Source organism: Nocardia sp. KT25-26, from assembly GCF_056627695.1.
In genome coordinates, this window is sequence record NZ_CM152813.1 from 803,851 (window position 1) to 860,193 (window position 56,343).

Consider the following 56,343-nt stretch of genomic DNA (forward strand, 5'->3'; position numbering starts at 1 on the left):
GGTGCCCGCCCGGACCAGGTCGGAAGCCATGCCGAGGGCGTGGCAGAAGCCGGCGCAACCGGCGGAGATGTCGAAGGCGGCGGCGCCGGTCATGCCGAGATCGCTGGCGATCCGCGGGCCCGCGGCCGGGGTGAGCAGCAGATGGGTGGACGTGGCCACGATGACACAGTCGACCTGGTCCGGAGCGATCTCGGCGGCCGCCAGAGCCCGCCGGCCGGCCTCGACGCTCATCGTCCGGATGGTCTCCGAATCCGAGGCGAAGCGCCGGGTCTTGATTCCGGAGCGGGTGCGAATCCATTCGTCACTCGAGTCGATAGGCCCGGCGACCTCGTCGTTGGTGACCACTCGGGTGGGGCGATAGACCCCCAGTCCGAGGATCGCTGTGTGCTCCGCCCCCGTGGTCTGGGCGAGTCGAGCAGCCATCATGCGTCTCCTATGTACCTGCGGTCGCGCCGCGGGAGGTTGTCCGTGCAGCATCGACATGAACCAGCATCGACATGAACCAGCATCGAGATGTATCCCTCATTGCCGTGAACTACGCGTAACCGAGGCGCACCCGGTTACCGCAGGGCAGACATGAGGAACCCTCATATTAGCCCCATTCGGGCCGGGATAGTGTCACGTTTCACAAACGGTCCGGCCCGGGTACCGCACCGGAGGGATAAGTGGCGGTACGGCGGCACCGGTACCGCCGGTCCGGCTCGGCGTAAGGTATGAGCCGCTACGCAGCGCCGATCCGGGCTGCGTCGGGTACCGATCTGCATCGAGCACGAAAGTAGGAGTCCGTGGCACGCCGTCCCACCCCGCCCGGCACCCCCGAGACCAGTGGTCTCGGACATGTCGTCGACCTGGTCCGGGCGGCCGTACCGCCCCTGCACCCTGCCGGCCTGCCGTTCGTGGCCGCGCCGCTGGCGGTGGCGGCGCTGGGCGCCCGGCGCAAGTGGGTGCGCCGGGCCGGGCTGGCCGGGGCCGTGGCCTGCGCGGGGTTCTTCCGGCATCCGCATCGGGTGCCGCCGAACCGCCCCGGTGTGGTCGTCGCACCCGCCGACGGCGAGGTCGCCCTGGTGGACACCGCGGTGCCACCGGCCGAGCTGGAGCTCGGTGACACCCCGCTGCCGCGGGTCAGCATCTTCCTCTCGGTGCTCGACGTGCATGTGCAGCGGGTGCCGGTGGGCGGCACGGTGCGGGCCGTGCAGCACCGGCCCGGCAAGTTCGTGTCGGCCGATCTGCCCGAGGCCAGCGCAGCCAACGAACGCAACAGCATGGTGATCGACACGGAGTCCGGTGCCCCGGTCGTGGTCGTCCAGATCGCCGGCCTGCTGGCCCGGCGCATCGTCTGCGACGCCCGCCCGGGCGATGTCGTCACCATCGGCGACACCTACGGGTTGATCCGGTTCGGCTCCCGGGTCGACACCTACTTCCCGGCCGGCACCGAACTGCTGGTCACTCCGGGGCAGCGCACCATCGGAGCCGAAACCGTGCTGGCCGTGCTGTGATGGCCGGTACCGCTACGTCCGCGCCGGCCGGTAGACGGCGGCGTTCGTTCCGGTTGTTGCCGAGCATCGTCACCATCCTGGCCCTGTGCGCGGGCCTGTCCGCCGTGAAGTTCGGCCTCGACGGCGAACTCGGCACCGCCCTCGCCATGGTCGGTGCCGCTGCCGTGCTGGACACCCTCGACGGCCGGCTGGCCCGGATGCTCGACGCCACCACCAGGATCGGTGCCGAACTCGATTCGCTTTCCGATGCGATCTCCTTCGGCGTCGCCCCGGCGCTGGTGCTGTACGTGACCCTGCTCGACGACACCAGCGCCGGCTGGATCATCGCCCTGCTGTTCGCGGTGAGCGTGGTGTTGCGGCTGGCCCGGTTCAACACCCTGCTCGACGACGACACCCGCCCGAACTGGGAGCGCGAGTACTTTGTCGGTGTCCCGGCCCCGGCCGGTGCGCTGATCGCCCTGGTGCCGATCGCGCTGCAACTGCAGTTCGGCGAGGGCTGGTGGGACAGTTTCTGGGTGGTGGCGGCCTGGACCGTGTTCGCCGCGCTGCTCTGCGTCAGCACCATCCCGACACTGGCGATGAAATCGGTTTCGGTCGCGCCACAGGCCGCCGCGGGCCTGCTGGTCCTGGTCGCCCTGGCCGCCGCCCTGCTGGTGACCTATCCGGTCCTCCTGCTGCTGATCCTGGTCGGCCTGTACCTGGGGCACATCCCGTTCGCGTGGCGCTCCGCACGCTGGGTCGCCGCCCGCCCCGAGACCTGGCAGGACAAGCCCGCCGAGCGCCGCGCCCAACGACGGGCCCAGCGCAAGATGCCATCCATCCGGCGCCCGGCCATCCGCGGCTCGGCCCGGCTGCGCCTGCGCCGACCTCGTTGAGGTAGTCCGGCCGGGCACCGCATCGTCGCGTGCCGGAGACCGGGGGAGGAGTGAACGGTGGACGACACGGGACTGGCGGCCTTCGAGGCGGAGCGGGCGCGGCTGTTCTCGCTGGCGTACCGGATGCTGGGATCGGCGAGCGAGGCCGAGGACGCCGTACAGGAGACGTATCTGCGGTGGGAGACCACCGAGCGGGGTGCGGTCCGATCGGCCCAGGCCTGGCTGACCACGACGGTGGTGAACCTGTGCCGGACCTGGCTGGATTCGGCGCGCGCCCGCCGGGAGCGCTACACCGGGCCCTGGCTGCCCGAACCGGTGCCGACCGGCGACGGTGTGCTCGGGCCGATGGAGACGGCCGAGCAGCGGGAGCTGGTCTCCCTAGCCGTGCTCACCGCGATGGAACGGTTGGCGCCGGTGGAACGGGCGGTCTTCGTGCTGCGGGAGGCGTTCGGCTACCCACATCGGGAGATCTCCGACATGCTGGCGATCACCGAGGCGAACTCCCAGCAGATCCACCATCGGGCCCGGCGCCGGGTTCGTAGCCCGAACGCACGATTCGACGTTCCCGCGGAGCAGGCGCGGGAACTGGTGAAGCGCTTCTTCGCCGCCGCCCGGGACGGTGATGTCGCCGGGCTGCAGCGCATGCTCGCCACCGATGTGGTGTCCGTGGCCGACGGTGGCGGCATGCTCGGCGTGGCCCGCAGGCCGGTGGTCGGCGCCGAGAAGGTGGCCCGCTACCTGATGAAACTGTTCCGGTGGCGAGTCCCGGGCATGCGGGTGCAGCTCCTGGAGATCAACGGCCAGCAGGCGATCTGCGTCCGACTGGCCGGCCGCCCGATCGGCGTTGCCACCGGCGATACCGATGGCACCACTGTCACTGCCCTCCGCCTGATCGTGGCCCAGGACAAGCTCGCCTACCTGAGCCGGAGCAGCTGACCGGCGGCCGGGTTTCCGTGCGCCCGATCCCGCTGTGACGGGCCACACAGCGAGATCCTGTCAGGGTTCGGCCGGCTGTCCGGTCTGGTTCGGACAAGCCGAATCCGACAGGGGAGACGAATCATGACCGAAGCGCATCGCATCGTCATCGTGGGCGCCGGGTATGCGGGGCTGTCCGCGGCCCGCCGGCTGGCCCGGAAAGCGAAGGATGCCGAAATCATCGTGGTGGATGCCCGGGCGGAATTCGTCGAACGAGTCCGGCTGCACCAGCGGGCCGCCGGGCAGCAGACACCCGGCTGGGATCTCGCCGAACTGCTGGCCGGGCGCGCCGAGTTCATCCGAGCCCGGGTCGACGCGCTGGACCCGGTGCGCAAGGTGCTCACCCTGGCTGCCGGGGGCGTCGCGCAGCCCGAGTACGCCGGAACGGTGGCGGCCCGCGATGCAGTCTCGCACGGTGCCCGAACGGTCCGCGGGGCCGCCGCGGCCGAGTTGCACAGCGACCTGCGGGCCGACCGGACTCGCAGCGCTGCCCGCTCCGCGGAACCGGCTCGGGCGGGCAGTCGGTTCGATGATGCCTGCTCGGCCGGTGGAGTCGGGGAAGTGGCGAGCTCGGGGGCTCCGCTCACGGCCGACTCCGAGCCCGGCGCAGCCGACGCGGCGGCGGCCGCCGACATCGGCAATCCGCAGCACGGCCGGTCATCCCTCGGGCACGGAAATCGGGGCAGCTCGCTGGACGTGGCCGACCGCGACTTGCGTTCGGGCGGTGGAGCCCGGGTGCGGGATCGGGTGGCTCCCGCCGAATCGGAGCTGTCCTACGACACCCTGATCTATGCGCTGGGCAGCACGGCGGACCGGTCCGCCGTGCCCGGGCTCGCCGAACACGGGCGGTCGGTCGCCACACCGGAGGATCTGCGGGAATTCGACCTCGGCGACGAACCGGTGGTGATCGTCGGCACCGGTTCGACCGGGATCGAACTGGCCGCCGAACTGGCGGAGGCGCGGCCGGAGCGGCAAGTGGTGCTGCTGGGTGCGGATGAGCCCGCCGAGTGGTTGTCGGCGCGGGCCCGGGCACACGTCCGTCGCACGCTGGACCGGTTGGGTGTCGAGGTGCGGGCGGGGGTCGAGGTGGTCGAGGTGCTGCCCGGCGGTGTCCGGACCGCCGATGGGGAGGTGGTGTCCGGGGTGCCGGTATGGGCCTGTGGATTCGCGGTGCCGGATCTGGCGGAGCGTGCCGGTCTGGCGGTGGATGCCGCGGGCCGGGTCCGGGTCGACGGATCCGGCCGGTCCGAATCGCACCCCGATGTGTATGCCGTCGGCGACGCGGCGCGGACCGCCGGACCCGGAGGCCGCCCGCTGCGCATGGCCTGCGCGACCGCACTACCCACCGGCAGCTTCGCGGCGACCGCCGTGGCTGCGCGGTTGCGCGGTGCCGAACCGGGGGATCCCGGGTTCCGGTACCTGATCCAGTGCATCAGCCTGGGCCGGCGCGACGGGGTGATCCAGTTCGTCCGCGCCGACGACCGCCCCGCCCGCACGGTCGTGACCGGTCGTATCGCCGCCGGTATCAAAGAGCTGGTGGTGCGCGGTGCGGCGGCCGCCTGCCGCTGACGATTCCGGTCGGGCGGGCCGCTGCAACATTGCCGCGCCCGCCTGCCGGACCAGGCGGATGGTGACCGCGAAACCGGGCGCAGCATCGTCAACCAATGGTTGACGCGGCCGTGTCGTCAACCTATCGTTGACGCATGACTAAAGGAGTTCGCCTCGACGACTTGATCGAGGGCATCAAGAAGGCCCGTCCGGACAATGTGCTCGACCAGCTCACCGATGCGGTGGTGGCGGCCGGGCATCTCGGTGAAGTGGCCGATCATCTGATCGGCCACTTCGTCGACCAGGCCCGCCGGTCCGGCGCATCCTGGACCGATATCGGCGCCAGCATGGGCGTCACGAAGCAGGCGGCGCAGAAGCGGTTCGTCCCCAAGGGGCCCGGTGATGCGGCGGAGATGGATCCGCAGGCCGGGTTCGCCAAGTTCACGCCGCGGGCGCAGGCCGTGGTCATGGCCGCCCAGGAGGCGGCGCGGACGGCGGGTAACGAGCAGATCGCCCCTGCGCACCTGGTGCTGGGGTTGCTGACCGAGCCCGACGGCATCGGCGTACGGGTGCTGGTCGAATCCGGTATCGACACCGATGTCGTGCGGTCGGCTGCCGAGGCGGCGCTGCCGGCCGGTGTCGAATCGGTTCCAGCGCTCATACCGTTCGATGCGGACGCCAAGAAGTCCCTGGAGTTGACCTTCCGGGAAGCGCTGCGGCTGGGGCACAACTACGTCGGCACCGAGCACATTCTGCTGGCACTGCTCGAACAGGAGAACGGCAGCGGCATTCTCGCCGGATCCGGTGTGCGGAAGGCGGCGGTGGAAGAACGCCTCGTCGAGCTGCTGGCGCCGTTCCTCGGGGAGGGCTGAGCGGCCCCGGATCGCACCGCCCGTCCTTGCACTCACCAACTGAGAGTGCTAAAAAGGCTCTTGGCACTCTCGACCGGTGAGTGCCAGGTCGGGCCGGTGAGACCGGGTTCCATCGACACCCTCGGTCGTCCGTCGCGGGCACCGAACCTGGCCAGCGTAATCGGGCGGCCCAACCCTGTGGCCGTCTGTGTGTGTCAGCCCCATATACATGTGGAGGATCTCAACGCAATGGCCAAGACAATTGCGTACGACGAAGAGGCTCGCCGCGGTCTCGAGCGGGGCCTCAACTCCCTCGCCGACGCCGTCAAGGTGACCCTGGGCCCGAAGGGCCGCAACGTGGTGCTCGAGAAGAAGTGGGGCGCCCCCACGATCACCAACGATGGTGTGTCCATCGCCAAGGAGATCGAGCTCGAGGACCCGTACGAGAAGATCGGCGCCGAGCTGGTCAAGGAAGTCGCCAAGAAGACCGACGACGTCGCGGGCGACGGCACCACCACCGCTACCGTGCTGGCGCAGGCGCTGGTGCGCGAGGGTCTGCGCAACGTCGCGGCCGGCGCGAACCCGATGGGCCTGAAGCGCGGCATCGAGGAGGCGGTCGCGGCCGTCACCACCAAGCTGCTCGACTCCGCCAAGGAGGTCGAGACCAAGGAGCAGATCGCTGCCACCGCCGGCATCTCGGCGGGCGACGCGTCCATCGGTGAGCTGATCGCCGAGGCCATGGACAAGGTCGGCAAGGAAGGCGTCATCACGGTCGAGGAGGCGCAGACCTTCGGCCTGTCGCTGGAGCTCACCGAGGGCATGCGCTTCGACAAGGGCTACATCTCGGGTTACTTCGTGACCGACCCGGAGCGTCAGGAAGCGGTTCTCGACGACCCGTACATCCTGCTGGTCTCGTCGAAGATCTCGACCGTCAAGGACCTGCTGCCGCTGCTGGAGAAGGTCATCCAGGCCGGTAAGCCGCTGCTGATCGTCGCCGAGGACGTCGAGGGCGAGGCCCTGTCGACCCTGGTCGTCAACAAGATCCGCGGCACCTTCAAGTCCGTCGCCGTGAAGGCCCCGGGCTTCGGTGACCGCCGCAAGGCCCAGCTGGCCGATATCGCCATCCTGACCGGTGGCGAGGTCGTCAGCGAAGAGGTCGGCCTGTCCCTGGAGACCGCCGGTCTGGAGCTGCTGGGCCAGGCGCGCAAGGTCGTCGTCACCAAGGACGAGACCACCATCGTGGACGGCGCGGGCGACGAAGAGGCCATCAAGGGCCGGGTCGCGCAGATCCGCACCGAGATCGAGAACTCGGATTCGGACTACGACCGGGAGAAGCTGCAGGAGCGCCTGGCCAAGCTGGCCGGCGGTGTTGCGGTGATCAAGGCCGGTGCCGCGACCGAGGTCGAGCTCAAGGAGCGCAAGCACCGCATCGAGGATGCCGTGCGCAACGCCAAGGCTGCCGTCGAGGAGGGCATCGTCGCCGGTGGTGGCGTGGCGCTGCTGCAGGCTGCCCCCGCGGTCGACTCGCTTGACGTGAAGGGCGATGAGGCCACCGGTGCCAACATCGTGAAGGTGGCGCTGTCCGCGCCGCTGAAGCAGATCGCCTTCAACGCCGGTCTGGAGCCGGGCGTGGTGGCCGAGAAGGTTGCCAACCTGCCCGCCGGCCAGGGCCTCAACGCCGATTCCGGCGAGTACGAGGACCTGCTGGCCGCCGGTGTCGCCGACCCGGTCAAGGTCACCCGTTCGGCCCTGCAGAACGCGGCCTCCATCGCGGCCCTGTTCCTGACCACCGAGGCCGTCGTCGCCGACAAGCCGGAGAAGGCCGCCGCTGCGCCGGCCGACCCCACCGGCGGCATGGGCGACATGGGCTTCTGATCTTTCGATCGGCAGCTCTCGCAGTATCCGGAGGCCGGGTCACCCATCGGGTGGCCCGGCCTCCGGCCGTTCGGGCCGCCGGGATCAGGCGGTGGCCGGGATGCGGAGCCGTTCGGCCAGCTCGTTGAAGATGTAGAAGTTGGGGATGGTGCACAGCGGGGCCAGCGATTCCCATCGGCCGCCCACTTTGACCCGCAAGGTGCCGCTCTGTGGGTCGATCCGCTGGATGTCTTCCCAGATGTAGAAGTCCTCGCGGTAGGTGAGGGCCTCCAGGCTGAGTGCGAAATCGCCGAAATGCACGGTCTCACCGTTGTCGATCGCAGTCACCGCCGGGGGCAGTTGGAATGAGGTGACCGCCGACTGGATCGCGCCGACCCATTCCGCGCCCCGGGCGAATTCGTGGTCGTCGATGCGGGCGAAGGTGCCGTCCGGTGCGGTCAGTTCCAGGAGGTACTCGACCTCCGCATTGCGCTGGAAGGGGATTTCCTCCTGCCGCACGGCCATATTCGCCCAGTGGAAGGCGACCACCGGTTCCTCCGGCCGGAAGACTGTCATGCCGTACTCGAACAGGTCGATCCGGGCGGTCCGGTTGCGTCGCTGCCGGAGCCCGCGCCACACCGCCAGCCCGGACGGGATGAGCCCGAGCGAGGCGGCGGCGAGGGCGCCGCCCAGGGCGCCGACCACGGCGCAGATCGCGCCGATCGTCAGCGCACCGCCGATCAGGATCCCGCAGGCGCGCACGAAAGTATCGCTCGGCGGGGCCGTTTGGAAGGTTTCCCGGTGGGTGCCGAGCTGTCGGTTTTCGGCCATGAGGTGTATCAATTGTGTCAACGGTATCCGGATCCGATGTTCGGCCCGGCCGTCCTCCGACCTTTTCGGAGTGCTCAATTGTCCCTCCACGAGCGGTGAATCTTCGCGGCGAAGACTATTCGACGCGGCTCGAAATCGCTACTGCACGCCCACCGGCGGCAACCGCGGGTGCGGCGGTTCATCATCTCCGCGGGTCGAGCAGGCGTTGCGCGGTGTGGATCAGGTGCGCGCGGTCGGCGTCGGACGCCGGTAGTTCGGCGGCACCGACCCGGGTGAGCTGGGTGAAGCCGTGGTACACGCTGACCGCGATCAATGCGCGGGCCCGGGCGGCCTCGGTATCCAGGCCGGTGGCCCGGAACTGTTCCGCCACATAGCCGATCCGGCGGTCGGTGACTCGGCGGAGCACCGCGGCCACCTGCGGGTGATCCGCGGAGGCCAGCAGGGCCAGTTCCACTCGGTCGTCCGCCGCGGCATAGCCGATGACCTCCGATATCAGTTGTGACAACCGGTCCACCGGGTCGTCGAGCCGGTCCAGGGCGGCGATGATCGCTTCGGTGTCCGCACGTTCCCAGCGGGCCAGGGCGGCGTCGATCAGCGCGGCGCGATCCTTGAAATGCCAGTAGAAGCTGCCCTTGGTGGTGCCGAGGCGCTTCGCCAGTGGCTCGACGGCGACGGCGGACAGGCCGCCTTCGCCGAGGGCGGCGAGGGCGGCCGCGGCCCAGTCGTCGGCGGTCAGCCTGCGTCCCGGTGTTCTCGCCGAATTCCGTTCTTCCTCTTGCGCCACCTCCGTACGGTACCGTACTGTCATCCATACGGTACCGTACGGACAGGGAGGTGGTACCGATGCTCAGAACCGAAATCACCGGAATTCCTGCGGGGGCGGCCTTGGCTCGCGCGGCGTTGCCCGACCCCGACTATGTCGACTCCTGCACTGTGCGGATCCCCGCCGGTGTGGTCGCCGACCCGGAAGAGTGGACCCGGGTGATGTTCTTCGGCAAGCCGTTCCCCGAGTTGTCCCGCGCCGAGCGGGAACATCTCACCGGCGAGCAGATGTCGATGCTGGACTTCGTGGCCTCGACGCTGCTCACCGACCACACCGTCACCTTGACCACTGTCATCCGCTATCGAAACCGCTTCGGGCCGGTCTATTTCGGCCTGGTGCGGCCGGTGCATCGGCTGCTGGTGCCCTGGATGGTGCGGCGCGCGGTCCGGCGGCTCGGGCATGCGTAGCGGCCTGCCGCCTGGGCAGCAGCCGGACCGGCTGCTCCGGTTCGGACTGCCGCAATTCGCGGTACCGCGCCCGGTCGCCGATTCCGGTCACCGCCTGGTGGTCGGCGGGGTGGTGCGCCGACCGGCTCAGATTCCCCTCGACCGGCTTCTCACCGGTCCCCGCCGGGAGCAGCGCAGCGACCTGCACTGCGTGACGACCTGGAGTGCGCTCGGGCTGTCCTGGGGTGGAGTTCGATTCGCCGACGTACACGAAATCCTGACCACCGAGGTGATCCCGCACCCGGACGCCGCGTGGGTCCGTTTCACCGGCCTGGACGGCTTCTGCAGCACCATGCTCCTCGCCGACGCGCTCGCCGCCGACGTACTCCTCGCCGACCGATTGGGCGACGCCCGGCTCACCGCGGACCACGGTGCCCCCGCCCGCATCGTCGCCCCCGCCCACTACGGCTACAAGAGCGTCAAACATCTGACCGCCGTCGACTACCTGCTCGCCTACCGCCCCGGCTCCGCGGGCTGGTACGAACACCCACGCGCCCGCGTCGCCCACGAGGAGCGCAGCCGTTACCTCCCCGGCCGCATCTACCGCCCGATCTGGCGCCGGACCATCGCGATGGGTCGGGCCCGCTACGCCGCGGTGGACCGGCGGCCGGAATCTTCGTTGTAGTCACACGGTCGCCGCGGTTGCCACCCGTCCCTGCTGTACCGTCCAGTCGTTCGAGTGGATTGTGCAAGGGCCGGTGGCGGTGCCCGTGGCGTCCAGGTGCACATCGCCGTCGCCCGAGTCGTGTGTGCCGCCGACGAACTGATCGCGCGGGTATCAGGAAAAGTACACGGAGGCGTGATGACCACCTACCGGATCAGTGTTTCGCGTGAGGATCGCCGGTGGATGATTCGCATCCCCCAGCTGGACGGATGAACGGCAACGTCGAGGGGCTCACCCAGGCCCGGCGGTACGCCGACATCGCCCAGGAGGCCACCGACTACGTCTGCACGGTCGCCGATGTGGCGCCGTCGACGGTGGAGCTCGATATCACGAGTACATGTAGATGACCCGGACGTGATAGCCCACAGCCGGGGATTGCGGCACCGACGTTTGCTCCGTCCAGGATGGCGGGAGTATCAGTCCCCGACGAACTCGATCGACAACTCCGGGGCTCCAGCCGATTGCAGGGCTCCCGGTGTGGCTGCGTCGAAAGCGGTGACAAGTGCCGGGACGACCGATTCGGGTACCCCTACCTCCAGACGATCCTCGGCCGCGGTGAGCGACAGCTTTTCAGCGGGAAAGAACTCGATGGCGGACCCGGTGCCGACGAGGGAGAACCCGCGGTGGTGGGCGAGCCGGCTCGGGAGAGATTCGGCGATGGTGGGCGCCGCAGCAGCCGAGATTCGGAGCACCGTGGTTCCGTCCGTGATATTCCAATCGGCCGTGGTCACGTCGAGATGCCCCAATCCGGAACCGTCGCGTTCGATCCCGGCCCGGACGGTCGCGGCGATCTCGGGATCGTCGAGGAGGCCCGCTCGAGTGACGTCGGTGACGAACAGCGGCATCCGCGGAGCCAGTACGTTCAACAGCTCACGGCTGCGCCACAGTTGTGCCACCCGGTACTCCTCGGCGGTGAGCCCGACCATCTGCCGGAACTCGACTCGCCCGTGCACGGTGTCGATACCCGGTAGCTCCGGATCGTTGGGGAAGACGATCGCCTCGATCGTGCAGGCGTCGTCGTCGGCCACGAGTGGACGACCGAGATTCGCATGGTCGCCTTCGCCGAACCATTTTCCCGAACCGTAGACGTACCGCGCCAGGTCCTGCATCAAGACCGCCGGCCAGACCGGCGGGTCGGACTCGTCCATGGCACGTGCGAGCCGGAAGGTGAATTCGAAGCCCCACCCGGATTCGTCCGGGTTTTCGGATTCCTTCTCGTACAGCTCGGTCATGCCGTAGCTGATGTAGTGCCAGTGCGGCACCGGCTCGGTGCGCAGGTAGGCGCTGATGCCGTCCAGCGGATCGGGGCCGCCGAGCCGATAGGAGATCATCGTGCCCCAGTGCGAGGGCGTCGTATCCGCGTAGATCGGGCGGAGGGCGTCATCTATGGCTGTCCAGCCGGGGGCTTCATCCACGGCGTAGACGCTAGCGGAAGGTGCTGACAAACAATGTGATTCGGTGTCGCGGCCGGGGGGCTCAGATGCCGGTGACTTCGGTGATCACGAAGGGGTCCGGGGTGCCCGGGCCCAGTGGGCCACCCTTGTCGAACTGGGAGGGGACCACGAGGGCGCGGTCGCCGGTGTGCACCATGGTGGTGGGGATGTCGAGGGCGGGATCGGTGAAGAGCTGGTCGCGGGTGGCGGTGGTGGCGTCCTCGTGCAGGGTCCAGCGAGACAGGGTGTTCTCGGTGTTGTGCACGACCCACAGGGTGTCGCCGCGTAGCGCCAGGCCGTCGCCGTGGCGGACGTCGCCGCCGGTCAGGTCCACTCGGCGGATCGGGTCGGTGGCCTCGGTGGAGAGGTCGATGCGGTACAGGTCCCCGGCGGTCATATCGACGGTGAGCAGATAGTCGCCGTCCTCGTCGGCGACGATGCCATTGAGGGTGAATTCGTCGGCGGCGTGCGGGCGCAGCGTATCGGCGAGCCGGTAGGCGACCTGCGGGGTGCCGCTGCCGGTCGCGACCATTTCCGGGGTGACGCGGTAGACCACCTCCCGGATGCTGTCGGTGAGATAGGCGGTTCCGTCGGGGGTGAAGTCGAGGTCGTTGACGAACATCGGTTCGTCGCCGGGAACGTCGAAGCGCGCCAGGGCTTCTCGGGTTGTGGTGTCGTAGACGACGACGCCAGTGGTGGAGTCGGTGACCCACAGACGTCCGGCAGGGTCGATGTTCAACCCGTTGGCGGTGTCGCGGCCGTCGGTCCCGGCCGGCAGGAACTCGTCGGCTGTCTCCGCGTCGGCGGTGGCCCGGTAGACGGCGCCGGTTTCGTAGGAGCCGACGTAGGTGGTTCCGGTTGCCGGATCCAGCGCGATTCCTTCGGGGTAGACGTCGGTACCCGGAATCCGGAAGGCGGTCTGCAGTTCCGGGGCCGAGTCTGCGGCCTCGTCGGTGCCGCATGCGACGGTCAGCGCGCCGACCGGTACCGCGAGGCAGGCGGCGAGGGTGCGTGTGGCGGTGCGTATGCGGTTCATCGGCCGACCCCTAGTAGTTCGTATTGCAATGATAATTTCGACACGAACGTATATTAGAAGTCTAATCATCGTCAAGGTCTATGTGATCGAACGGGCAGATAGCATTCCGGCATGACCTCGATGCCTCTCGCCGACCGTCTGGGCGGCTACATCAAACGCGCGGAACAAGCGTTGATGGCGGTGAAGACCGCGGCGGTGAAGCCGGCGGGGCTGACGGTCCCGCAATTCAGCGCGCTACTGGTGCTCGCCGAGAGTCCGGGGATCTCGGCCGCGGCGCTGGCGCGGCGGGTCGGCGTGACGGCGCCGACGATGAATACGGTGCTGGGCAATCTCCAGGAACGCGGCCTGGTCGAACGCACGCCGCACGAATGGCACCGCAATGTGCTGGAGACCCGGCTCACCGAGGCGGGCAGGGTGGCGATGGCGGCCGCCGACGAGCGGGCCTCCGCGGTGGAGCGGGCCCTGGCTGGGGAGTTCACCCCCGAGGAACTGGCGACGGTGAAGGCCCTGCTCACCCGGAGTGCGGAGTTCTTGGAAGGACTCCGCGACGAGCGGCGGTGAGTCGGCGGCTGCGGATATGGAAAGGGGCCCGCCGACTGCACGGCGGGCCCCGGGGGGAGGATCAGCGTTCGGCGGCGGCCTTGATCCGGCCGAGCGTTTCGTTCATCCCGCGCACCAGATCGGCCTCGAAGGACTGCTCGCCGCCGAGCAGTGCGTTGATGGCGGCGCGGATCGGTGCGGGCACGCCGGCGGGGGCCACCGTGCGGCGCTCGACCAGCTCGGTGCCGTCGCCGGTGGGGGTGAGGGTGTAGCTCCACACCGTGCGGTTCTCGTTCATCCGGAAGGCGAGTTCCTGATTCGGGGTGAACCGGACGATGCGGGAGCTGGTCGGCCAGACCTTCCATCCGTCCCGGTTCAGGTTGAGGGTGATCGCGCCCTCGCGGACGCCACCGAGCGCGGTCATCTTGATGCACTGCGGGCTGAACTCGGCCATCCGCTTCAGGTCCGACAGTACGGTCCAGACCTGCTCCGGCGGCGCGGCGATATCGATACGGGCCTCGAGGTTCTCCGGCAACGTTGCCTCCATGTCGTGTGACGCTCGGTTACAGGAATCATAGCCAGGGGTCGGGGCAGCTGCCCGGCGCGTACGCAAGCATCTGATACACTCTCGTTTCACAATATTCCCCGACAAGTCTTGGCCCAGCGCACAATGTGGGTGGATCATGCCTCATTTTGGTCGCCTGACCAGCGCAGATGAAAAAAGTGGAGTTTGTTCCTTTAAAATCACCCGAAGTCGCGCAGGGGTCGGTATCGTCCGAATCGGCAAATGGCCAGTGACAACGAAGTCACACCAGCACTACCTGGAGTCGCATCATGCAGTTCATTACCGATACGCAGACCGGATCCGCCGTTGACGGAGACCTTCTCACCTCGCTGCTGGGTCTGCTGACCAGCTCGCTCAGCACCGGTTCGGTGCAGGGGTCGGGCAACTGACCACGCAATAGCGAACTTTCGGCTAACGCGCGGTGAGCCGGACGGACGCAGGAAGGGCCCGATCCATGACGAGGGGATCGGGCCCTTCTGTATTGTCTGCCTCGATGTCACAGGATGCGAATACGGGACGCATGTATGCCGGACAGCCCGTAGAAGACCGGCAACGCCAGCGGCGTGCCCGCTTTCTGGAGTCGGGTCTGACCGTCTTCGCGCGCGACGGCTATGCCAACAGCTCGGTCGGCGCGATCTGCAAAGACGCCGGACTTTCCTCCCGGCAGTTCTATGAGGAGTTCACCGGCCGCGAATCCCTACTGCTCGAACTGTACGAACAGATCGACCGCGACTGCCGGGAGGCGGTTGCCGCGGCACTCGCCGACAAGGCCGACGCCGGTGCCCTGGAGATCATCGACGCCGCCGTGCGCGCCTACGTGGAGACCATCGGCAGCGACCCGCGCAAGGCCCGGGTCGCGCTCGTCGAGGTCGTCGGCGCCGGGCCGAAGGTGGAGAAGTTCCGGCTCGAGCTGCGCCGGGTCTGGGGCTCACTGCTCGCCGGTGCGGCAGAGGATGCCGCCATCCACGGCGAAATCCCGCCGGGTGACTACGATATGCGGGTCCTGGCGATCCTCGGCGCGGTCAACTATGTCGTGGACGATTGGTCCGGCAGTGATCCGCGGCCACCGCTCGACGACGTGATCCGGGTGCTCGCGCGGGTGATCATGGGCGCCGTCGGAGCCTGACGATGCCACGGGTGGAGACGATCCCGATCCAGGTGCCCGACGGCAGCACCTTCCCGGTCCGGCTGATTCCGGCACGTGGTCCGCATCGCCACCACATCACCCCGGACACTCCGCGCCCGGTGATCCTGATCGTGCCCGGCCTCGCGGTACCGGGTGAATACTATGAACTGTTCGGCACGACGCTGGCCGGGCGGGGCTTCGATGTGGCGATCGGGGAGATCCGGGGTAACGGGGCGAGCGTCCCGAAGCCCGGTCCGGCCAGCAGCTACGGCTATCAGGAACTGGTGTCGGTCGACTTCCCGGCGATGATGCAGGTGGTGCGGGACCGTTTTCCCGGCAGCACCCCGTATCTGCTGGGGCACAGCATGGGCGGCCAGCTTGCTGTCATGTACGCCGCCCGGGTGCGTGGCCGGCTGGGTGGGCTGATCCTGGTGGCCTCCGGCACCCCGTACTACCGCGGCTATCGCGGCCTGTCCGGCACCGGCCTCATGGTCGGCGGCGCGGCCATGGCTCTCACTCTCACTGGCGGTCTCGCCGCGGTCTGGCCGGGTGACCGATTCGCCGGCACCGGCTTCGGCCGCCAGTCCAAGGTGCTGATGTCGGACTGGGCGCGCCTCGCCCGCACCGGCCGCTTCGTCCCGGTCGGCGCCGATATCGACTACGAAGAACGGATCGCCCGACTCAAACTGCCGACCCTGTCGATCACGATGTCCGGCGACGAGTTCGCGCCGGCGGCCGCGGTGGACCACCTGGTGGCCAAGCTGCCGAACGCCCGGCTGACCAGGTGGACCCAGCCGCAGCCGCTGGGGCACAACGGCTGGATCACCGACCCGGTCTCGACCGTGGACGAAATCGAGAAGTGGCTACGTGGTTGACGCGACCTTTGATTCGTCCATCAGCAGCTGGGTGAAGAACTCGTAGACCAGCGCGGCTTGGAAGGCGGCCTGCTTGTTGTCGGCGGCGCCGGAGTGTCCGCCCTCGATGTTCTCGTGGTACCAGATGGTGCGGTCCTCCGATTCCAGCAGTGCCGCCATCTTCCGGGCGTGGCCGGGATGCACCCGGTCGTCGCGAGTCGAGGTGGCCAGCAGGATCGGCGGGTAGCTGCGGTCCCGGTCGGTGTTCTGGTACGGCGAATAGGCGCCCAGGTAGGACCACTCGTCCGGGTCGTCCGGGTCGCCGTATTCGGCGACCCAGGAGGCGCCGGCGAGCAGCAGGTGGTAGCGCTTCATGTCCAGCAGCGGTACCTGGCACACGATGGCGCCGAACAGCTCCGGGTAGCGGGTGAGCATCACGCCCATCAGCAGGCCGCCGTTGCTGCCGCCGACCGCACCCAGCTGTGCCGCGGTGGTGATTCCGCGCGTCACCAGGTCCCTGGCCACCGCGGCGAAATCCTCGAAGGCCTTGTACCGGTGTTCCTTCTGGGCCGCGGTGTGCCACTGCGGACCATATTCACCGCCACCGCGGATATTGGCCACCACGTAGGTTCCGCCGCGCTCCAGCCAGGCCATTCCGGTCGCGCCCAGATAGCCCGGGGTGCGGGAGATCTCGAACCCGCCGTAGCCCGACACGATGGTCGGACCGGGGGTCCCGGCCAGGTCCCGGTGCCGGACCACGAAATACGGAACCCGGGTGCCGTCGTCGGATTCGGCGAAGAACTGCTCGGTCTCGATCCCCGCGGCGTCGAAGTAGGCGGGTGCCTGCTTCAACAGGGTCGCCGGTGTGCCGACGGAACCACTGAGCAGCGTGCTCGGGGTGGTGAAACCGCTGGTGCTCAGCATGAATTCGTCGCCGCCCTCGAGTGGGTCGAGATTGGTGATCGCGGTGGTGGCCATCGGCGGGGTATCCGGCAGCGGCTCGCGCGCCCAGCCGTCCGCACCCGGAGTCAGCACCTCGAGCCGGGTCTGCACATTGTGCAGGGTGGTCAACAGCAGGTGGTTCTCCGTCCAGCCGAACGAATGCAGCGAGGTGTCCGCATCCGGGGTGAACAGGGCCTCGAAGTCGCGCCCGCCGGTGAGGAAGGCCGGCAGATCGGTGACCAGCAGGCTGCCACCCGGATGGGTGGTCTCGCCCAGCTGCCACGGGGTCTTCGGCCGAACCAGCAGCCAGTCCTTGTACCAGGACACATCCGCATCGGTGGGAATGTCGAGTTGCTGCCAGGCGCCGTCGGCGTCGCGCAGGTAGACCTCCTCGTTGAAGAAGTCGGTGGCGCGGGCCGCGAAGTGCCGCTCGTAGCCGGGGTGGCGGCTGTAACCGGCGCCGATCGAGACGTCACCGGTCTCGCCCTCGAACACGGTCTCGGCGTCGGCGAGCTCGGTACCGCGCCGCCAGATCTTCGCGATCCGCGGATACCCCGAATCGGTGAGCGAGCCCGGCCCGAAGTCCGTGCCCACGTACACGCTGTCGATATCGATCCAGCTGATCCGGGACTTGGCTTCGGGCAGGTAGTAGCCGCCGTCCTCGGCGGCGATGAACTCCCGGGTGGTCAGGTCGAACTCGCGGACCACGGTGGCATCGGCGCCGCCGCGCGACAACCGGATCAGTGCCCGGGTCTGTTCCGGGCGCAGAACCGACGGGCCCGCCCAGACCCAGTTCTCGTCCTCTTCGGCGGCCAGCGCATCCAGGTCGAGCAGGACATCCCAGTCCGGGTCCTCGGTGGCGTACTCGGCGAAGGTGGTCCGCCGCCACAGGCCGCGCGGGTGCTGCGCATCCTTCCAGAAGTTGTACAGCCACTGGCCGCGCCGGCCCGGGAAGGCGATCTTGGTGTCGTCGTCGAGCATGTCCAGGATGCGGCGCTGCAGCTCGCGGAAACGCTCCGATTCGGCGAACCGCTCGGTCACCGCCGCATTGCGTTCCCGAGCCCAGTCGAGCGCTCGCTCGCCGGTGACATCTTCGAGCCATAGGTAGGGATCGGTCACATTCTGCTCAACACCGCTCATGCCCACATTGTTGCCGAATGATCGCAGATTGTTATCGGCGCCTCACCAACGGTGCGCGACGTCCACCACCACCCGGGAGCCGTCACCCGGCCCATCCAGCGTGAACACCCGCATCGGCAGTCGGCCGCGGACGCCCAGGCCGATCGTGGTCTGGCCTTCGAAGCTGCCCGCCCAGGCGGCCTGCCGGAAGGTGTCGTATCCGGTGACATCGATCAGTTCGCGACGGTTCGGTGGGTGGTAGGTGTCCCGCCAGTCCGCGTCATAAGCCGGTGCGTTCACGATCACCCGCAGGTCGGCACCGCCCCGCAGCGGTACCGGATGCCCGGAACCCTGGGCCCGCACCTGGTCGACATAGCTGACCAGATACCCGGGCTCCGGACCGGCGACATCCACCACCAGCCGGTCGAAGCAGGCGTGCCGGCCGGACCGGATGTTGTCGATGCTTCCGCTGGAGTAGGTGCCGTCCGCTTTTTCCAGCGAGCCCCAGTAGATCCCGCAGAAGGGTTCGGAGTCCGCCCCGGCGGGCGCGAGGGACAGGCCGAAGGAAGCTGCCAGAGCAGCGCATAGTACGAGGACGCGACGCATGTCGCACCGCCTAACACAGTAGAACGTGAGTGTATGTACTTGGTGAATCGCGCATTTCGGGCACGGCGTTAATCATCTGCGGATCTCCGGTACAGCACGACTCGGCGACGCTGCGGCCGCAATCCGGTCGCGGCGGCATACCGCAGCGTGCCCCGTCCCGGGCCCGGCGGCGGCGCCTACGATGGCTGGATGGCGCACTACCTGTGGGAACAGCATTGCTGCCTGCCGTTGCAGCCGGATGCACATATCGCCGAGCTGGCGCGTTATCCGGCCGGGTCGTATGTGTCGGTGAATGTCGGATACGCGCCGCAGACGACGGCGGATTCGGTGGCGCTGGCGCGCCGGTTCCGGGCACAAGCCGGGGCCGACCCGCGGTTCCGGCTGGTGGACACGGCCGCCGAGTCCGGCGCGACGGAGACCATCGAGCTGGCCTTCGATCTGGAGGACGCCGGTCCACTGGGTGGTGACCTGGACAACGTGGCGATGTTCCACGAGCTCGGGGTGCGTTCGCTGGCGCCCACCTACAACCATGCGAATGCGGCCGGTGGTGGATGCCTGGACAGCTCGGACACCGGACTCACCGGCTACGGCCGGGATCTGCTGCGGCGGCTGGACGAGGTCGGAATGTTCGCCGACGGCTCACACTGTTCCCCGCGCACCGGCCTGGATCTCGCCGAACACGCCGCCGGACCGATGATCTACAGCCATTCCAATTTCGCTGCCCGGTGGCCGCATCCGCGCAACATCACCGACGATCAAGCCCGCGCCTGCGCCGGAACCGGCGGGGTGATCGGCATCAACGGCGTGGGAATCTTCCTGGGCTGCAACGGCCGCCACGATCGTGCCGCCCGGATAGCGGCCATGGCCGATCACATCGTGTACGGCGCCGACCTGGTCGGCATCGAGCACATCGGAATCGGCTCGGACTTCTCCTTCGACGGCGACCAATTCAACGCCGAGATCGCCACCAACCCGGCGAACTTCTCCGAGGACTACACCAAATGGGGCCCATTGCAGTGGGTTCCGCCGGAGGACCTGCTGGGTGCAGCCGCCATCCCCGGCCTGGACGAAGCCCTGGCCGCCAGAGGCCTCACCGAAACCGACCGTGCCGCCGTCTTCGGCGGCAACTTCGCCCGAGCCGCCCAGGAAATCCGAGGATTCCGGTGAGGGAGCTGTGGTGGCGGTGGCTACTCGGCCGATGCCGCCACCACAGCTCCCGCACCTGCTCAATCCGCCAGGTGGACGAGCATCTTGCCGGTGTTGGCGCCGGACAGGACGCCCAGGAAGGCGGCGGGGGCTTGGTCCAGGCCTTGGTAGATGGTTTCGCGGGTTCGGATGGTGCCGTCGGCGAGCCAGGCGGCTGCTTTGCCGATGTATTCGCCGAAGCTGGGGAAGAAGCTGCTCACGAGCATGCCCCGCAGGGACAGTTCCTTCGTGGTGGCGAGGTACAGGTCGGGCGTGGACTGCCCGGTGTCACCGTTGTAGCCGCTGATCGCGCCGACGAGGGCGATTCGGCCGTGCGGGTTCATCGACTCGATGGCCGCTTTCAGATGGTCGCCACCGACGCTGTCCAGGTAGACGTCGATTCCGTCGGGCGCCGCCGCGTTCAGCTGTCCGGCCAGATCGCCGGCTCGGTAGTCGACGGCCGCATCGAACCCGAAGTCCTGGCGCAATGCCGCTGTTTTGGCCGGGCCGCCGGCCGATCCGATCACCCTGCCGGCCCCGAGCGCGCGGGCGATCTGCCCGGCGACGCTGCCGACCGCGCCCGCCGCGGCGGAGACGAACACGGTGTCACCCGGCCGTACCGGCGCGATCTCGGTCAGCGCCGCATAGGCGGTCAGTCCGGTGGTTCCTAGGGCACCCAGATAGTGCTGCGGGGCAGCAAGTTCCGGGTCGACGGGGGTCGCGGCCGCCGCGTCGACCACCGCGTGTTCCCGCCACCCGGCGAAATGGGAGACGGTGGTGCCCACCGGAACATCGTCGGCGCGGGAGGCGATCACCTCGCCGACCGCCGAGCCCTCCAGCGGGGCATCGAGCTGGAAGGGCGGGATGTAGGACGGTTTGTCGTCCATGCGTCCCCGCATGTACGGGTCGACCGACATCCAGGTGTTGCGGATGAGCACCTGCCCGGCGCCGAGCTCGGGCAGCGGGCGCTGCACCATGGCGAAATCGGCCGCGACCGGAGCGCCCTGTGGTCGGCGGGCCAGGTGGATCTCACGGGTCGTCGTCGGCAGTGCGATGCTGTGGACGGTATCTGCGGTCCGGTTCTGCGACATCTCGCCACTCCTGAATCTCGGTGTTCACCAGCTGTTTCGCTGCGGTGATCACCACGCTATGAGTGTCGGAGCCACCGTCCCAGGTCCGGACGCGACACCACCCGGTCCATACGCGGCGCGCTCGTTCCGGTGCGCCCGCACCTCGGCCCTTCGGCGACGCCTTCGTCGCGAGAGTAGCGGTGGGCCAGGCTGCGTGTCGGCCTCCTCGGTGGTCGTCGGTGGCGTTCCGGTCCGTGTGTAGCGCGTTCGTTCCGGTGCGCCGCACCCCGGGCCTTCGGCGACGCCTTCGTCGCGGGAGTAGCGGCGGACCCGGCTACGCATCGGCCTCCGTGGCGTGCCGTCGTCGACGTCCCGGTTCCTGCGCGACGCGTTCGTTCCGGTACGGCCGGAGCCCGGCCGTTCGGGGCCGCCTTCGTCGCGGGAGCGGCGGTGGACCCGGCTGGGTGTCGGCCGCTTCAGCGTGCCGTCGGCGACGTCCCCGTCCAGCGGCGATATGCCTTGCGGAAGGCGCGGTCGTCGGCGAAGCCCAGCCGGTCGGCGATCCGCGCGGTGGTCAGCTCGCCCCGGTCGAGCAGGGTCGTCGCCCGGTGGTAACGGGCCCGGTCGAGCTCGTCGCGCCAGGTGGTGGCGTGTTCGGACAGGCGCCGTTGCAGGGTGCGTGGGCTGAGAGCCAGTCGGTCGGCGACGGCGGACAGGGATGGGGCGCCCGCGTCCAGGACCGCATCGAGGGCGTGCCGGAACATGTCGAGCGGACCGGGGATCGGCCGGGCAGCGGCCAGGGCCAGCTCGGCATGGCTGCGCAGCACGCCGGCCAGGGCAGGGTCGGCGTGTGGGAGTGGCCGGTGCGCATCATCGGCGGTGAAGGTGATCGAATCGGCGGGCGCGTCGAATTCGATCCGGTCGGTGCCGAACGCACTGATCAGCATCGACCGGTCGGCCGGGGCGGAATGGCCGAAGGTCACCGCGCGGGGTACCACCGGCCGGCCGGTCGCCTCGCGGGCGCGGCGCAGGTAATAGGCGAGGACGTATTCGTTGACCACTGCGGCCACCCGTGGGTCGCCGGCCGTGGTCCGGTATCCGACGGTCAGCTCGCCGTCGTCGCGCAACTCGAAGCCTTCGGCTGCGGCGGTGATCAGCCGGTGGTAGGGCTGGGCGCTGCGCAGCGCCTCCGCGAGTGTCGGACCGTTCGTGACCAGGTAGTCCCAGGTGGTCAGGGTACCCAGAGTGGCGGCCTCGGCCACCGCGATACCGGCCCCCGCCCCGGGCCGCGCCACCGCGATCAGCTCCCACAGCCGGATGAGGGAGGCGAGTGGAAGCCGGTTCAGTTCGCCGCCGAGCACATCCGCGCTCAACCCATCGATGCCCCGCAATCGCTCACCCGGCACCCCGGCACGCCGCGCTTCGGTCAGCACCAGTCTGGTGAGCTGGGTCGATGTGGTTCCGGCGAGCCGGTCCGGTTCGGCCCCCGGAGCCGGTGCCGAACCGGCGGAGTCGATCACAGGCACAGACCGACCCTAGGCACCGGTCCGCTCGGTGGGAACACCTCACTGATGGGTGGGACGGGTGGGTGAACTGCCCGCAACGGAGTTAGGCTCGGTGCCGTGACTTCCCACTACGATGTCGTCGTTCTCGGTGCAGGTCCCGGCGGTTACGTCGCCGCGATCCGCGCCGCTCAACTCGGCCTGCGAACAGCGATCGTCGAGCAGAAATACTGGGGTGGCGTGTGCCTGAACGTGGGCTGCATCCCGTCCAAGGCGCTGCTGCGTAACGCCGAACTCGCCCATATCTTCCACAAGGAAGCCAAGACCTTCGGTATCTCCGGTGACGTGAGCTTCGATTTCGGCGCCGCGTACGACCGCAGCCGCAAGGTCGCCGACGGACGCGTCAAGGGCGTCCACTTCCTGATGAAGAAGAACAAAATCGACGAGTTCGACGGTTTAGGCAGTTTCACCGGCCCGAACTCCCTCGATGTCGCGCAGACCTCGGGTGGCACCGAGTCGATCACCTTCGACAATGTGATCATCGCGACCGGCACCGAGACCAAGCTGCTGCCGGGCACCGCGCTCAGCAAGAACGTGGTCACCTACGAGGAGCAGATCCTCACCCGCGACCTGCCCGGATCGATTCTGATCGTCGGCGCCGGCGCGATCGGCATGGAGTTCGCCTACGTCCTGAAGAACTACGGCGTGGACGTGCGGATCGTCGAGTTCCTGGACCGGGCGCTGCCCAACGAGGACGCCGACGTCTCCAAGGAGATCACCAAGCAGTACAAGAAGCTCGGCATCACCATCACCACCGGTGCCGCCGTACAGTCCATCGACGACGACGGCGCCAAGGTGACCGTCCAGATCAAGGACAACAAGTCCGGCACCGTCGAGACCGTCACGGTGGACAAGGTGCTGCAGGCCGTCGGCTTCGCCCCGCGGGTGCAGGGCTATGGCCTGGAGAACACCGGCGTGCAGCTGGACAACCGCGGCGCGATCGCCATCGACGAGTACATGCGCACCAATGTGCCGCACATCTACGCCATCGGTGATGTCACCGCGAAGCTGCAGCTTGCGCACGTCGCGGAGGCGCAGGGTGTGGTGGCCGCCGAGACCATCGGCGGGGCCGAGACCATGACCCTCGGTGACTACCGGATGATGCCGCGCGCCACCTTCTGCCAGCCGCAGGTCGCCAGCTTCGGCCTCACCGAGGAGCAGGCCCGGGACGAGGGCTACGACGTGCAGGTCGCAACCTTCCCGTTCACCGCCAACGGCAAGGCGCACGGCCTGGCCGACCCGGTCGGCTTCGTCAAGCTCATCGCCGACAAGACGCACGGTGAACTGATCGGTGGCCACCTGATCGGCCCCGATGTCTCCGAGCTGCTGCCGGAGCTCACCCTCGCCCAGAAGTGGGATCTGACCGTCAACGAGGTGGCCCGCAACGTGCACACCCACCCGACGCTGAGCGAAGCTCTGCAGGAGGCCGTCCACGGCCTGGCCGGCCATATGATCAACTTCTGATACCCGTGGTCGGGGTGCTCGGTGCCACCGGGCACCCCGACTGCGCTTCGGACCCCTGCAGCGGACGTCGGCCACGAGCTCGTCCCATGAGCGCACTTCGTGACGAGCTGCATGCGTCGATCGAGCACCTGACGTCCAGGTCGATGCGGTCCTTGTCGCGTCCGGCGGGTCCCCGTCGCCGCGGTCGGTCGGCAACGCCGGTCGGAGCGGACGCACGGCGTCGCCGATGCCGACGAAAAGCTGAGTAAGCTGCGGTTGTGACCTTGTTCGATGCGGACCTTGCCGTCACCGGCGCCTTTTCCGTCCGGTGATTCTTCGATCAGCGCGGCCTGCCGGGGCGTTCCGTTCCGGTGCTCTCGTCGGGGCCGTCATCGCTGTGCTGGTGATCGGGACCGGTCTGTTCGTTGATTCGGTGATGGTCCGCCGGGACGTGACGCAGGTTTTCACGCAGCCGGCCGGCGTCGAGTACCGCGACGGCCGGACCCACTATGCCGGGGTTGTCGAGCGGCGCAGCTGGTTGCTGGGCCGCCGCCTCGCCGACGAGGTGGCCGTGGGTAGCGATCCGAGCCTGTCGTACCGCCATGTCGTCACGCTGCGCACCGGTGCCGACCTGGTGGTCCGCGATGTCGAATGGTCGGCCGACGAGCTACGGCTGCGATTCGAATCCGGGCACGGCCTATCGATCCCGGCCTCGGCGTTCACGGGCGGTCGCTGACAGGTCCGGGGTCTCGGCGGAATGCGCGGTCCGCAGGAGCGGTTTCGACGCCTCCGCCTCGACTCACCGGCCGTCCGGCGTGTGGTTTTGACCTATCGACCTGCTTGGCGCATGATCTAGCTCACTCCAGGTGTGTCCTGTGCATAGTTCGACGAGTGCTTTGTGTTCGACGAGTTTCGCCCCGCTGCCGGATCTGCTCGCCGGTGCGGGCCAGGGTAGAGAGGCTGGACGTTCGATGGTGAGCAAGCGCATTCTCGGCTGGGTTTCCCGGGTGGCAGCGGGGGCCGGCCTGTTGGCGGTGGCGGCGGCGCCGGTACAGGCGGAGCCGCTGTGGCCCGGTGGACCGAACATTCCGGGCGCTCCCATGATCATCGCGCCGGAGGCACCGTGCACCGACCCGGTGGTCCGGGCCTGCCTGCGGAAGGCGACCAACGAGTTCTGGCTGATGGAGAACGGCCGGGTTGTGCACGGTCCGTCCCCGATGAACCACGGGATGCCGGGCTTCGAGACCCCGGCCGGAATGTTCGACGTGGACTTCAAGCGGCCGTTCCACTGGAGCACGCTGCACAATGCGCCGATGCGCTGGGCAACCTTCTTCAACGGCGGGATCGCCTTCCATGTCGGGCCGGTGTGGGCGCAGTCGCACGGCTGCATCCGGCAGACCGAGGACGGCGCGCACCGCACCTTCGAGCACCTGAACGTCGGCGATATCGTGCAGGTCCTCTGATCGATTCCGGGGGTCTTGTGTAGTTCGGGCGCCGGTTCGGCATCCGGCAAGATAGCCTGATGCGGAAAAGGTGGTTCATCGGCACGGCGACGGTGCTGGTCGTGCTGTTGCTGTTCGGTCTCGGTACCTACCGCCTGGCCAACTCGCGGACCTATCAGCTGGCCGGCCCATTGGTCGACCGAGTCGACACCGAAGCCCGGGTGGTGGCGCTGACCTTCGACGACGGGCCGACCGAGCGCACCCCGGAGATACTGCAGGTGCTCGGCGAGCACGAGGTCCCGGCGACGTTCTACCTGGTGGGCCGCGATCTCGCCGAGCATCCGGAATACGGTGCGCAGATCGCCGCGGCCGGCCACGAAATCGGCAACCACAGTTATTCACACCGCCGGATGGTGTTCATCTCGGGCGATACCGTGCGCACCGAGATCGAGGACACCGACGCCGAGATCCGCCGCACCGGCTACCGCGGGCCGATCACCTTCCGGCCGCCCTACGGGAAGAAGCTCTGGTCGCTGCCCAGATATCTGGCCGACCACGACCGGACCACGGTCACCTGGGATGTGGAACCGGATTCCGCCGGAGCGGTCCCGGCCGAGCAGCTCGTCGCGGACACCGTCGCGTCGGTACGCCCGGGTTCGATCGTGCTGCTGCATCCGATGTACGGCGGCACCGGCCCGGCCGCCCTCGCCGAGCTGATCACCGCGCTGCGCGGGGCGGGCTATCGCTTCCTCACGGTTTCCGAACTGCTGGACCACCCCTGAACTCCCGAAGCGGCGGCACTTTCGTCGACGCCCGTGGCGAGGTGATCGGGGACCCGACCCGTGGGCTCTCGTGTCGCCGGTCGGTACCGGTCGGACGCTGGATAGGTGCGCCGTGCTCGGGATCGCCCCGGCCGCCGGCATGTGGCACAGTGGGCGGTGTGGCTGAGCAGAAGTCTCGTCGAGGTATCCATTTCTGGTTGAGTGGGCTGCTTTATGTGGTCGGGGTGCTGCATTTCGTCGCGCCCAAGCTGTTCGACTCGATCATTCCGCGGCAGTTGCCGGGGGAACCGCGCGCCTACACCTATGGTTCCGGGGCGGCCGAGATCGGTGTCGCCACCGCGCTCGCGGTGCCGCGAACCCGCCGCCTGGGCGGCCGGCTCGCGGCGTTGCTGTTCGTCGCGGTGTTCCCCGCCAATATTCAGATGACCAGCGACGTCGTGCGCAATCCGAAGGCGTCGCGGGCCTTCAAAGCCGGCGTGCTGCTCCGGCTACCGCTGCAGCTGCCGCTGATCATCGCGGCACTGCGGGTTTCCCGGGGCGCCGATCAGACCCACTGAACCAGCTGCACGATGATCCCGTTCGGGTCGCGCATCTGGAAATAGCGTTCGCCCCATTCCTCGGTTTCGATCGGGGTCACGATCGGTACTCCGGCCTCGGTGAGCCGACCGTACTCGGCATCGATATCGTCGACCACGAACACCATCAGCGTGCCCTGGCCTGCCTCGCCGGCGATCTCGGCCGGTTTGAAGGTGCCCAGGCCGGTGCGCAGGAAGATGATGTTCATACCGGCGTCGTCGCGTTCGAGCGATACGAAGCCGTCCGCGGACATCTGCTCGCGGAACCCGAGGTGCTCGACGAGAAACCGGGCCGAAGCCTGCGGGTCGGCGACATTGAGGGAGAGTGCGGACGCGGTGATTCGCATAGGGGCTCCTGTCCGGCCGGACTCGGCCGCTGGTCGACGGATCGGGGTACGCCCTTACAGATAGAAAACTATCCGTCCGCCGACACTATGAACCGGATCACATACCGAAGGTGTCCCGGTGGATGCGCAGGGCGGTGATCGTCGCGGCCAATCCCTCGTACTGGTTGATCAGCAGCACGATCTCGATCAACCGGCGCTCGTCGTAGTGTGCGGCCAGTTCGGTCCAGGTGGTGTCGTCCAGGTCGCGGTCCTGGACGAGCCGGTCGACCGCGGTGAGCAGGGCGCGCTGCCGCCGTGTCCAGCCGGGTGCCTCCGGCCCGGCGGCGACCCGCCGGATCTCTTCGTCTTGCAGGCCGGCCCGGGCGCCGAGCCGGCGATGATGGTCGGCTTCGTATTCGCAGTCACGCAGATGCGCGACGCGCAGAATCACCAGTTCCGATTCCCGGCGGGAAAGCCGGCCGCCCGGCATCAGCCGGCCGGAGAAATGCAGCCATCCCCGGAACAGGCCGCCGGTCCGGCCCAGGGTGCTGAACAGCTGGGCGTCCGGGGTGCCCGAAGCACGGGACAGGACCTGCCAGATCACCCAATTGATCGGACGCAATTCGCGGAGCCGGCCCGGAGTGATGCGAGGTGGGGTGTCCATATTTCCGGCACAGTACCCGCCGACAGCGCAGTTCAGTACCGATATCGCCGTGCCGGTCCGGCGGCGGATGAGCGGACTGCCGCAGCGAATAGGCCGGCGGCCGATGATTTCTTTGCTGTCGGAGTGGTTTCCGTCGACATTCCGTGGTTTCGTAGGGCCGTGGTGTCGTCGCGCATGCGAACACGGACACCGCCGAAGCGTGGGCAGGGGAAACTTCGATGCTGGTGCAGATCTGTCCGGGGGCCGAACTCTCGGAAGCAGAGCACGAGTTCGTGGCGTGCCTGCGGTCCTGTGCTGCCCCGGGGATGGCACTGATCGCCCCGGCGATCGCGGAACGGCACGAGACGCGGCGGGTCGGTGCCGTGGTGCTGACCCCGGGCGGCATGTGCGTGGTCGAGGTGGCCGGTTTCCGGCGGCCGCAGGCCGGCGTGCTGGAGCTGCCCGCGGACAGCCGGTGGACGATCGACGGTGCGCCGTTGGAACTCGCCGACCCGGGGCCGGGCCTGCCGTCGGACCGGGTCGAACTCGGTATCGGCGTCATCGATCAGGCGCTGCGCCGGGCATTGCTCGATGCCGGTGCCATCGGCGGTCTGGTGGTGTTGATGCCGGGTCGCGGGGTGCCGGTACGCCCGGCCCGGATCGCGCTGCATCCGGGCCTGGATGTGATCGTCGGCAATACCGGTGAGGGTTCCGAGTTGCGTGGCTATCTGGGCGAATACGCACGCCGGCCGCAGGTGTGGACGGCCGCGCAGGCCGCCGGAGCCTGCCGGGCGCTGTGCCCCGATGCCGCGCCGGACATCGCCGAATTGACCGATGCCGGGTTTCCGGGACCACCGGACACGGCGGCGAGCGCAGCGGAACCGTTGCCGCCCTACCGATCCGGCCGCACCGCCCGGCTGATCGGGATCGCCGTGCTGATCGTGGCGCTGTGCGGGATGGCGGTGGTGCTGACGACCGTCCTGCTCGCCCTGCTCCGCGAATCCGACCGTCCGCAGCCGGTTTCCGATGTTCAGGAGGCGACCAGCACGGACCCGGTGCCGATGCCGCAGGCGCCGGTGCCGTGCTGGCCGTTCCAGCCGGATTGCTGATCAGATGGTGAGCGCTTCCCGCACCGCGGTTTCGGCGCCGGTACCGCCCGCACCGGTGGCGGTGATCCGCCCGGACTCCAGGACGTAGTAGCGGCCCGCCGCCTGCAATGCGAAGCCGATGTGCTGCTCCACCAGCAGGACGCTCAGACCGCCGCGCCGGGTCAATTCCAGGATGGTGCGTTCGATCTCGGCGACGACCGAGGGCTGGATTCCCTCGGTCGGTTCGTCCAGAATCAGCAGGGTCGGTTCGGTGATCAGCGCCCGGGCGATGGCGAGCTGCTGCCGCTGCCCGCCGGAGAGCAGCCCGGCCTTGCGCGACAACACCTCCCGCAGCGCCGGGAACAGATCGAGCATCTCGTCGACCAGTGCGGTGCCGCGGCGGCGGCCGTCGGCCACCACCTGCAGATTTTCGGCCGCGGTGAGCTGCGGAAAGCTCTGCTGCCCCTGCGGAACATAGGCCAGGCCGCGCCGCACCCGCCCGGACGGGGACATCCCGGTGATGTCGGTGCCGTCGAACACGATGCGTCCGGCCGAGGCGCCGAGCAGCCCCACCGCGGTGCGCAGCAGCGTCGTCTTCCCGGCGCCGTTGTGGCCCATGATCGCGACCACGCCGTCGTCGGGAACGGTGAGGTCCACATCGTGCAGGACCTGGGTGCGGCCGTACCCGGATCGGATGCCGTGCAGTTCAAGCATCGGAGGGCTCCTTCGCGGTTGCGGCGGAATCGTTTTCGTCGATGCTGTTGTCCGCGGCTGCCCGGCCGAGGTAGACCTCCTGCACCTTCGGATCGTTCTGCACCTGTTCGACCGTGCCCTCGCTGAGCACCCGGCCGCCCGCCAGCACGGTGACCGAGGTCGCGAACGACCGCATGAAGTCCATATCGTGTTCTACGACGACCACCACCCGTCCGGAACCGATCCGCTGCAACAGCTTTCCGGTCTCCTCGCGTTCCTCGGCGCTCATTCCGGCCACCGGCTCGTCGAGCAGCAGCACCGTGGAGTTCTGCACCAGCAGCATGCCGATCTCGAGCCACTGCTTCTGACCGTGTGCGAGCACACCTGCGGGTTCGTCGCGCAACCGCCCGAGTCCGGTGATCTCCAGGGCCTCCTCGACGGCCGGCAGCACTTCGCGCCGCCGACGCAGCAGCTGCCATGCCGACCGGTCGGCGCCGGCCGCGATATCCAGGTTCTGCAGCACCGTCAGCTGTTCGAACACGCTCGCGGTCTGGAAGGTTCGGCCCACCCCGAGGCGGGCGATCCGGTGCACCTTGCGGCCCAGCAGTTCGGTGCCCGACTTCTGGGCCGAGCCGGTGGCCGGTACCAGCCCGGTGATCGCATCGATGAGCGTGGTCTTGCCGGCGCCGTTCGGGCCGATCAGGAAGCGCAGTTCGCCGGGCAGCACCGTCAGATCGACCCCGGACACCGCCCGGAAGCCGTCGAAACTCACCGAAACGTCTCGAAGTTCGAGGTACTCGCCGTTGCTCATCGGGCCACCGCCTTCTCCTCGTTCTCGTCCGCCGCGGTGGGAGCGGCGGAATCGTTGCCACCGGAGGGCCGCAGTCGTTTGAGCATCGGCCAGATCCCGGCCAGGCCGGCGGGCAGGAAGCCGACCACTGCGATGAACAGCACGCCCTGGAAGTAGGTCCAGCCGGACGGGAACTGCTCGGAGAACGCGGTCTGCGCCCAGGCGACGCCGATCGCACCGAGAACCGGGCCCAGCAGGGTGGTGCGTCCGCCGATGGCCACCCCGATCAGGAACGCGATGGACGGCACCACGCCGATATCGGCGGGGGAGATGATCCCGACGATCGGGGTGAACAGCGCCCCGGCGACACCGGCCAGGAACGCGGCCACCACGTACGCGACGATCTTGATGTTGGCCGGGTCGTAGCCGAGGAACCGCACTCGTTCCTCCTGGTCACGGACCGCGACCAGCAACTCGCCGTACCGGCTGTGCATCAGCTGCCGCATCAGCGCCACCACCGCCAGCAGGGTGCCCGCGGCGATGAAGAACAGCATGCGCCGGTTGACCGGATCGTCGAGCGAATAGCCGAAGAACGCCCGGAAATCGGACAGCCCGGTGAAGCCGCCGAGCGCCTGCTGCCCGGTCAGCGCGATCGCCATCGCGGCAGCCAGCGCCTGGCTGAGAATCGCGAAGTAGGCGCCCTTGACCCGGCGTTTGAACACGCCGAAACCGAGCACTGCGGCGACCGCTGCGGGCAGCACCGCAATGGCCAGGATCGTGACTGCGGTCGAGGTGAACGGCTGCCAGAACCAGGGCAATTCGTCGATGCCGGAGATCATCATGAAATCCGGGACGTCCTGGCCCAGCCGGGTAGCGTCGGACAGCTGCAGATGCATCGCCATGATGTAGGCACCGAGGCCGAAGAACACGCCCTGTCCGAGGGTGAGCATGCCGCCCCGGCCCCAGGCCAGCCCGATGCCGGCGGCGACGATCGCGAAGCACAGGAACTTCGCGAGCAGGTTCAACCGGAAGTCGCTCAGCACCGCCGGGGCGACGGCGAACAACAGGATCGCCGCGACGGCGAATCCGGTCAGCGGCACCAGGGAGGGACGAGCCCGCAACCATTCGCTCATGCGGTTTCCATGTGGCATGGGCGGAGGCCCTACGGGGTTACGCTCCGCTTCCGCTGCCGGGCCTCGACCGCTCATGCCAAACTCCTTGTCCGCACGGTGAACAGCCCCTGAGGCCGGACCTGCAGGAAGATCACGATCAGGACGAACACGGCGACCTTGGCCACCGATGCCGTCGTGGCGTACTCGATGAACGAATTGAGCAGTCCCAGTGCGAAGGCCGCGATCACGGTGCCCTTGATCTGGCCCAGTCCGCCGATCACCACCACCAGGAAGGCATCGATCACATAGCTCTGCCCGATGGTCGGGCTGGTGGAGCCGATCAGGGTGAGCGCGACACCGGCGACACCGGCCAGACCGGAGCCGATGAAGAAGGTGCTCACATCGATCACCCGGCTGGAGATGCCGCTGGTCTCGGCGAGACTGCGGTTCTGCACCACGGCCCGGATCCGGCGGCCCAGCGAGCTGCGTTGCAGGGCGATCGCCAGCACGGTGACGGCGACGATCGCCAGCACCAGAATGAACAACCGGGATTTGGGCACCACCGCGCCGGCGATGGTGACGCCGCCGCTGAGCCAATCCGGTGCGACCACGTTCTTGGCGGGTGCGCCGAAGATGTCGCGGGCCGCCTGTTGCAGGATCAGGCCGACACCGAAGGTCACCAGCAGGGTGTCCAGCGGGCGGTCGTACATCCAGCGGATCAGGCCCATCTCCAGGACGGCGCCGAGCGAGCCGCCGACCAGGAAGCCGACGACCAGCGAGACCAGCAGCGAAGCGCCGGCCGATGACACCGCCTGCTGTACCACGTAGGTGGTGTAGCTGCCGGCCATGATGAATTCGCCGTGCGCCATGTTGATCACGCCCATCTGCCCGAAGGTCAGGGCGAGGCCGAGCGCGGCGAGCAGCAGAATGGATCCCAGGCTCAGCCCCGTGAAGAGCTGGCCGACGAGCACATCCATATCGGTCCTTTACGAGTCCGGTCGAACCGGTCCGGTGCCCGTGCAGACACCGGACCGGGCAGTGGTGCCACCTAGCGCAGGCTTTCGGCCCAGTCGTAGGTCTCCAGGTACGGGTCCGGCTCGATCGGCCCGTCGGACTCGGAGACGGTGTAGATCAGGCCGTCGGCCCGGATCTCACCGATCCGTGCGGTTTTGCTGATGTGGTGGTTGTCGCCGTCGATGGTGACGGTGCCCTCCGGTGCGTCGAAGCTGACGCCGTCCGCGGCAGCCTGGATGTCCTCGACGGCGAAGGACTCCGCCTTCTCGACCGTGTTCTTCCACAGGTAGACCGAGGCGTAGGCGGCCTCCATCGGGTCGGAGGTCGGCTTGTCCGCGCCGTAGGCTTCCTTGTAGTCGGCGACGAACTTCTCGTTCTCCGGGCTGTCGATCGTCTGGTAGTAGTTCCAGGCGGTCAGCTGGCCCTCCAGGTACTGCGGGCCGATGCCCGCGACCTCCTCCTCGGCGATGGACACCGAGATCACCGGCATCTCCTCGGCTTTCAGCCCGGCGTTGGCGTATTCGCGGAAGAACGCGACGTTGGAATCACCGTTGAGGGTGTTGAAGACCGCGTCCGCATCGGCGCTGCGCACCTTGTTGACGATGGTGGAGAAATCGGTGGAACCGAGCGGGGTGTAGTCCTCGCCCTTGATCTCGATGCCGTTGGCCTCGGCGTATGCCTTGATCTCCCGGTTGGCGGTCTGCGGGAAGACGTAGTCGCTGCCCACCAGGTACAGCGACTCGACTCCCTGCTCCTTCAGGTAGTCCAGGGCCGGCACGATCTGCTGGTTGGTGGTGGCGCCGGTGTAGAAGATGTTCTTGCTGTCCTCCAGGCCTTCGTACTGCACCGGGTAGTAGAGCAGCGAGTTCAGGCTCTCGAACTTCGGCTTCATCGCCTTGCGGCTCGACGAGGTCCAGCCGCCGAATACGGCGGCGACGCAGTCGGAGCTGATGAGCTTCTCCGCTTTTTCCGCGAAGGTCTTCGGGTCGGAGGCGCCGTCCTCGAGAACGAGTTCGATCTGTTTGCCCAGGACTCCGCCGGCCGCGTTGATCTCGTTCACCGCCAGCTCGGTGGAGTTGGCGACGGTGACCTCGGAGATCGCCATGGTGCCCGACAGCGAGTGCAGGGAACCGACCTTGATGGTGTCGCCGGAGGTGTCCACGCAGGATTCGGCATTCGATCCGGTGGCCGAGACGTCGTCCTTGGCGCCGCAGGCGGTCAGGAGCAGGCCGGCCAGGGCGAGCGCGGTGGGGGCCGCCAGAGCGCGCGTGCGGCGCCCGGACGGGGAGAAACGAGCAGGTGACATCGGTGGACCCTTCCCTCATCAATGGAACGGCGGCGCGGTCCGTGCGCCGCAGCGGACACCGTCGTCGCGGTCCGCGCCGGGTGTAAATCCGGCTTGACAACGACGGCTTCCGTGCGAGGCAGCGTAGGTGGAACTTGTTGCACCGGAGTGTCTCCGGGTGACGGTCCGATGTCGGTTCGTTGCTTCCATGTGAACGAACCTCGAGCGAACCTGGGGTTCGCGGCGGCCGCGCCTACGATTGCGTAGCCGTGCCGGGTGCGGCAGGCTGGCTCGCGGAGCAGGACGTCGAATACCAACGCGTGGCGGCGGGCCACGCACGGGTCAGTCGAGGAGGCCGGCGTGGGGCACTACCGGGCGAACGTTCGTGACATCGAGTTCAATCTGTTCGAGGTTCTGGAGCTGGGCAAGCTGCTGGACACCGGCGCCTACGGTGATCTGGACTCCGAAACCGTCCGGCAGATCCTGGCCGAGGTGGCCCGGCTGGCCGAAGGGCCGGTGGCCGAATCGTTCGCCGAGGCGGATCGGCATCCGGTGCAGTACCGCCCGGAAACCTTCGATATCGACGTCCCCGGTCCGCTGCGGAAGACGATCGACGCGGTCCACGAGGCCGAGTGGTATCGGCTCGGGATGCCGGAGGAGATGGGCGGCACCCCCGCGCCGAACGCGCTGACCTGGGCGGTGAACGAACTGATCATCTGTGCCAACCCGTCGGCGAGCTTCTTCAACATGGGCCCGCTGATGTCGTCGGTGTTCTACGAGGTCGGTACCGCCGAGCAGCGGGAATGGGCACGCAAGGGTTTCGAGCGCGGCTGGCAGGGCACCATGGTGCTGACCGAACCCGACGCCGGGTCCGATGTCGGTGCCGGCCGCACCAAGGCCGTGGAACAACCCGACGGCACCTGGCATATCGAGGGCGTGAAGCGGTTCATCTCCGGCGGCGATGTCGGTGACACCGCCGAAAACGTGTTCCATCTGGTGCTGGCCCGGCCGGAGGGCGCCGGGCCCGGTACCAAGGGGCTGTCGCTGTTCTATGTGCCCAAGTACCTGTTCGATCCCGAGACGCTGGAGCCGGGCGAACGCAACGGCGTGTACGTCACCGGCGTCGAACACAAGATGGGCATCAAGTCCTCGCCGACCTGTGAGCTCACCTTCGGCGCCACCGACGTCCCCGCGGTGGGCTGGCTGGTCGGCGGGGTGCACGACGGGATCGCGCAGATGTTCAAGGTCATCGAGAACGCCCGGATGACCGTCGGCGTGAAGTCCTCGGGAACCCTGTCGACCGGCTACCTCAATGCCCTCGACTACGCGAAGGAACGGGTGCAGGGCGCCGATATGACCCGGATGGCGGACAAGTCTGCACCGCGGGTCACCATCACCCACCATCCCGACGTGCGCCGTTCCCTGGCCATGCAGAAGGCCTACGCCGAAGGGCTGCGCGCGGTGTACCTCTACACCGCCGCGCACCAGAACGCGGACGTGGCCCAGCTGGTCTCCGGCGCCGATGCCGAGCTGGCGCACCGGGTGGACGACCTGCTGCTGCCGATCGTCAAGGGCGTCGGCTCCGAGCGTGCCTACCAGCTGCTCACCGAATCGCTGCAGACCTTCGGTGGTTCCGGCTACCTGCAGGACTACCCGATCGAGCAGTACATCCGCGACGCCAAGATCGATTCCCTGTACGAGGGCACCACCGCCATTCAGGCGCAGGATTTCTTCTTCCGGAAGATCCTCCGCGACGGCGGCGCGGCGCTGGGGCACGTCGATGGTGCCGTCACCGCGTTCCTGGACGCCGCCACCGGCCGGTTCGAGACCGAGCGGGAGTTGCTGCGCACCGCCCAGGCGGATGTGCAGGCGATGGCGGCCACCCTGACCGGCTATGCGATGGCCGCTCAGGAGGAACCCACCGAGATCTACAAGGTCGGACTCGGTTCGGTGCGCTTGCTGCTCGCGGTCGGTGACCTGCTCATCGGCTGGCGGCTGCTGGTCCAGGCCGAGGTGGCTGCCGCCGCGCTCGCCGGTGCCGACCCGGCGGACCGGCTCTTCTACGAGGGCAAGATCGCCACGGCGAGCTTCTTCGTGAAGAACGTCCTGCCGGAACTCACCGCCACCCGCGGCATCCTGGCCGCGCTCGACACCGACATCATGGAGCTGGACGAGGCGGCTTTCTGACCGGGCATCGTTCGCCCCGGTCGAAACAAACGGGATGTATCCGACAGTTCTCCGACTCGGCTCGTGGCGTTACGGGGCGCGCGGCGGGTTCTGTGGCATGCTCCGCCTGCTACGAGAGCGTTCGACCCGATACGAGGAGGAACGATGACCGCAGGTGGATACGGCCAGACTCCGATGCCGGGCACGGGGGTGACCCCGGGCGGCCTCGGTATCCGCGCCGGGGCCAGGTTCATCGACTGGATCGTCGCCGGAATCATCGGCTTCTTCGTATTCTGGCTGCTGAACTCCGTGGCCGATCTGCCGGAATGGGTGTCCATCCTGCCGGGCGCCGGATTCGGCTTCCTGTACTTCGTCTTCTTCGAGGTGCTCACCGGGTCGACCCCGGGAAAGAAGGTGCTGGGTCTGCACGTCGACGGCGCCGGTGGCGCCGGGAAACCGAACGTCAAGGAATCCTGCCTGCGCAATGCCTACATGCTGCTCAACCTGATTCCCTGGGTCGGTGGCATCCTCTGGTTCTTCGCCGCGATAACGATCGCGGTCACGATCAACTCGAGCCCGACCAAGCAGGGCATGCACGACCGGATCGCCGGGGGCACCCAGGTGATCAAGGACTGAGTGCGCTACTTCAGCACGTACGGTGATACGGAGCTGCGGTGCTCGCTGATGTCGAGTACCTTGCCCAGCGGCGGGAACGCCCGCTGCGGGCAATTGGTTCGCACACAGACCCGGCAGCCGGCGCCGATCGGGGTGGCGTCGGCCTCCTGTAGGTCCAAGCCGTCGGCGTAGACGACCCGCGGGGCATGGCGTACCTCGCAGCCGAGCCCGATGGCGAAGGTCTTCGACGGCTGGCCGTAGCGGGTCGCGCGGCGTTCCACGGTGCGGGCGACCCACAGGTACTTGCGGCCGTCCGGCATCTGGGCCAGCTGGGTCATGATCTTGCCCGGATAGGCGAAGGTCTCGTACACATTCCACAGCGGGCAGGTGCCGCCGCTGGCGGAGAAATGGAATCCGGTGGCGGACTGCCGTTTCGACATATTGCCCGCGCGGTCGACCCGGACGAACGAGAACGGTACGCCGCGCAACGACGGACGCTGCAGTGTGGACAATCGATGGCAGATCGTCTCGTAGCTCTGGCCGAAGAATGCCGACAGGCGCTCGATGTCGTAGCGGAAGTCTTCGGCGATCTCGTGGAAATGTGCGTACGGCAGGACCGTTGCCGCCGCGAAATAGTTGGCCAGGCCGAGCATGGCCAGCCGGCGGGCGTCCTCGGAGGCGAAATTTCCCTCGTCGACCAGCCGGTCCAGGAGAGTGCCGCATTCGAAGTAGGCGAGTTCGGCGGCAAGTTTGAACGTGCGCTGACCGCCGGAGAGCTGCGGGGCGATCTCCAATTCCTTGGTCTCCGGGTCGAACCGGTGCAGCACCCCCTCGCCGAGATCGATCCGTTCCACGATCCGGACCCCGTGATCGCGGAGCCGCCGGGCCACCTCGGTGCGCACATCGCCGCCGTGGAACCGGATCCGGGCGGTGAGATCCTCGGCGGCGGTATCGAGTTCGTGGATGTAGTTCTGCCGTTGATAGAAGTAGTCGCGGACTTCCTCGTGCGGCCGGCTGATCGCCGCACTGCCGGAACTGTCGCTGAACCGGTCCTCGGTTGCGGCGGCCAGCTGGGCGCTGGTGTTGCGGTAGCGGTTGTGCATGGTGACGAGGGCGCGCGCCATGGTCGGGTGCGCGGAAACCATATCCGCGATCTCCTGGGTATCGGCCCGGATGCCCAATTCGGCGTCCATCACCACCTCGGAGAGTTCGGCGATCAGCCGGGTGTCGTCCTGGGCGGCGAAAAAGGTCGGGTCGATGCCGAAGACTTCTCCGATCCGCGTCAGTACCGGAACGGTCAGCGGCCGCACATCGTGTTCGATCTGGTTCAGGTAGCTGGGCGAGATCTCCAGCTTCTTGGCCAGCGAGACCTGGCTCAGCCCCCGCTCGGTCCGCAGCTGCCGTAGCCGCGCACCGACGTAGGTCTTGGCCATACGACCAGATTAGGGGTGTTTTCGCAGGCTTGCCAATGGATTCATTGGCAAGGTTGGGGAGGGATGTGTCACAGGCCGGCGATATCGTGACGACATGCTGTTCGCCGAAGTCGCCGCCGCCTCTGCGAAGCTGCGCTCGACCCGTTCCCGCAAGGCGAAGGTCGCCACCCTCGCCGAGGTGCTGGCAGCGGCGGGACCTGCGGAGATCGGTCCGGTATCGGCATGGCTGTCCGGAGAACTGCCGCAGGGGCGGATCGGCGTCGGCTGGCGCACGGTGGCCGGCTTGTCGATGCCGCCTGCGGACCCGGCGGCGCTGACCGTCGCCGACGTCGATGCGGCGTTCACCCGATTGGCCGAGTTGGCCGGCCGCGGTGGACCAGGATTTCGGAGCACCGAGCCGAACTCGTCCGCAGGCCCATCGCGTGCTGCCGGCCGGCCCACCGACCATGCGGCAGTCGCGACTGCAGGATCGAGTGCCGGCGGCGACTCGGACCAGCCGGAAACCGGTGCTGACGCCGGTAGCGGCGCCGGCTGCTCGGGTGATTCGGCTGTGGGCACCATGCGTGGTGCCGACAAATCGAGTGGCACCGAGCGACGGGGCCGCTCGGCTCCCGGCCTCGTGAGCGGCGCAGGGCAGTCGGACGTCGGCCGGATGGCGGGCGGTTCCGCCACAGACGTCGGGGGTGGCGGCGAGCAGCAGCGGGAGGCATCCGGGGTGCGTGCGGGTCGAGCCGTGGCTTCCGGCCGGGCCGGGTCGGTCACCGCTCGGCGGCGCGACGAGCTGGCCGGCCTGTTCGGCGCGGCGACCGAGGCCGAGCAGCAGTTCCTGGTCCGGTTGCTCACCGGGGAGATCCGGCAGGGCGCATTGACCGCGCAGGTGATCGATGCGCTGGCCGTGGCCACCGATACCCCGCCGGAGGTGGTGCGGCGCGCCTACATGCTGGCCGGTGACCTGCCGGTGGTGGCCGTTGCCGCCTGCACCGGTGGCGAAGCGGCGCTGCGCGGTTTCCGGCTGCAGGTCGGCCGCCCGATCCGGCCGATGCTGGCGAGTCCCGGCGCCTCCCTGGACGAGGCGCTCGGCGAATGCGCCCCGGTGAGCCTGGAACAGAAACTCGACGGCGCCCGGATCCAGGTGCACCGCGACGGCTCCCGGGTGCAGGTCTTCACCCGGACCTTGCGGGAGATCACCGACTCGGTGCCGGAATTGGTCCGGGTGGTCGCCGGACTGGACTGCCACAGCGTGGTCCTGGACGGCGAAACCCTGGCCCTCACCCCCGCCGGCCGGCCCCGCCCGTTCCAGGAGACGATGAGCCGCTTCGCCACGGTGACACCCTCCGTGTCCTCAGGTGCGGACGACACCGAGCCAGCGGCGACCGAGCTGGCGGCGACCCAGCTGGGGGTGGCCGAGTCGGCGGCGACCCAGCTGGGGGCGACCGAGCTGGGGGCGACCGAGTCGGGGGCGACCCAGCTGGGGGCGACCGAGTCGGCGGTGACCGAGTCGGGGGCGACCGAGCTGGGGGTGACCGAGTCGGGGGTGGCCGAGTCGGGGGTGGCCGAGCTGGCGGTGGCCGAGTCGGCGGTGGCCGAGTCGGCGGTGGCCGAGTCGGCGGTGGCCGAGTCGGGGGCGACCGAGCTGGCGGCGACCGCGCTGGGGGCGCCGGGCGGGCAGGCAGGCGGCATGTCGTACGAGGTCGGCGGTGCGCCGGGTGGTTCGGGAGGTGCGTCGGCCGGCACGGGAGTCGGTGGTGCGGCGGCTGAGGCGCGCGGCGTCGGTGGCGTGGCCGGGGTTCGGCTGCACGCCTACTTCTTCGATTGCCTGCATCTGGATGGTGTGGATCTGCTGGATGAGCCGTTGCGGGTGCGGCGCGATGCGCTGCACCGGGCCGCGGCGGCACACATGATCCCCGCGGTATCCGACCCGGACCCGGAGGCGGCGGCTGCGTTCTTCGATGCCGCGCTGGCCGCCGGGCACGAAGGGGTGGTGGTGAAGGACCTCGCCGCGCCGTATGCGGCGGGCCGGCGCGGTCGCGCCTGGCAGAAGGTGAAGCCCACGCACACCCTGGACCTGCTGGTGATCGGTGCCGAATGGGGATTCGGCCGCCGCACCGGCTACCTGTCGAACCTGCACCTGGCCGCCCGCGACCCGCAGACCGGGGAACCGGTGATGGTCGGCAAGACCTTCAAGGGCCTCACCGACGAGCTGCTCCGCTGGCAGACCGAGGAGTTTCCCCGGCACCGCCGCGACCACGACGCCCACACCGTCTACCTGCACCCGAACCTGGTGGTGGAGATCGCCCTGGACGGCATCCAGACCAGCTCCCGCTATCCCGGCGGAATCGCCCTGCGCTTCGCCCGCGTAGTCCGCTACCGCCCCGACAAGACCCCGGACCAGGCCGACACCATCGACACCGTCCGCAACCTCGCCACCTGACCCGGCTCCCGGTACCAGGCGAAGGCACCACCATCGATGAAGCCATCGTCGGACTTGCACGAGGTGCTGGTCGAGATGGTCGATCTGTACGGAGTGCCGCGGTCGGCGATGCGGCCGATGGTTCTCCCGGCCGATGACGCCTGTGTACGCGAAGCCGTGACAGGGTTCGGTGCCGTTCGGGTTGATCCTCGGTACCGGCTGCCGCGACGCTCTGCAGAAGGCCGGTTTCCGGGGCGATAGAGCTGCGGGCGGCGGGTGAATTCGGTGGCGTCGACCGGCAAGTCAGGTGATGCTGCTCGGATGAGTCACGAGGTATTGCGGGTTGCCGAGGTGCGGCGGGCGGTCGGTCTGGCACTGGATGCGTTCGTGGCCGAATACGGCGAGACCGTCGAGATCCGGCACGACTACTACTGGCATCTGTGGACCGAGAGCGCTTTCGACCTAGGTCGGGTGCCGGATGAACTCACCGGGAAGATCACCGCCGGGCAGCTCAGCGACGACCTGGACGAGATGGGGCAGCTGCTCGACACGGCCGACGGCTTCCCGGCCTGGCATTCGCTGATGCACGTGATCGGGATCCTGCGGCTGCTGGAGCACGAAGCCCGAGGCAGGTAGCGGGCGTTACCGCACGCGGCACCGCTACGCCACTTTCGGGCAACGTTTTGGCAATGTGGCGGGGGTATCCCGCACACTGACTCCGTGACCGCCGAATTACTGGTTCTGCTGATCGTTGTCGCCACGGCTCTCGTATTCGACTTCACGAACGGTTTCCACGACACCGCCAATGCCATGGCGACCTCGATCGCCACCGGGGCGTTGAAGCCGCGGGTGGCGGTGGCATTGTCGGCGGTGCTGAATCTGCTCGGGGCGTTCCTCTCGGTGGCGGTGGCGGCGACGGTGGCCAAAGGCATCGTGCGGCTGGATGCCGTACACGGACAGGCGCTGCTGATCATCGTGTTCGCCGGGCTGGTCGGCGGCATTCTGTGGAATCTGCTGACCTGGTTGTTCGGCCTGCCGTCGAGTTCCTCGCACGCCCTGTTCGGCGGGCTGATCGGGGCCACCATCGCCGCACTCGGCTGGGGCGGGGTGATCTGGGCGGACGGGTCGTCGGGTGTACTGGTCAAGATCGTGCTGCCGGCGCTGCTCGCGCCGGTGATCGCGGGCCTGGTAGCGGCGCTGGGGACCTTCCTCGTCTACCGGATCACCCGCACCAGCGATCCGAAGAAGACCGAGGCGGGCTTCCGCTGGGGACAGATCGGCTCCGCCTCCCTGGTCTCGCTGGCGCACGGCACCAACGATGCGCAGAAGACGATGGGCGTGATCTTCCTGGCGCTGGTCGCCTACGGCACCGTCGAGGCCGACGACGAACTGCCGCTGTGGGTGATGGCGTCCTGTGCGGTGGCCATCGCGCTCGGCACCTACCTGGGTGGCTGGCGGATCATCCGGACACTGGGCAAAGGCCTGGTGGAGATCGAATCGCCGCAGGGCCTGTCGGCCGAATCGACCTCCGCCGCGATCATCCTCACCTCGGCGCATTTCGGGCTGCCGCTGTCGACGACCCAGACCGCGACCGGCTCGATTCTCGGCACCGGCATCGGTAAGGGCGCCGAGGTCCGCTGGCAGGTGATGGGGCGGATGGTGGTGGCCTGGTGCCTGACCTTGCCGGCGGCCGGTACCGTCGGTGCGATCTGCTGGGCGCTGGCGCACTTCATCGGCGGGCTCGCCGGTGTGCTGGTGGTCTTCGCCCTGCTGATCGCGGGGTCGGCGGCGATCTATCTGCGGTCGCGCCGGGACCCGGTCGGTACCCACAATGTCAACGACGACTGGTCCGGGGATGCCGCGGATCCACCGGCCGACCGGCCGCGGACCGATCAGCAGCACGCCGGATAGGAGGCGCTTCATGCACACGTTGTTCGACAATCTGGGATCGCTGTGGAAGGTCACTGTGGTCGCGGTGCTGTTCGGGGCGGGGATGCCCGCGGTCCTGGCATTCGCGGTCCGGTTGTGGTCGGCCTCGGAGGTCCCAGCGGCCGGCGCCGAGGCAGCCGATGCTGCGGTTCCGATGCGCCGCAACCGGATGGCGCTGGCCGGCGCCTACGCCTGTGTGGCGTTGCTCTTCGTCGTCGTTGTCGGCGGCGTGCTGTTCCTGGCCAAGGACTTCCTGTCCATGCGCCTGGGCATCGACCTGTTCGGTGCGCGGTGAGCGCCCCCGAGCCCGATGCCGCCCAGCCGGCCGCCGAGTCCGAGGAGCGCCGTTCGCTGCTGCAACGGGTCCTCAACTGGCTGCGTGCCGGATATCCCCAAGGGGTGCCGCGCTCCGACTATGTCGCCCTGTTCGCGGTGCTGCATCGGCACCTCACCGACTACGAGGTGGCGGTGATCGCCGAACAGCTGGCGGCGGAGAACCCGGACGGCGGCGACCTGTCCCGTGCGGATATCGAGGAGGCGATCCGTCGCTACGCCAAGGAACACCCGGCGCCGGAGGACGTGACCCGGGTGGCCGCACACCTGGCGGCCGGTGGCTGGCCGCTTGCCGAACCCTGATCTGCCGATTCGCCCGGCGGCGCGGCCGGTTGCGGTTAGCATCGCTGGGTGCAACGGCCTACGGGGGAGCCCCGCAGCGGGCGTAGTTACGCAGGATTGTCCCGCGAGCAGCGAGTCGCGCAGCGGCGGTCCCGACTACTGGATGCCGCCCTGGAACTGTTCGGCACCCAGGGGTATGCGGCGACCCCGATCGAGCGGCTCTGCGCCACCGCGAACGTGTCCACCCGCAGCTTCTACGAAGACCTCGGTGGCCGTGAGGCGGTGCTGATCGCCCTGCTGGACGAGATCAACGCCGCCGCCCTGGAACGGGTCGCCGAGACGCAGGCGCGGGTCGGCGCCGCGCCGCTGCGCGTGCGGGTGACCGAGAGTGCCCGCGCCTTCCTGACGGCGACCTGCCAGGATCCGCGGGCCGCCCGGGTGTACTACGTCGAATCGGTCGGGGTGAGCCCGGCCGTGGAGGAATGGCGCCGCACGCAGCGCCGGCTGGTCACGACGCTGTTGATGCGGGAGGCTCGGGCCGCCGTCGACCGTGGCGAGGCCCGGGTGCGCAGTTTCCGGATGTTCGCGCTGGCGGTGATCGGTGCCGTGAATTCCCTGGCGCAGGAAACCGTCCAGGCGACGCTGCCCGGCCAGGCGATCTCGGTGGACGAGATCTGCGAGGAGCTCGGTTTCCTGCTCGGCTCGGAGGTTCAGATCGCCAGCCCCACCGCCGGCCGCCCGTAGCCGCGCGGCGACGCCGCCCGGCTGGACAGCACGTCGGCGGCGACGAACACGGCGGTTTCGGCCGGGCTGCGGGAACCGAGTTCCAGGCCGGCCGGCATCCGGAGCCGGGCGAGGGTGGCTTCGTCGAAGCCACCCGCCCGCAGGTCGTCGAGCCGGCGGGCATGGTCGGTCGGGGAACCCAGCGCGGCCAGATAGCCCAGCTCGGGCAGTCGGAGAGCCACTGTGAGCAGCGGGATCTCGAAGGCGGGTTCGTTGCCGAGTACCACGATGACCGTGCTCGCGTCGATTTCGTCGGCCGCGGAGAGCGTGTTCAGGTAGCGGTGCGGCCAGTCGACCACGACCTCGGCGCCGGGGAACGAAGCGGGGTCGGCGAATTCGGGCCGGGAGTCGCAGATGCTCACCCGGTAGCCGATCATCCGGGCCTGGGTGGCCAGCGTAGCGGCGAAAGCATTGGCGCCGAAAACGATCAACCGCGGCGGCGGGCAGTAGGAGGCGACGAACAGATCGGATTCCGGCAACGCGACGAGTTCGGTGGCATGTTTGCGATCGGTGATCAGATGCTGACCGATCATCTCCGGGTCCTGGTTCCACACCACGGTGAAGACGGTGACCCGGCGATTGGCCTGGATATCGGCGGCGACCGCGGGGAATTCCGGGAAATCGCGGCAGGAGAACGGTTCCACGAAGATGTCGACGAGTTCACCGGTGTCGGATGTCGTTTCCACGCCGGTGTGCAAGCTGAATCGGCGTAGTTCCCGGTGCCCGGTGCGGACGGCGTCGAGCGCCGCCTCGTAGACGGCCTCTTCCAAACGGCCCGAGGCGATCGAACCGCAGACACCCCCGTTGGGCGTTACGAGCATCGCCGATCCGATTGCCGGAATATCGGTGCCGATGGTTCGGACGACGGTGGCCAGAGCTCCGGTGCTTCCCGAATGCCACACTCGCAGAAGGTCTTCGACGATATCTCGCATGCTCAAACTCCGATCGTCGTGCGCCGGCTTTCGGGAAGTCGCGCCCTTCCCCGCCACCTGGCCGCCGCACAGTGACGCAAACCATATCTGGTCCGGCCGGTGAATAGAAACAGATGTTCAGGCCGCTTGCCCCGGTCGACAGAACCTGGTTGCAGTGCTTGTTCACTATCACAGCCGGACAGCGCTGTGTGCTGGGCGCCACAATGGCCCGATAGCTGTTCGAAGTGGAATTCGCCACATCGGCGTCCACTGACCGGAAACGGCTACCGGGTCCGAGGGCCGGGGTGGGTCAGGAGAACAGCTCGCGCACGAACGGCACCGAATCCGCAGGCGACGCCCACACCGCGCCGTCGTGATCGGTGGGGTAGGTGTGCAACGTGATCGGCTCACCTCGCGCGGCGAGTGTGGCGGCGAAGCGTAGCGTCTGCGGCGTGATCACATCGGTGTCGAACAGTCCCTGCCCGAGCAGCAGCGGCCGGTCGTAACCGGACTCCGGCAGGCCCAGGTATCGGGTGAGGACGGCGTGCGCATCCGGAATGTCGGCGAGTGGGCGGGCGAACAGTTCGGGAATGCCGACGCCGGCGGCTTCGAGTTCTTCACCCAGAGCCGAAACGCATGACCGGGTGGCGCGTTCGGTCCACTCCCGGCCGGATTCGCTGAGCACCGTGTCGATACCCAGATCCGGGTATGTGGTGCGCAATCCGTTCAGGATGTAGAGCACGTATGCGGTGGTGTGCGGGCTCAGCTCGAGCGGCGGCAGTGTCGGGCCGAGCAGCATCAGCATGTCCTCGATATAGGCCGGGACCCCGGTGCCGACCGCGCCGCGGTAGTCGAGCCCGGCGCCGCCGAACTCGGTCGCATAGCGGGCGGTGGTGACCGCCGCCCCGCCGCCCTGGGACTGGCCGATCACCACCCACTTGTTCGACAGTTCCGGATAGTGGCCGGTCGCAGCCCGTACCGCGTCGACCACATTGTGCGCTTCGACGACCCCGTTCAGGTAGGGGTGTTCGCCCGGGCCGCCCAGGCCCGCGTAGTCGGCGGCGACGATGGCGTAGCCCTGGTCGAGCCAGGTGCGCAGGTAGGACCAGTCCCGGTCGACCGCGGCCGGGCCGCGCACGCTGTAGGCGCAGTCGTCGGCCAGGCCGACCGTGCCGTGCGCCCAGGCGACGATCGGGAAACCGCCCGGCGGCGGCGGGCCCGGCGGGAGATAGATCGCGGCGCTGGTGGTCGTGGGCCGGTCGCCGACGGTGGTCGAGTGGTAATGCAGGCGTTCGGTGCGGGCGGCGCCGGGCAGGCCGACTCCTGCGGGCAGCGGCGCGGCCGAGATCGCCGTGCCCGCGGCGGCGGGCGCCGCCTGTGCCGTGGCGCCGGGCAGCCAGATCGCCGCCAGCAGGGTCGTCGTCACCGCCATTGTCGTGATCCGCACGGGTGTCTCCTCGTATGTCGGGATGTCTGCTGGCAACCTACGCCGCCGTCTCGGTGACGACACGCACACCTTTCCCGCCCCCGTGTGCCTGTGAAACGACTCACAAGGACCCGCGCTCGGGCGTGTTGCCCGGCGCACACCCGGAAGTCGCTAACAGTACGGGCGTTATGCTGAAACTCCAGGTCAGCACTACCGACGGGTAGGGGATTTGCTTGCAATCCGCCCGCAAATTTCGCAAAGTTGGCAATCTCGGGTGCAAAGCTAGCTGAGATTCACATAAGCAACAGGTAGACGGCCATTTCTTCATATGCCATCGTGTGGAAGTACACCCCCAAGGCCTAGCAAGCCTGCAAATCGCTCGCACAGTACGAGTCGCGCAACCGGCGGCCTCACCGCCACCGGCCGGCGCAGGGAATGCGAGCACCGACCGAACCGAGGAAGTGGAGTCGAAGATGTCGACCACCGGCACCCCGAAGACCGCTGCGGAGATCCAGAAGGATTGGGACACCAACCCCCGCTGGAAGGGCATCACCCGCAACTACACCGCCGAGCAGGTTGAGAAGCTGCAGGGCACCGTTGTCGAGGAGCACACCCTCGCCCGCCGTGGTTCGGAGATCCTGTGGGACCTCGTGAACAACGAGGACTACATCAACTCCCTCGGCGCCCTGACCGGTAACCAGGCGGTCCAGCAGGTCCGCGCCGGCCTGAAGGCCATCTACCTGTCCGGTTGGCAGGTCGCCGGTGACGCGAACCTCTCCGGCCACACCTACCCGGACCAGTCGCTGTACCCGGCCAACTCCGTGCCGCAGGTCGTGCGCCGCATCAACAACGCGCTGCTGCGTGCCGACGAGATCGCCAAGGTCGAGGGCGACACCTCGGTCGAGAACTGGCTGGCCCCGATCGTCGCCGACGGTGAGGCCGGTTTCGGTGGCGCGCTGAACGTCTACGAGCTGCAGAAGGCCATGATCGCCGCCGGTGTCGCCGGTTCGCACTGGGAGGACCAGCTCGCGTCGGAGAAGAAGTGCGGCCACCTCGGTGGCAAGGTGCTGATCCCGACCCAGCAGCACATCCGCACCCTGACCTCGGCCCGTCTGGCCGCCGACGTCGCCGGCGTGCCGACCGTCGTCATCGCCCGCACCGATGCCGAGGCCGCCACCCTGATCACCTCCGATGTGGACGAGCGCGACCGCGAGTTCATCACCGGTGAGCGCACCGCCGAGGGCTTCTACAACGTCAAGAACGGCATCGAGCCCTGCATCGCGCGTGCCAAGGCCTACGCTCCGTACTCCGACCTCATCTGGATGGAGACCGGTGTGCCGGACCTCGAGGTCGCGCGCAAGTTCGCCGAGGCGGTCAAGGCCGACTACCCGGACCAGCTGCTGGCCTACAACTGCTCGCCTTCGTTCAACTGGAAGGCGCACCTGGACGACGCGACCATCGCGAAGTTCCAGAAGGAGCTCGGCGCGATGGGCTTCAAGTTCCAGTTCATCACCCTGGCCGGCTTCCACTCGCTCAACTACGGCATGTTCGACCTGGCCTACGGTTACGCCCGCAACGGCATGACCTCCTTCGTCGACCTGCAGCAGCGCGAGTTCAAGGCCGCCGAGGAGCGTGGCTTCACCGCCATCAAGCACCAGCGTGAGGTCGGCGCCGGCTACTTCGACAGCATCGCCACCACCGTGGACCCGAACACCTCCACGGCCGCGCTGAAGGGTTCGACCGAGGAGGGCCAGTTCCACTGAGTGGAATCCGCCCAACTCTCCGATGAGTTGAACAACTACTCCCCCTAGGGGTGTACCGCCCTCCTCTGCTGAACAGCCCCAGCAGGGGAGGGCATCCTTATAAGTTGGGGTCACAGGTCGGGCCTCGGAACTCGATCAGTTCCGAGCCTCGGGGCCGAGAACAACGCGGCACCAGCCGCCAATACAACAGGAGCGGGACGTGAGCGAGAAGATTCAGCGCGTCGGAGTCATCGGCGCCGGACAGATGGGCGCCGGAATCGCGGAGGTGTGCGCCAAGGCGCACGTCGACGTGCTCGTCTACGAGACCACCCGGGAACTGGCCGCCGCCGGCCGGGCCCGCATCATGCGGTCGCTGGATCGCGCGGTGAGCAGCGGCAAGATCACCGAGCGCGAGCGTGAGCAGGCGGCCTGGCGGCTGCGGTTCACCTCCGACCTGGGCGATTTCGCCGATCGGCAGCTCGTCGTCGAGGCCGTGGTGGAGAACGAAGAGGTCAAGACCGCGATCTTCGCGGAGCTGGACAAGGTCGTCACCGACCCGGATGCGGTGCTGGCCTCCAACACCTCCTCCATCCCGATCATGAAGGTCGCGGTGGCCACCCAGAACCCGGACCGGGTCGTCGGCCTGCACTTCTTCAACCCGGTGCCGGTGCTGCCGCTGGTCGAGCTGGTCACCACCCTCAAGACCAGCGATGCCGTCGCCAAGCGGGCCGAGGCGTTCGCCGGCGAGGTGCTGGGCAAGCAGGTCGTGCGCTCCGCCGACCGGTCCGGCTTCGTGGTGAACGCGCTGCTGGTGCCGTACCTGCTCTCGGCGATCCGCATGGTCGAGTCCGGTTTCGCGACCAAGGAGGACGTCGACAAGGCGATGGTGCTCGGCTGTGCCCACCCGATGGGCCCGCTGGCGCTCACCGACCTGGTCGGCCTCGACACCGTGAAGTCGATCGCCGACTCCATGTACGAGGAGTTCAAGGAGCCGCTGTACTCGGCCCCGCCGCTGCTCATGCGCATGGTCGAGGCAGGCCTGCTCGGTAAGAAGACGGGCGCGGGCTTCTACCCGTACGACAAGAAGTAACACCCCACGTCGTAGGTGTTCCGGCCCGGAAGCATCGCGCCTGCCCAGCAGGCGTTGCTCCGGGCCGGACCTGTCCCGGCGGGTCCGGTGCCCGCCTCGGCTCGAGGCGTACGGCGTGATCCGACCGGTGCGCAAGCCGGAGGTGCGGATGTCACCGCGCACCGGCACCCGGTTGGGCGGCCGGGACAGATCGTTCGGCAGAGGTCGGTTCGGCAGTCGGTGGCGTCCCGGCGAGTGCCGGCTCCGGACCCTGGCTCGCCGGGGCCGCTCCGGGCAACGGTGGTGCTGGGTATCGGGCCGGTTGACGGGCATCGTGAGTGGCTCTGTGGTCGCCCGGGCAGCGAGCCGGTGCGGCGATGCTGCGGTACGACACGCCGGTGGCGGATAGCGTGCCGGTATGCGCCGTGACCGAGACCCGGTCGCGGTACCGGGGTCGGTCGGCAGGCGGCGGGCCTGCGGGAGGTTCGAGCCCCGGCGTAACGCGGCGGACCGGATCCGAGTGGGTTGGGCTCGCGGCGGATGAGCCGAAGCGGGCCGGGCTCCGCGTGGTGTCCCGGGCCGATGCGGCCCGGCATGATCGGGTGCGGCCGCCCAGGGCGGACTCCGGCCGTGGCACGCAGGCGGCCGGGAGTTTGCGGGGCGTGCAGCGAGGAATTGATTCGGCGGCATAAGCTGCTGAGAGGGTGGGTCGAGAGGTCGGCTCACCGGTAGCGAGCGCAGCGAGTGCGGTGGTCCGGGAGGGCCGGGCTGCCGTGCAGGTTCAGAAAGGGAGTGTCCCGTCATGGTCAACGTCACCGAGGGATACGGGTCCAGCGTTCTGGGGTATCCGCGGATCGGTCCGCATCGGGAGCTCAAGCGGGCGCTCGAGGCGTACTGGCGGGGTTCGCTGGAACGCGAGGAGTTGCTCGCGGTGCGCCGCGACATCCAGGAGCGGCAGTTCGACGAGCTGGCTGCCACCGGCCTGACCCAGGTGCCGGGCAACACCTTCTCCTTCTACGATCATGTTCTCGACAACGCGCTGATGTTCGGGGCGGTGCCGTCCCGGTTCGAGCCCTACCGGGTCGGCCCGGACGGCAAGGAACTGGACCCGCTCGACTTCTACTTCCTGATGGCGCGTGGCCGGCCCGACCTGCCGCCGCTGGAACTGGTCCGGTTCTTCGGCACCAACTACCACTACCGGCAGCCCGAACTGGACGCCGACACCGAGTTCTCGCTGCACCCGGAGGCCCTGCTCGACGAATGGGACCGGGCCAAGGCGCGCGGTATCGAACTGCGCCCGGTGGTGCTCGGCCCGGTCTCGCTGCTGCTGCTGTCCAAGTCCGGCCATGTCCCCGGTGAATCCGGCGGCTTCGACAAGCTGGAACTGCTGGACCGGTTGCTGCCGGTGTACGAGGAACTGTTCGAGATCCTCGCCAAGCGCGGCTCCACCTGTGTGCAGCTCGACGAGCCCTGCTTCACCAGCGAGCGCAGCGAGGCTTCGCTGGCCGCCTTCGAACGCGCCTATCAGCGGCTGTCGAAGGCGCCGCTGCGGCCGCGGATGCTGGTCACCGGCCAGTACGGCGATTTCGGTGAGGCGCTGCGCATCCTGGCGCAGACCGGTGTCGAGGCGATCGGCCTGGACCTGGCCTCCTACCGGATCACTCCGGAGGAATTGGCCGCCGTGCCGGGAATCGGCCGTAAGCGGCTGTACGCGGGCGTGATCAGCGGCACCAATGTGTGGCGCGCCGACCGCTACGTGACGCTGACCTACCTGGAATCCCTCGCCAAGGTGTGCCCGGATCTGGTGGTCTCCACCGGCACCACACTGCTGCACGTGCCCTACGACGTGCTGGCCGAATACGATATCGAGGGCAATGTCGCCGACCGGCTGGCCTTCGCGAAACAGAAGGTCGGCGAGGTGGTTTCGCTGGCCAAGGCGCTCACCGAAGGCCCGTCGGACAGCTGGCGCAAACGCCCCACCGAGGTGCATTTCAAGCAGAAGCACGCCGTCCGGCAGCGGGTGTACGCGATCACCGAGGACATGCGTTCCCGCGAACCCTACGATGTGCGGCGCGCGGCCCAGCAGGAGCGGCTGGACCTGCCGCTGGTGCCCGCGACCACGCTCGGCTCGTACCCGCAGAGCGGCAAGCTGCGCCAGGCCCGTTACGAGGTCGCCGAGGGCCGGCTCGCCTACGAGGACTACCGCAAACAGGTCGAGGCCGAGATCGAGGCGACCATCCGGTTGCAGGAGGACATCGGCCTGGATGTGCTGGTGCACGGCGAGCACGAGCGCAACGACATGATCCAGTACTTCGCCGAGCAGCTGGACGGCTTCGCCACCACCCGGTTCGGCTGGGTGCAGGTGTACGGTTCGCGCTGCGTGCGCCCGCCGATCATCTACGGCGACGTGTCCCGGCCCGCGCCGATGTCGGTGGAGTGGACCAGCTACGCGCAGTCGCTCACCGACCGGCCGGTCAAGGGCATGGTGACCGGGCCGGTGACCATGATCGCCCGCTCGTTCGTCCGGCAGGATCAGCCGCTCTACGAAACTGCCGACCAGGTGGCGCTCGCCGTCCGGGACGAGGTCGTGGACCTGGAGAAGGCGGGGATCGCGATCATCCAGGTCGACGAACCCGCCATCCGGGAGCTGCTGCCGCCGCGGCCGGAGGGCCGCGCCGAATTCCTGCGCTGGGCGGTGGCCGCGTTCCGGCTCGCCACCTCCGGTGTCCGGCCGGACACCCAGATCCACACGCATATCGGCTATTCCGGCCGCACCGAGGTGGTCGACGCCATCGAACGCCTGGACGCCGACGTCACCGCGATCGTGGCGACCCGATCGGTGGAGTGGGTGCTCAAGGCCCTGGAGGAGGACGCCGAGACCGGTCACGGGCTCAGCCACGGCGTCGGCCCCGGCGTCTACGAGAGCCGTTCCGCGCGGATCCCGGATATCGACGAACTCGACGAGCTGCTCACCGCGGCCGCCGCAGCCGTCACCCCGGAACGCCTGTGGGCCAACCCCGACGGCGGCCTCAAAACCCGCCACTACTGGCAGTTGGAGCCCTCGCTGCGCAATATGGTCGCCGCCGCCCGTCGCCTGCGCCGCCGCGCCGCCGCCTCGGCCGACTGAGCTGACCCGGCCGGTACCGCGGTGGTTTCACCCGGTGCCGGGCTCAACCCCTCCGGAGCCCGGCGCGCAGGACGGTGGCGGTGAGATGCGCGCCCACCAGGCTGCCCGCCAGTACGCCTGCTGCTCGGATACCGGTGCCGCCCGCGGGGCGGCGTATCCCGGTGCGCCCCAGCCGTTGCCATGCCCAGGCGCTGAACGGGAGCACCACGAGCGGCGTGGTCGCGACGCCGGGGGTGTAGCCGCGGAACCGGGCGCTGAGTAGCAGATGCCCGAACCCGTGCAGGCCGAATCCCGCGAGGGCGGCCTGGTAGAACCAGGATTCGCCGGCGCTCCGGGCGCCGGCGGCCGAGGCGCCGGCGACTGCGACGCCCATCGTTGCGATCGCCAGTGCGGCATGCCCGGGGGAGGAATTGCGTGCGGCCCAGCGCGGGACTTCGCCCGCATGGCGGGCCGTCCAGCCCGGCATGGTGATCAGTTCTTCGAGATCGTGCACCGCCCAGGCGGCGAGTAGACCCCAGGTGAGGCGCGGGTCGATCGAGCGGTGGAAACTATCGTCTGACACATGTCAGACGATAGTTGACAGGCGTCCCGCCGTCGATCACCTGTGCCGGTTCGGAAGCGGACTGCGCTATTCGCACACTTTCGGCCCGAAACAGCCCGTTCCGGCACGATCGACGCCGGTTGTGCGCGAATAGCGCAATCGGTACGGGGTGGTGCAGGCGTTGGGTCAGTCGTCCGCACTGCTCCCGGCACCGTCGGCCGGCGTCGCCCGGTCCGGCGCGGACCGCTTCTTCCGCCGCTTCCGGGTCGGTTCCGGCGCCGGGTCGGTCAGGTCGTAGCGCTTCACGTAGGCCGCGGCGAAGCCCTGGACGGTGGCGGTGACCGGGATGGCGAGCAGGGCGCCGGTGGGGCCGAGCAAGGCGGCGCCGGCGATCACCGCGCCGAAGGCCACCGCAGGGTGCATATCCAAGGTGGTGGCGGTGATGCGCGGTTGCAGGACGTAGTTCTCGAATTGCTGGTACAGCACGATGAACAGCAGGATCCACAGCGCCGAGAGCGGGTCGTGCACCAGGGCGACGATCACCGGGAGCGCCCCGGCGAGATAGGTGCCGACGGTCGGGATGAACTGGGAGACCACGCCCACCCAGAGCGCCAGGGCGAACGCGGACGGGATATCGAGCACCCGCAGTGCGACGTAGTGCGCGACCGCCGAGCACAGCGCCAGCAGGGCGCGCGAGTAGATGTAGCCGCCGGTCTTCTCGACCGCGATATCCCACGCCCGCAGCACGTGCTTCTGTTGCCGGGGTGGCAGCAGCGAGCAGACGGCATTGCGGAACCGGGGTCCGTCGGCGGCGAAGTAGAACGTGAACAGCAACACCCCGAGCAGCTGGAACAACGCCCCGATGGCGGTCGTGCCGATACCCCAGGCGTTGCCGGCCAGGTCCACCAGATAGCCCTCGATGGTGGAACTCCACTCCGAGGCCCATTCGGTGATGTCGGTTCCGGACAGTTCCGCGTTGAAGGTGTCGTTGACCCAGTCCACCAGGCTGTCGGCGTAGCCCGGGGCATTCTGTACCAGGGTGGTGACCTGGTCGACCAGCAGTGCACCCAGGGTGACCATGAATGCGGTGGTCACCGCGAGCAGTACCAGGAACACGACGGCGGTGCCCGCTCCGCGTCGGACCCCGCGGGCCGCCATCCAGTTCACCGCAGGTTCGATGGCGAAGGCCAGGAACAGCGAGACCAGCAGGATGGTCAGGAAGTTCTGCAGCTGCCCCAGCACCCAGAACGCCGCGATCAGCCCGGCTACCGCGAGTAGCACCTGCAGCAGGGCCCGCGGCAGCCAGCGCGGCGGCGTCCGGGTCGTCCACCAATCCGGCAGCGCCCGCGTGCTTCCGGAATCGTCCGGCGATGAGGTGCCTTGCACAGCCACCCGGTTACGTTAACCGGTCACCGGCGGGTTCACCGTCCATCGGGACGGGTGTCGGGTGGCCGGTCAGATGGTGCCGGCGTCCACGACGAACCGGTAGCGGACATCGCCGGCCACCACCCGGTCGTAGGCGGCGTCGATCTCGTCCGCGGCGATCAGCTCGATCTCGGCCCCGATGCCGTGGTCGGCGCAGAAGTTCAGCATCTCCTGGGTCTGGGCCAGGCCACCGATCATCGAACCGGCCAGGCTGCGCCGGCGACCGGCCAGATTCCGGCCGTGCAGCTGCATGGGCTTCTCGGGCAGGCCGAGGATGACCAGCGTGCCGTCCAGCGCGAGCAGCTTCAGATAGTCGTCCATCGGCAGCTCGGCGGAGACGGTGTTGATGATCAGGTCGAACTTGCCGCGCAGGCTCTTGAAGGTCTGCCGGTCGGCGGTGGCGTAGTAGTGCCCGGCGCCCATCCGGAGCCCGTCGTCGCGTTTGCGCAGGGACTGGCTCAGTACGGTGACGTCGGCACCCAGCGCGGCGGCAATCTTGACGCCGATATGCCCCAGGCCGCCCATGCCGATGACGGCGACCGAGGTACCGGGCCCGGCGTTCCAGTGCCGCAGCGGCGAATACAGCGTGACGCCGGCGCACAGCAGCGGCGCCGCGACATCGAGCCCGAGCCCGTCCGGGATCGTGACCACGAAGTTCTCCCGGACCACGATCCGGGTGGCATAGCCGCCCAGGGTGTAGCCACCGGTTTGTTCGGTCTCCGGGACCGGGTTGTTGTAGGTCCAGGTCGCGCCGTTGTCGCAGTACTGTTCCTCACCGGCCAGGCAGGGTGCGCAGATGCCGCAGGAGTTCACCAGGCAGCCGACGCCGACCCGGTCGCCGACCCGGAACTTCGTCACCTCGGCGCCGACCGCGGCCACCACGCCGGTGATCTCGTGTCCGGGTACGCACGGGTACTGCGTACCGCCCCATTCGTTGCGCGCGGTGTGGATATCGGAGTGGCAGATCCCGACGTAGGCGATATCGATCAGGACATCCTGCGGCCCGGGTTCGCGACGGTCGATGGCGATCTTGCCGAACGTTGCGTCGGGGGCGGGCAGGGCGTAGGCAGCCGCGGTGGTCATGGCTACATGCCTACCGGTGCATGCGCCGATTGCCAACCGAACACGTCGGCCCGCCCGCCGGGTGAGGGACAATGGGATCGACCGGGCGTGGAGGGAGGTCTCGTGGGCCGAACGGGACGCACACTGCTGGTGATGGTCGTCGCGGTCGTCGCGATGCTGGGGTTCGTCGGCTATCGCGGTGACTGGCCGGCCGGCCCCGGAACGGCGGATCGTGCCGATTTCGTGCTCACCACGCGGCCCCCGCTGCCGCCGATGGATGTGGTGTCGGTGGCGGCGGCCGTCCGCCCGTCGATGGTGCACATCGAGGTGTCGACCGGTGGTTCGATTCTGCGCGGGTCCGGCGCGGCCGGGTCCGGGGTGCTGCTCACCGCCGACGGCCAGGTGCTGACCAGCCACCATGTCGTGAAAGGCGCGACCGAGGTGAAGGTGACCGCGGTGGACACCGGCCGGGTCTACCCGGCCGAGGTGCTCGGTTACGACTCCACCACCGATATCGCGCTGCTGGCCCTGTCCGAGGCCGGTGGCCTGGCGCCGATCGGGCTCGGCAGCTCCGGCGACCTGCGGATCCGCGATGAGGTGCTGGCCGTCGGCAATGCCGGCGGTGCCGGTGGTGAGCCGGCGGCGCTGCCGGGCCGGATCCTGGACCTGGATGCCACGATCGTCGCGGTGAACGCGGCCGACGGCAGCCGCAAGGCGCTCACCGGGATGATCGAAGTGGGGGCACCGGTGGAATCGGGGCAGTCCGGTGGCGCGCTGGCCGACGCCACCGGTGCGCTGGTCGGGGTGGTCACGGCCGCATCCGGCGACCGGGCACCCGACGACACCCGGGCGGCGCGGCCCGATTCCGGGTACGCGGTGCCGATCGACACGGCGCTGCGGGTGGTCGAGCAGATCCGTTCCGGCGTCGGTAGCGACACCGTGCATGTCGGCCCCACGGCGGCCCTCGGGGTGCTGGTGTCCGATGAACGGCCGACCGGCGCCCGGATCGACTTCGTCCGCTACGGGTACCCGGCTCGCGGCGCCGGGCTGGCCGCCGGCGAGGTGATCGTCGGCATCGACGATACGGTCGTCCCCGGTGCCCGGGAGTTGCGCGCCGCCATCGACGCGCGAGCGCCCTACGACGAGGTCCGGCTCGAGGTGCTCACCCCGGACGGGGAACGCCGCATCGTATCGGTCGTGCTCGCCGAGGGAACGCCGCGCTGACCCGGCGATCACTTACACGAGCGACAGCCAGTAATCCTGGAACCGCAGGAAGACCAGCAGCAGTACCACGGCATAGGCGACCACCGCGATGGTCCAGCGCCATTCCGCGACGATCCGCATCGGGCTGCGGGAATCACCCCACACCTGATCGGTGGTGACCGCGAACAGCAACGGCATCATCGCCCACACCACCATGCAGTACGGGCACAGGGCGTCGATGCGGTACAGGCTCTGGAAGATCAGCCAGCAGACCAGCGCGATACCGGCCAGC

At 68.6% G+C, this 56,343-nt stretch carries 55 protein-coding genes (2 of these 55 cut by a window edge); 31 read left to right on the forward strand and 24 right to left on the reverse strand.

Annotation, left to right across the window (positions count from 1 at the left end; genetic code table 11):
• Positions 1–423, reverse strand: partial view of a beta-ketoacyl-ACP synthase III gene (locus AC1HFH_RS03675; RefSeq protein WP_480246024.1) — the start only. It extends 606 nt beyond the left edge of the window; only the first 423 of its 1,029 coding nucleotides appear in the window; the start codon lies at positions 421–423; its stop codon lies off the left edge, out of view.
• Between the two features lie 362 nt (positions 424–785).
• Here AC1HFH_RS03675 and AC1HFH_RS03680 point away from each other — a divergent pair, with 362 nt between their 5' ends.
• The 6 genes from AC1HFH_RS03680 (at position 786) to groL (ending at position 7,620) form a co-directional block, all read left to right on the forward strand.
• Positions 786–1,496: a phosphatidylserine decarboxylase gene (locus tag AC1HFH_RS03680; RefSeq protein WP_480246025.1), complete on the forward strand. Its 711-nt coding sequence runs from the start codon at positions 786–788 to the stop codon at positions 1,494–1,496.
• Positions 1,496–2,371, forward strand: a complete 876-nt coding sequence (locus AC1HFH_RS03685) for a CDP-alcohol phosphatidyltransferase family protein (RefSeq protein WP_480246026.1) — start codon at positions 1,496–1,498, stop codon at positions 2,369–2,371. The genes AC1HFH_RS03680 and AC1HFH_RS03685 overlap by 1 nt, the downstream gene beginning before the upstream one ends.
• Positions 2,372–2,428: 57 nt before the next feature.
• Positions 2,429–3,307 (forward strand): RNA polymerase sigma-70 factor, encoded by an 879-nt coding sequence (locus AC1HFH_RS03690; RefSeq protein ID WP_480246027.1) that lies wholly within the window; start codon positions 2,429–2,431, stop codon positions 3,305–3,307.
• Positions 3,308–3,430: 123 nt separating this feature from the next.
• On the forward strand, positions 3,431–4,915 hold the full coding sequence (locus tag AC1HFH_RS03695; protein WP_480246028.1) for an NAD(P)/FAD-dependent oxidoreductase: 1,485 nt from the start codon (positions 3,431–3,433) through the stop codon (positions 4,913–4,915).
• A 134-nt stretch (positions 4,916–5,049) separates the two neighbouring features.
• Positions 5,050–5,766, forward strand: a complete 717-nt coding sequence (locus AC1HFH_RS03700; RefSeq protein WP_480246029.1) for a Clp protease N-terminal domain-containing protein — start codon at positions 5,050–5,052, stop codon at positions 5,764–5,766.
• A gap of 228 nt (positions 5,767–5,994) precedes the next feature.
• Positions 5,995–7,620, forward strand: coding sequence for a chaperonin GroEL (gene groL, locus AC1HFH_RS03705; RefSeq protein ID WP_480246030.1), 1,626 nt, complete (start codon positions 5,995–5,997; stop codon positions 7,618–7,620).
• Positions 7,621–7,704: 84 nt separating this feature from the next.
• Here groL and AC1HFH_RS03710 read toward each other — a convergent pair whose 3' ends face one another.
• Both AC1HFH_RS03710 and AC1HFH_RS03715 read right to left on the reverse strand, forming a co-directional pair.
• The gene (locus AC1HFH_RS03710) at positions 7,705–8,430 is read right to left on the reverse strand and encodes a DUF6585 family protein (protein ID WP_480246031.1); all 726 of its coding nucleotides are present in this window, start codon (positions 8,428–8,430) and stop codon (positions 7,705–7,707) included.
• Between the two features lie 181 nt (positions 8,431–8,611).
• The gene (locus tag AC1HFH_RS03715; protein WP_480246032.1) at positions 8,612–9,214 is read right to left on the reverse strand and encodes a TetR/AcrR family transcriptional regulator; all 603 of its coding nucleotides are present in this window, start codon (positions 9,212–9,214) and stop codon (positions 8,612–8,614) included.
• Between the two features lie 59 nt (positions 9,215–9,273).
• Between AC1HFH_RS03715 and AC1HFH_RS03720 the strand changes: the two genes are divergently transcribed.
• The 3 genes from AC1HFH_RS03720 to AC1HFH_RS03730 all read left to right on the forward strand — a co-directional run bounded on the left by AC1HFH_RS03720 (position 9,274) and on the right by AC1HFH_RS03730 (position 10,710).
• The gene (locus tag AC1HFH_RS03720) at positions 9,274–9,660 is read left to right on the forward strand and encodes a DUF2867 domain-containing protein (RefSeq protein WP_480246033.1); all 387 of its coding nucleotides are present in this window, start codon (positions 9,274–9,276) and stop codon (positions 9,658–9,660) included.
• Positions 9,653–10,324, forward strand: coding sequence for a molybdopterin-dependent oxidoreductase (locus tag AC1HFH_RS03725; protein ID WP_480246034.1), 672 nt, complete (start codon positions 9,653–9,655; stop codon positions 10,322–10,324). The genes AC1HFH_RS03720 and AC1HFH_RS03725 overlap by 8 nt, the downstream gene beginning before the upstream one ends.
• A 218-nt stretch (positions 10,325–10,542) precedes the next feature.
• On the forward strand, positions 10,543–10,710 hold the full coding sequence (locus tag AC1HFH_RS03730) for a hypothetical protein (RefSeq protein WP_480246035.1): 168 nt from the start codon (positions 10,543–10,545) through the stop codon (positions 10,708–10,710).
• Between the two features lie 69 nt (positions 10,711–10,779).
• On the opposite strand, the gene AC1HFH_RS03735 is transcribed toward AC1HFH_RS03730, so the two are convergent.
• Both AC1HFH_RS03735 and AC1HFH_RS03740 read right to left on the reverse strand, forming a co-directional pair.
• Positions 10,780–11,778 carry a suppressor of fused domain protein gene (locus AC1HFH_RS03735; RefSeq protein ID WP_480246036.1) on the reverse strand — a complete coding sequence of 333 codons (999 nt, stop codon included), beginning with the start codon at positions 11,776–11,778 and terminating at the stop codon, positions 10,780–10,782.
• A gap of 61 nt (positions 11,779–11,839) precedes the next feature.
• Positions 11,840–12,832: an SMP-30/gluconolactonase/LRE family protein gene (locus AC1HFH_RS03740; RefSeq protein ID WP_480246037.1), complete on the reverse strand. Its 993-nt coding sequence runs from the start codon at positions 12,830–12,832 to the stop codon at positions 11,840–11,842.
• Between the two features lie 111 nt (positions 12,833–12,943).
• Here AC1HFH_RS03740 and AC1HFH_RS03745 point away from each other — a divergent pair, with 111 nt between their 5' ends.
• Entirely contained in the window at positions 12,944–13,393 is a 450-nt protein-coding gene (locus tag AC1HFH_RS03745) for a MarR family winged helix-turn-helix transcriptional regulator (protein WP_480246038.1), read from the forward strand.
• Between the two features lie 61 nt (positions 13,394–13,454).
• Here the strand turns inward: AC1HFH_RS03745 and AC1HFH_RS03750 are convergent, their stop codons facing one another.
• Positions 13,455–13,907, reverse strand: a complete 453-nt coding sequence (locus tag AC1HFH_RS03750) for an SRPBCC family protein (RefSeq protein WP_480247688.1) — start codon at positions 13,905–13,907, stop codon at positions 13,455–13,457.
• Positions 13,908–14,430: 523 nt separating this feature from the next.
• Between AC1HFH_RS03750 and AC1HFH_RS03755 the strand changes: the two genes are divergently transcribed.
• Both AC1HFH_RS03755 and AC1HFH_RS03760 read left to right on the forward strand, forming a co-directional pair.
• Positions 14,431–15,063, forward strand: a complete 633-nt coding sequence (locus AC1HFH_RS03755) for a TetR/AcrR family transcriptional regulator (RefSeq protein WP_480246039.1) — start codon at positions 14,431–14,433, stop codon at positions 15,061–15,063.
• Positions 15,064–15,074: 11 nt separating this feature from the next.
• Positions 15,075–15,938: an alpha/beta hydrolase family protein gene (locus tag AC1HFH_RS03760; protein ID WP_480247689.1), complete on the forward strand. Its 864-nt coding sequence runs from the start codon at positions 15,075–15,077 to the stop codon at positions 15,936–15,938.
• On the opposite strand, the gene AC1HFH_RS03765 is transcribed toward AC1HFH_RS03760, so the two are convergent.
• Both AC1HFH_RS03765 and AC1HFH_RS03770 read right to left on the reverse strand, forming a co-directional pair.
• Positions 15,927–17,999 carry a prolyl oligopeptidase family serine peptidase gene (locus AC1HFH_RS03765; RefSeq protein ID WP_480246040.1) on the reverse strand — a complete coding sequence of 691 codons (2,073 nt, stop codon included), beginning with the start codon at positions 17,997–17,999 and terminating at the stop codon, positions 15,927–15,929. The genes AC1HFH_RS03760 and AC1HFH_RS03765 overlap by 12 nt on opposite strands.
• Positions 18,000–18,041: 42 nt before the next feature.
• Positions 18,042–18,584: an AMIN-like domain-containing (lipo)protein gene (locus AC1HFH_RS03770; protein WP_480246041.1), complete on the reverse strand. Its 543-nt coding sequence runs from the start codon at positions 18,582–18,584 to the stop codon at positions 18,042–18,044.
• Positions 18,585–18,773: 189 nt separating this feature from the next.
• Between AC1HFH_RS03770 and AC1HFH_RS03775 the strand changes: the two genes are divergently transcribed.
• Entirely contained in the window at positions 18,774–19,751 is a 978-nt protein-coding gene (locus AC1HFH_RS03775; RefSeq protein WP_480246042.1) for a dipeptidase, read from the forward strand.
• Positions 19,752–19,810: 59 nt separating this feature from the next.
• Here AC1HFH_RS03775 and AC1HFH_RS03780 read toward each other — a convergent pair whose 3' ends face one another.
• Both AC1HFH_RS03780 and AC1HFH_RS03785 read right to left on the reverse strand, forming a co-directional pair.
• Positions 19,811–20,860, reverse strand: coding sequence for an NADP-dependent oxidoreductase (locus tag AC1HFH_RS03780; RefSeq protein ID WP_480246043.1), 1,050 nt, complete (start codon positions 20,858–20,860; stop codon positions 19,811–19,813).
• A gap of 455 nt (positions 20,861–21,315) precedes the next feature.
• On the reverse strand, positions 21,316–22,365 hold the full coding sequence (locus tag AC1HFH_RS03785) for an AraC family transcriptional regulator (protein ID WP_480246044.1): 1,050 nt from the start codon (positions 22,363–22,365) through the stop codon (positions 21,316–21,318).
• 96 nt (positions 22,366–22,461) lie between these two features.
• On the opposite strand from AC1HFH_RS03785, the gene lpdA reads away from it, so the two are divergent.
• From lpdA to AC1HFH_RS03810, 5 genes are all read left to right on the forward strand, one after another.
• The gene (lpdA, locus tag AC1HFH_RS03790) at positions 22,462–23,865 is read left to right on the forward strand and encodes a dihydrolipoyl dehydrogenase (protein ID WP_480246045.1); all 1,404 of its coding nucleotides are present in this window, start codon (positions 22,462–22,464) and stop codon (positions 23,863–23,865) included.
• 382 nt (positions 23,866–24,247) lie between these two features.
• Entirely contained in the window at positions 24,248–24,580 is a 333-nt protein-coding gene (locus AC1HFH_RS03795) for a hypothetical protein (protein ID WP_480246046.1), read from the forward strand.
• Between the two features lie 238 nt (positions 24,581–24,818).
• Positions 24,819–25,307: a L,D-transpeptidase gene (locus AC1HFH_RS03800; RefSeq protein WP_480246047.1), complete on the forward strand. Its 489-nt coding sequence runs from the start codon at positions 24,819–24,821 to the stop codon at positions 25,305–25,307.
• Positions 25,308–25,366: 59 nt separating this feature from the next.
• A complete protein-coding gene (locus tag AC1HFH_RS03805) occupies positions 25,367–26,068 on the forward strand; it encodes a polysaccharide deacetylase family protein (RefSeq protein ID WP_480246048.1) in 702 nt (233 codons plus the stop codon).
• Positions 26,069–26,226: 158 nt separating this feature from the next.
• Positions 26,227–26,625 (forward strand): DoxX family protein, encoded by a 399-nt coding sequence (locus AC1HFH_RS03810; protein ID WP_480246049.1) that lies wholly within the window; start codon positions 26,227–26,229, stop codon positions 26,623–26,625.
• On the opposite strand, the gene AC1HFH_RS03815 is transcribed toward AC1HFH_RS03810, so the two are convergent.
• A complete protein-coding gene (locus AC1HFH_RS03815; protein WP_480246050.1) occupies positions 26,613–26,990 on the reverse strand; it encodes a VOC family protein in 378 nt (125 codons plus the stop codon). The two genes, AC1HFH_RS03810 and AC1HFH_RS03815, sit on opposite strands and share 13 nt — an antisense overlap.
• 97 nt (positions 26,991–27,087) lie before the next feature.
• A complete protein-coding gene (locus tag AC1HFH_RS03820) occupies positions 27,088–27,633 on the reverse strand; it encodes a carboxymuconolactone decarboxylase family protein (protein ID WP_480246051.1) in 546 nt (181 codons plus the stop codon).
• Positions 27,634–27,851: 218 nt separating this feature from the next.
• Between AC1HFH_RS03820 and AC1HFH_RS03825 the strand changes: the two genes are divergently transcribed.
• Positions 27,852–28,721, forward strand: a complete 870-nt coding sequence (locus AC1HFH_RS03825; protein WP_480246052.1) for an NERD domain-containing protein — start codon at positions 27,852–27,854, stop codon at positions 28,719–28,721.
• Here AC1HFH_RS03825 and urtE read toward each other — a convergent pair whose 3' ends face one another.
• The 5 genes from urtE to urtA form a co-directional block, all read right to left on the reverse strand.
• Positions 28,722–29,414, reverse strand: a complete 693-nt coding sequence (urtE, locus tag AC1HFH_RS03830) for an urea ABC transporter ATP-binding subunit UrtE (protein WP_480246053.1) — start codon at positions 29,412–29,414, stop codon at positions 28,722–28,724. It lies immediately after the preceding gene.
• A complete protein-coding gene (gene urtD, locus AC1HFH_RS03835) occupies positions 29,407–30,204 on the reverse strand; it encodes an urea ABC transporter ATP-binding protein UrtD (RefSeq protein ID WP_480246054.1) in 798 nt (265 codons plus the stop codon). Before urtD ends, urtE begins: the two co-directional genes overlap by 8 nt.
• Positions 30,201–31,316 carry an urea ABC transporter permease subunit UrtC gene (urtC, locus tag AC1HFH_RS03840; protein WP_480246055.1) on the reverse strand — a complete coding sequence of 372 codons (1,116 nt, stop codon included), beginning with the start codon at positions 31,314–31,316 and terminating at the stop codon, positions 30,201–30,203. Before urtC ends, urtD begins: the two co-directional genes overlap by 4 nt.
• Positions 31,317–31,387: 71 nt before the next feature.
• Positions 31,388–32,272: an urea ABC transporter permease subunit UrtB gene (gene urtB, locus AC1HFH_RS03845; protein WP_480246056.1), complete on the reverse strand. Its 885-nt coding sequence runs from the start codon at positions 32,270–32,272 to the stop codon at positions 31,388–31,390.
• Positions 32,273–32,343: 71 nt separating this feature from the next.
• Complete coding sequence (urtA, locus tag AC1HFH_RS03850) at positions 32,344–33,615, reverse strand: urea ABC transporter substrate-binding protein (RefSeq protein ID WP_480246057.1); 1,272 nt, start codon at positions 33,613–33,615, stop codon at positions 32,344–32,346.
• A gap of 339 nt (positions 33,616–33,954) precedes the next feature.
• Here urtA and AC1HFH_RS03855 point away from each other — a divergent pair, with 339 nt between their 5' ends.
• Together AC1HFH_RS03855 and AC1HFH_RS03860 are read left to right on the forward strand one after the other, a co-directional pair.
• Complete coding sequence (locus tag AC1HFH_RS03855; RefSeq protein ID WP_480246058.1) at positions 33,955–35,781, forward strand: acyl-CoA dehydrogenase; 1,827 nt, start codon at positions 33,955–33,957, stop codon at positions 35,779–35,781.
• Positions 35,782–35,925: 144 nt separating this feature from the next.
• Positions 35,926–36,396 carry an RDD family protein gene (locus tag AC1HFH_RS03860; protein WP_480246059.1) on the forward strand — a complete coding sequence of 157 codons (471 nt, stop codon included), beginning with the start codon at positions 35,926–35,928 and terminating at the stop codon, positions 36,394–36,396.
• A 5-nt stretch (positions 36,397–36,401) separates the two neighbouring features.
• Here AC1HFH_RS03860 and ramB read toward each other — a convergent pair whose 3' ends face one another.
• Positions 36,402–37,808: an acetate metabolism transcriptional regulator RamB gene (ramB, locus tag AC1HFH_RS03865; RefSeq protein WP_480246060.1), complete on the reverse strand. Its 1,407-nt coding sequence runs from the start codon at positions 37,806–37,808 to the stop codon at positions 36,402–36,404.
• Between the two features lie 94 nt (positions 37,809–37,902).
• Between ramB and AC1HFH_RS03870 the strand changes: the two genes are divergently transcribed.
• From AC1HFH_RS03870 to AC1HFH_RS03895, 6 genes are all read left to right on the forward strand, one after another.
• Entirely contained in the window at positions 37,903–40,239 is a 2,337-nt protein-coding gene (locus tag AC1HFH_RS03870) for an ATP-dependent DNA ligase (protein WP_480246061.1), read from the forward strand.
• Positions 40,240–40,539: 300 nt separating this feature from the next.
• The gene (locus tag AC1HFH_RS03875) at positions 40,540–40,854 is read left to right on the forward strand and encodes a hypothetical protein (RefSeq protein ID WP_480246062.1); all 315 of its coding nucleotides are present in this window, start codon (positions 40,540–40,542) and stop codon (positions 40,852–40,854) included.
• An 84-nt stretch (positions 40,855–40,938) separates the two neighbouring features.
• Positions 40,939–42,129: an inorganic phosphate transporter gene (locus tag AC1HFH_RS03880; protein ID WP_480246063.1), complete on the forward strand. Its 1,191-nt coding sequence runs from the start codon at positions 40,939–40,941 to the stop codon at positions 42,127–42,129.
• 10 nt (positions 42,130–42,139) lie between these two features.
• Positions 42,140–42,442 (forward strand): hypothetical protein, encoded by a 303-nt coding sequence (locus AC1HFH_RS03885; protein ID WP_480246064.1) that lies wholly within the window; start codon positions 42,140–42,142, stop codon positions 42,440–42,442.
• The gene (locus tag AC1HFH_RS03890) at positions 42,439–42,783 is read left to right on the forward strand and encodes a DUF3349 domain-containing protein (RefSeq protein ID WP_480246065.1); all 345 of its coding nucleotides are present in this window, start codon (positions 42,439–42,441) and stop codon (positions 42,781–42,783) included. Before AC1HFH_RS03885 ends, AC1HFH_RS03890 begins: the two co-directional genes overlap by 4 nt.
• A gap of 48 nt (positions 42,784–42,831) precedes the next feature.
• On the forward strand, positions 42,832–43,506 hold the full coding sequence (locus AC1HFH_RS03895; RefSeq protein ID WP_480246066.1) for a TetR/AcrR family transcriptional regulator: 675 nt from the start codon (positions 42,832–42,834) through the stop codon (positions 43,504–43,506).
• Here the strand turns inward: AC1HFH_RS03895 and AC1HFH_RS03900 are convergent.
• Positions 43,473–44,477: an XdhC family protein gene (locus AC1HFH_RS03900; RefSeq protein WP_480247690.1), complete on the reverse strand. Its 1,005-nt coding sequence runs from the start codon at positions 44,475–44,477 to the stop codon at positions 43,473–43,475. The genes AC1HFH_RS03895 and AC1HFH_RS03900 overlap by 34 nt on opposite strands.
• A 289-nt stretch (positions 44,478–44,766) precedes the next feature.
• Positions 44,767–45,888: a lipase family protein gene (locus AC1HFH_RS03905; protein WP_480247691.1), complete on the reverse strand. Its 1,122-nt coding sequence runs from the start codon at positions 45,886–45,888 to the stop codon at positions 44,767–44,769.
• 467 nt (positions 45,889–46,355) lie between these two features.
• On the opposite strand from AC1HFH_RS03905, the gene aceA reads away from it, so the two are divergent.
• From aceA to metE, 3 genes are all read left to right on the forward strand, one after another.
• On the forward strand, positions 46,356–47,645 hold the full coding sequence (gene aceA, locus AC1HFH_RS03910) for an isocitrate lyase (protein ID WP_480246067.1): 1,290 nt from the start codon (positions 46,356–46,358) through the stop codon (positions 47,643–47,645).
• Between the two features lie 244 nt (positions 47,646–47,889).
• Positions 47,890–48,714, forward strand: coding sequence for a 3-hydroxybutyryl-CoA dehydrogenase (locus tag AC1HFH_RS03915; protein ID WP_480247692.1), 825 nt, complete (start codon positions 47,890–47,892; stop codon positions 48,712–48,714).
• A gap of 781 nt (positions 48,715–49,495) precedes the next feature.
• Positions 49,496–51,820: a 5-methyltetrahydropteroyltriglutamate--homocysteine S-methyltransferase gene (gene metE, locus AC1HFH_RS03920; RefSeq protein WP_480246068.1), complete on the forward strand. Its 2,325-nt coding sequence runs from the start codon at positions 49,496–49,498 to the stop codon at positions 51,818–51,820.
• 43 nt (positions 51,821–51,863) lie between these two features.
• Here the strand turns inward: metE and AC1HFH_RS03925 are convergent, their stop codons facing one another.
• From AC1HFH_RS03925 to AC1HFH_RS03935, 3 genes are all read right to left on the reverse strand, one after another.
• On the reverse strand, positions 51,864–52,382 hold the full coding sequence (locus AC1HFH_RS03925) for an HXXEE domain-containing protein (RefSeq protein ID WP_480246069.1): 519 nt from the start codon (positions 52,380–52,382) through the stop codon (positions 51,864–51,866).
• A 165-nt stretch (positions 52,383–52,547) separates the two neighbouring features.
• Positions 52,548–53,753: an AI-2E family transporter gene (locus AC1HFH_RS03930; RefSeq protein ID WP_480246070.1), complete on the reverse strand. Its 1,206-nt coding sequence runs from the start codon at positions 53,751–53,753 to the stop codon at positions 52,548–52,550.
• Between the two features lie 63 nt (positions 53,754–53,816).
• Positions 53,817–54,869, reverse strand: coding sequence for an NAD(P)-dependent alcohol dehydrogenase (locus AC1HFH_RS03935; protein WP_480246071.1), 1,053 nt, complete (start codon positions 54,867–54,869; stop codon positions 53,817–53,819).
• Positions 54,870–54,971: 102 nt separating this feature from the next.
• Between AC1HFH_RS03935 and AC1HFH_RS03940 the strand changes: the two genes are divergently transcribed.
• Positions 54,972–56,072: a S1C family serine protease gene (locus AC1HFH_RS03940; protein WP_480246072.1), complete on the forward strand. Its 1,101-nt coding sequence runs from the start codon at positions 54,972–54,974 to the stop codon at positions 56,070–56,072.
• A 12-nt stretch (positions 56,073–56,084) separates the two neighbouring features.
• Here the strand turns inward: AC1HFH_RS03940 and AC1HFH_RS03945 are convergent, their stop codons facing one another.
• Positions 56,085–56,343, reverse strand: the 3' portion of a protein-coding gene (locus AC1HFH_RS03945; protein WP_480246073.1) for a vitamin K epoxide reductase family protein. 308 nt of this gene lie beyond the right edge of the window; the window shows 259 of its 567 coding nt (coding positions 309–567); the start codon falls outside the window, past its right edge — the gene reads right to left on this strand; the stop codon is at positions 56,085–56,087.

Bases quoted from the DNA above. Each gene is read 5' to 3' on its own strand.
- AC1HFH_RS03775 (WP_480246042.1), top strand. From the start codon at position 18,774: ATGGCGCACTACCTGTGGGAACAGCATTGCTGCCTGCCGTTGCAGCCG.
- AC1HFH_RS03860 (WP_480246059.1), top strand. From the start codon at position 35,926: ATGACCGCAGGTGGATACGGCCAGACTCCGATGCCGGGCACGGGGGTG.
- AC1HFH_RS03685 (WP_480246026.1), top strand. From the start codon at position 1,496: ATGGCCGGTACCGCTACGTCCGCGCCGGCCGGTAGACGGCGGCGTTCG.
- AC1HFH_RS03700 (WP_480246029.1), top strand. From the start codon at position 5,050: ATGACTAAAGGAGTTCGCCTCGACGACTTGATCGAGGGCATCAAGAAG.
- groL (WP_480246030.1), top strand. From the start codon at position 5,995: ATGGCCAAGACAATTGCGTACGACGAAGAGGCTCGCCGCGGTCTCGAG.
- AC1HFH_RS03765 (WP_480246040.1), bottom strand. From the start codon at position 17,999: ATGAGCGGTGTTGAGCAGAATGTGACCGATCCCTACCTATGGCTCGAA.
- AC1HFH_RS03695 (WP_480246028.1), top strand. From the start codon at position 3,431: ATGACCGAAGCGCATCGCATCGTCATCGTGGGCGCCGGGTATGCGGGG.
- AC1HFH_RS03825 (WP_480246052.1), top strand. From the start codon at position 27,852: ATGCTGGTGCAGATCTGTCCGGGGGCCGAACTCTCGGAAGCAGAGCAC.
- AC1HFH_RS03905 (WP_480247691.1), bottom strand. From the start codon at position 45,888: ATGGCGGTGACGACGACCCTGCTGGCGGCGATCTGGCTGCCCGGCGCC.
- AC1HFH_RS03885 (WP_480246064.1), top strand. From the start codon at position 42,140: ATGCACACGTTGTTCGACAATCTGGGATCGCTGTGGAAGGTCACTGTG.
- ramB (WP_480246060.1), bottom strand. From the start codon at position 37,808: ATGGCCAAGACCTACGTCGGTGCGCGGCTACGGCAGCTGCGGACCGAG.
- AC1HFH_RS03935 (WP_480246071.1), bottom strand. From the start codon at position 54,869: ATGACCACCGCGGCTGCCTACGCCCTGCCCGCCCCCGACGCAACGTTC.
- AC1HFH_RS03710 (WP_480246031.1), bottom strand. From the start codon at position 8,430: ATGGCCGAAAACCGACAGCTCGGCACCCACCGGGAAACCTTCCAAACG.
- AC1HFH_RS03870 (WP_480246061.1), top strand. From the start codon at position 37,903: ATGCTGTTCGCCGAAGTCGCCGCCGCCTCTGCGAAGCTGCGCTCGACC.
- AC1HFH_RS03755 (WP_480246039.1), top strand. From the start codon at position 14,431: ATGTCACAGGATGCGAATACGGGACGCATGTATGCCGGACAGCCCGTA.
- AC1HFH_RS03900 (WP_480247690.1), bottom strand. From the start codon at position 44,477: ATGCGAGATATCGTCGAAGACCTTCTGCGAGTGTGGCATTCGGGAAGC.
- urtA (WP_480246057.1), bottom strand. From the start codon at position 33,615: ATGTCACCTGCTCGTTTCTCCCCGTCCGGGCGCCGCACGCGCGCTCTG.
- AC1HFH_RS03720 (WP_480246033.1), top strand. From the start codon at position 9,274: ATGCTCAGAACCGAAATCACCGGAATTCCTGCGGGGGCGGCCTTGGCT.
- AC1HFH_RS03815 (WP_480246050.1), bottom strand. From the start codon at position 26,990: ATGCGAATCACCGCGTCCGCACTCTCCCTCAATGTCGCCGACCCGCAG.
- AC1HFH_RS03780 (WP_480246043.1), bottom strand. From the start codon at position 20,860: ATGTCGCAGAACCGGACCGCAGATACCGTCCACAGCATCGCACTGCCG.
- metE (WP_480246068.1), top strand. From the start codon at position 49,496: ATGGTCAACGTCACCGAGGGATACGGGTCCAGCGTTCTGGGGTATCCG.
- AC1HFH_RS03875 (WP_480246062.1), top strand. From the start codon at position 40,540: ATGAGTCACGAGGTATTGCGGGTTGCCGAGGTGCGGCGGGCGGTCGGT.
- AC1HFH_RS03770 (WP_480246041.1), bottom strand. From the start codon at position 18,584: ATGCGTCGCGTCCTCGTACTATGCGCTGCTCTGGCAGCTTCCTTCGGC.
- urtC (WP_480246055.1), bottom strand. From the start codon at position 31,316: ATGAGCGAATGGTTGCGGGCTCGTCCCTCCCTGGTGCCGCTGACCGGA.
- AC1HFH_RS03740 (WP_480246037.1), bottom strand. From the start codon at position 12,832: ATGAACCGCATACGCACCGCCACACGCACCCTCGCCGCCTGCCTCGCG.
- urtE (WP_480246053.1), bottom strand. From the start codon at position 29,414: ATGCTTGAACTGCACGGCATCCGATCCGGGTACGGCCGCACCCAGGTC.
- AC1HFH_RS03915 (WP_480247692.1), top strand. From the start codon at position 47,890: ATGGGCGCCGGAATCGCGGAGGTGTGCGCCAAGGCGCACGTCGACGTG.
- AC1HFH_RS03820 (WP_480246051.1), bottom strand. From the start codon at position 27,633: ATGGACACCCCACCTCGCATCACTCCGGGCCGGCTCCGCGAATTGCGT.
- urtB (WP_480246056.1), bottom strand. From the start codon at position 32,272: ATGGATGTGCTCGTCGGCCAGCTCTTCACGGGGCTGAGCCTGGGATCC.
- AC1HFH_RS03745 (WP_480246038.1), top strand. From the start codon at position 12,944: ATGACCTCGATGCCTCTCGCCGACCGTCTGGGCGGCTACATCAAACGC.
- AC1HFH_RS03725 (WP_480246034.1), top strand. From the start codon at position 9,653: ATGCGTAGCGGCCTGCCGCCTGGGCAGCAGCCGGACCGGCTGCTCCGG.
- AC1HFH_RS03805 (WP_480246048.1), top strand. From the start codon at position 25,367: ATGCGGAAAAGGTGGTTCATCGGCACGGCGACGGTGCTGGTCGTGCTG.
- urtD (WP_480246054.1), bottom strand. From the start codon at position 30,204: ATGAGCAACGGCGAGTACCTCGAACTTCGAGACGTTTCGGTGAGTTTC.
- aceA (WP_480246067.1), top strand. From the start codon at position 46,356: ATGTCGACCACCGGCACCCCGAAGACCGCTGCGGAGATCCAGAAGGAT.